This window comes from Streptomyces chengmaiensis, from assembly GCF_029846775.1.
Taxonomy (GTDB): Bacteria; Actinomycetota; Actinomycetes; order Streptomycetales; family Streptomycetaceae; genus Streptomyces; species Streptomyces chengmaiensis.
In genome coordinates this window covers 111,035-161,093 of sequence record NZ_JARWBG010000012.1, presented here as the reverse complement: position 1 = coordinate 161,093, position 50,059 = coordinate 111,035, and the positions used below count along the sequence as shown (strand labels likewise).

Below are 50,059 nucleotides of genomic sequence, written 5' to 3'. Positions count from 1 at the left end.
AGGAGCAGGTCGACCTGGCGAAGGACACCATCGCCTACTGCCGCATCGGTGAGCGCTCCGCGCTGACCTGGTTCGTGCTGCACGAGCTGCTCGGTGTGGAGAACGTCAAGAACTACGACGGCTCGTGGACCGAGTACGGCTCCCTCGTCGGCGTGCCGATCGAGCTCGGCGCGAACAAGTAATCCCGGACCCCGACCTCTAGGACAGGACAGAGAACATGTGTGGAGCGCAGGTCGGCGGCCCCGACGCCTCGACGATCAAGCCCGGTGAGACCACCATCCAGGGCCAGGTGACCCGCGACGGCGAGCCCGTCACCGGTTATGTCCGGCTGCTGGACTCGACCGGGGAGTTCACCGCGGAGGTGCCCACCTCTGCGACGGGTCAGTTCCGCTTCTACGCGGCCGAGGGCACCTGGACCGTGCGCGCACTGGTCCCGGGCGCCACGGCGGACCGCACGGTCGTGGCCCAGAAGGGCGGCCTGGCGGAAGTCGCCATCGCCGTCTGAGCGATCATCTGAGTGATCGCCCGAGTGATCATCTGAACGGCCGGCACAGCCGACCGGACAACCGCATACCGGCCGAAGGGCCGCACCCCCGGGGTTGGACGCCACTGGGAACGGGGTGCGGCCCTTCGGTCGTTCCGAAGCCCACCCGGTCGTAGCCTGGAGACATGTACGCGCGACGCCGTCACGCCTACTTCCTGCTGATGGGCGTGTGCCTCGTCCTCTTCGTGTCCTCCTGGGCCTTCGTACGGCTCTGGTCGGTGCCCGCGGCTGTCGCGATGTGCCTGGTCGCCATGGCCATCCCACCGCTCGCCGCCGTGGTCGCCAACCGGCGCGGCCCGGAGGACCGCTGGTGGGACGCGCCTTCCGGGGACCCGCAGTCCGACGAGTGGTGGGACGAGCTGGACGGCAAGAAGAAGCCGGGCGGCAAGAAGAAGCCGGGCGGCCGATAGGGCTTCACGGGCCGCGGCCGGCCGGCGCCGGTCAGTACACCAGCAGTGCCGGTCAGTACGCGAGCTGTGACGGTCAGTACACCAGCGCCTGGACGCCGTCCGCCGTCGCCTCGCTCACGAAGACCTGCGCCCCCGCGATCCGCACACCGTCGATCACGTCCTTCTCGGTGATCTCCCGGCGCGCCGCGCACTGGGTGCACAGGGTGACGCCCCCGCCCGCCAGGACCGACTCCATCAGCTCCGGCAGCGGGGCGGCGTGCGGCAGCTCGAACTCCGCCGCCCGCCCGGGCAGCGCGAACCACGCGGACTCCCCGGTGAGCCAGAGCGACACCTCCACCCCACTGGCGACGGCGACGGCCGCCACCGTGAAGGCCTGCGAGCACCGCTCCGGTGCGTCGGCCCCTGCGGTCACCTTGATCACGAGCTTCTTCGCCATACGCCGAACTGTAATCCGCGACGTTGCACACGGGTCCGTCCCCCGGTGGTCACCTGTCTGCTCAGGCGGCACGCAGCTGCGCCAGGCGTATGTCCTGGCGGGCGACACGCTGGCTCTGATCGTTCAGGAGAGGGCGGGCGGCGCGGCCGCGGTCCCTTCCACCAGACGGTCGTCGTGCGGAACCAGCTGCCCGGCCGAACCGTGCGGTTCCGGCTGCCGGTCCGGCCGGTCGTACCTCACACCGGGGTCCGGTCCGCCACCCATTAGGCTGGGGACCGGCCCTGTCATCGCCCACACCGCTCATCCGAGGAGCACCCCGTGCTTGAGGCATTCTTCGAAGCCCTGCTGGTCCTGGTCTGCGTCGGCGTTCTCGCCTTCACCGGGCTGGCCGTGAAGAAGCTGTACCAGGGTCAGCGCTGACGCGCGCGTTCACCGCCCGTACCTCAAGAGATCGCCAGAGCTGCTCATGATCGAGATCCCGTCCGACCTCAACCCGAACCTCGTCCCCCTCGCATTCCTCCTCGGGACCTGGGAAGGCGCGGGCGTATCGGACTTCCCCGGCGCCGAGAAGTGCAACTTCGGCCAGTCCGTGACCTTCAGCCACGACGGCCGGGACTTCATCGAGTACGTCTCGCGCACCTGGGTCCTGGACTCCGAAGGCAAGAAGGTCAGGCCGCTGGAGAGCGAGAGCGGCTACTGGCGTGTCGACGAGACGCGCAAGGTCGAGGTCGTCATGGTCCGCGACCAGGGCATCGTCGAGGTCTGGTACGGCGAGCTCGCCGACAAGAAGCCGCAGATCGACCTGGCGACGGACGCGGTCGCCCGCACGGCCGCCTCCGGCCCGTACAGCGGCGGCAAGCGGCTGTACGGCTATGTCAACGGCGATCTGATGTGGGTTGGCGAGAAGGCCACCCCCGAGGTGCCGCTGCGGCCGTATATGTCGGCGCAGCTGAAGAAGGTCGTCACGCCCGACGAGGTGGCCGCCATGGCGCGCAGCCTGCCCGAGCTGCCCGACGACGGAATCGCCTTCTTCAAGTAGGTCCCGGTCCCTAAGTAGGTCCCGGTCCCTAGACTGGTGGCGTGGTGAGCACCGACTGGAAGAGCGATCTTCGGCAGCGCGGCTATCGGCTGACGCCCCAGCGCCAGCTGGTGCTGGAAGCGGTGGATGTGCTGGAGCACGCCACGCCGGACGACATCCTCTCCGAGGTGCGCAAGACGGCCTCCGGCGTGAACATCTCCACCGTCTACCGGACGCTGGAGCTGCTGGAGGAGCTCGGCCTGGTCAGTCATGCGCATCTCGGGCACGGCGCTCCCACGTACCACCTGGCGGACCGCCACCACCATCTGCATCTGGTGTGCCGGGACTGCACCGAGGTGATCGAGGCGGATGTGGAGGTGGCCGAGGAGTTCACCGCCAAGCTCCGCGACAGCTTCGGCTTCGACACCGACCTCAAGCACTTCGCGATCTTCGGCCGGTGTGAGAACTGCACGGCGAAGGCTCTGCGGGAGGGCGCAGCAAAGGCGGCGAGGAGCCCCGCGAAGGGGTCGACCGCCGGGTCGTAGGCTGGGGGCCATGAAGAGCCCTCTGTTGACCCTGCCCGGCGCAGTCCCCGCCGAGGGGCCCGACGAAGGCGTCGCCGCGCACTACGGCGACCTCTTCCGCGAGCAGCGCACACTCGCCGACGGCGCCGGTCTCGTCGATCTCTCGCACCGCGGCGTCGTCACCGTCTCCGGCGAGGAACGGCTCAGCTGGCTGCATCTGCTGCTCACCCAGCACATGAGCGAGCTTCCGCCCGGCCGGGCTGCCGAGGCGCTGATACTGTCCGCGCACGGCCATATCGAGCATGCGCTGTATCTCGTCGACGACGGCGAGACGGTCTGGGCGCATGTCGAGCCGGGCACGCAGGAGGCGCTGATCGGCTACCTGGAGTCGATGAAGTTCTTCTACCGGGTCGAGGTCGCCGACCGGACCGACGACTTCGCGGTGGTCCATCTGCCGGCCGGGTCGATCGCCGAGGCGCCGGAGGGCGTCGTCGTCCGGGAGACCGCGCACGGCCGCGATCTGTTCCTGCCGCGGGCCGATCTGGAGGGCTACGCGGCCGGGCACGGGCCGCTCGCCGGGATCTGGGCGTACGAGGCGCTGCGCGTCGAGCAGCATCGGCCGCGCCTCGGCTTTGAGACCGACCACCGCACCATCCCGCACGAGCTGGGCTGGATCGGCACCGCCGTCCACCTCCAGAAGGGCTGCTACCGGGGACAGGAGACCGTCGCCCGCGTCCAGAACCTGGGGAAGCCGCCGCGCCGGCTGGTCTTCCTGCATCTCGACGGCAGCGAGGTGCAGCTGCCCGGACACGGCACGCCCGTACGGCTGGCGTCGGAGGGCGAGGACGGCCGCCAGCTCGGCTTCATCACCACCTCCGCGCGCCACCACGAGCTGGGGCCGATCGCGCTGGCGCTGGTCAAGCGGAACGTTCCGGTGGACGCGGAACTGGTTGCGGGGGAGACGGCTGCGGCGCAGGAGGCCGTGGTCCAGCCCTGAGGCGTCAGACCTCCACCAGGATCGTGAACGGCCCGTGGTTCGTCAGAGACACCCGCATGTCCGCGCCAAACCGCCCGGTCTCCACTCTCGCCCCCAGCGCGCGAAGCTGTGCCACCACCTCGTCGACCAGGGGCTCCGCGACCCCTCCGGGCGCGGCAGCGTTCCAGGTGGGGCGACGGCCCTTTCGGGCGTCCCCGTAGAGGGTGAACTGCGAAATCACCAGGAGGGGTGCATTCACGTCGGAGCAGGACTTCTCCCCTTGGAGAATCCGCACCGACCACAGCTTCCGGGCGAGCTGCGCCGCCTTCTCCTCGGTGTCCCCGTGGGTGACTCCCACCAGCACACACAGCCCTTCGCCGACGATCTCGCCGACGGTCTCTGTCCCGGACTCGCCCGCGACGACGACCTTCGCGCCGTCGACCCTCTGTACCACTGCACGCATGCGGATCAACCTATCCGGGGTTGAAGGGGCGCGGACCGCCTGCATCCGGCGCATTCGGAGTGGCACGATGCACCGAGTCGGTGCTTCCATGCGCCGGTCGAGGGGACGGACACACGCATATGAGCATTTCGGACGCCGGGCGTTCCGCCGCCGGGCCCGTACCACTTCCCGCAGCGGACCGCAGGCCGGACTTCGCCGCCGCTGAGCGTACGTCGGACTTCCCGTCCGGCCACGGCCTGAGAAAGCCGCCCCAGCAGCGGACGGCGGGCGAGCTCCCTGATCCCCCGCGGTACGAGCTGCCCGCCCTGCAACTGCACGAGCTGCGCACCCTAAGCCGGGACGCCCAGCGCGACGAGGCGGATCTCAGCTATCTGCGGAGGCTGCTCCAGGGGCGCATCGACATCCTGCGGGCCGAGCTGGCCCACCGCAGCGACCCGGAGGCGCCGGTGGTCGACCGGCTGTCGGAGATCCTGGCCGACGCCCCGTCCCGGCAGCGTACGTCCGCCCGCCATGTGACGCTGTCGACGCCGTACGGCGAGGAGTACCGGCGGCTGGCCGCCGAGATGCTGGACGAGGTGGAGCTGTCCGACCTTGACGCCCGCACGGACGAGGAACTGCACACGGCCATAGGGCGGCTGATCCGCCATGAACAGCAGGTCTCACGCCGTCGCCAGCTGCTCCAGCGGACCGCCGACGGGTGCAGCGCGGAGATCGCCCGCAGGTACCGTGAGGGAGAAGCACAAGTAGACGACCTGCTCGGCTGACGGCAGGGGCCCCACCGGGCCCGGGTCTGACAGGGCGGGTCCACCCCCCACTGGAAGGCCGACGATGTCCTCCTCCGCCACCTCCGCGATATCCCCCTCTTCTCCGGCGTCCCCGATATCCCCGGTGCTCGCCGAAGTCGTGCGCTCCGGATTCGTCGAGGGCCGTCATCGCGGGTCGCTGGTCGTACTGGCCGCCGACGGAGGTGTGGAGCTGACGCTCGGCGACCCGGAGGTCCCGGTCTTCCCCCGCTCCAGCAACAAGCCCATGCAGGCGGCCGCCGTGCTGCGCGCCGGGCTCGACCTCGCGGGGGAACGGCTGGCGCTGGCGGCCGCCAGCCACTCCGGCGAGGGTTTCCACCTCGACCTCGTACGCAAGATGCTCGCCGAACACGGGCTGACCCCCGCCGAGCTCCGGACCCCGGCCGATCTGCCGCTGGACACGGCGGAGGCGGAGAGCTATCTGGCGGCGGGCCAGGTGCGGGACAAGGTGGCGATGAACTGCTCCGGCAAGCACGCCGCGATGCTCGCCGCCTGCCGTCTCAACGGCTGGGACCTGGAGAGCTATCTCGACCCGGCGCACCCGCTGCAGCAACTGGTCCGCACGGCCGTCGAGGAGGCCGCGGGCGAGCCCGTGACCGCGGTCGGCACGGACGGCTGCGGTGCGCCCCTGATGGCGATCACCCTGACCGGCCTGGCCCGCGCCTACCGGGCCTTCGTGCTGGCGGAGCCCGGCACGGCCGAGCGCCGGGTGGCGGACGCGATGCGGGCCCACCCCGAGTATGTGGCCGGCACCCGGCGCCCCGACACCTGGCTGATGCGCGAGGTGCCCGGCGCGCTGTCGAAGATGGGCGCGGAGGCGGTGCAGGCGGTGGCGCTCCCCGACGGCCGGGCACTCGCCTTCAAGATCGACGACGGTGCGATCCGCGTGCTGGGCCCGGTGCTGGCCCGGGCCCTCGCGCGGATGGGGCTCGACGCGCCCGTGGTCGGCCGGATCGGGCGGATGCCGCTGCTCGGCGGCGGGGCAGAGGTCGGAGAAATCCGCGCGACTTTCTGAGGTCCGCCGCTCTAGCGTGAGCCGTATGACGCATGCGCACGCCGACACACGGACGCCGACCGGGACACGGACGCCGACCGGGACACGCACGCCGATCGACATACGCACGCTGACCGACTCCGAGTTCCCCGACTGGCTCCGGGTCCTGAACACCGGCTTTCTGCGCGCCCCGACGCCCACCGACCGGGATGTCGAGACCCGGCGCTCGGGCGTCGTCATCGACCGCACGCAGGGCGCCTTCGACGACGGCCGGTGCGTGGCGACGTTCCGCTCCTTCCCGCAGGAGATCACGGCGGTGGGCGGGGCGGCGGTGGCCGCCAGCGCGGTCACCAATGTGAGCGTCTCGCCCACGCATCGTCGCCGCGGGCTGCTCAGCCGGATGATGGCGAAGGACCTCGCGGCGGCGAAGGAGCGGGGCGATGTCGTCTCCACCCTGATCGCCGCCGAGTATCCGATCTACGGGCGGTTCGGCTTCGGGCCGGCCGTCTCGGTCGCCGAGTGGACGGTCGACGTGCCGCGCTCCGGACTCGATCCGCGCCGGCCCGGGCCTTCGGCCGAGGACGGCGGCCGGGTCGACCTCGCCACGGCCGACGAGGTGCGCAAGGAGGGGCCCGCGCTGCACGAGCGGCTGCGGGCGGAGCGGCATGGCGTGGTCAACCGGACCGAGCACGGCTGGAAGCTCGCCACCGGGGAGCTCACGGTGGACTACGACCCGTGGAAGGAGCCGTACTACGCGCTCTACCGCTCGGCGTCCGGGGATGTCGAGGGGCTCGTCGCCTACCGGGCCGACGACAAGTGGAGCGAGTCCGGACAGCCGCAGAACACGGCGACGGTGCAGGACCTGATCGCGGTGACCCCGGCGGCGGAGCGGGCACTGTGGCACTTCGTCTGCTCCGTGGACTGGGTGACGGCCGTGACCTCGGGCTTCCGGGCCCCGGACGATGTGCTGCCGCTGCTGCTCCCGGACAGGTGCGGCACGGCTGATGTTCGTCGCGGACTTCCTGTGGGTGCGCCTCCTCGATGTCGTACGGGCCCTTGAGGCGCGTACGTATCCCGTGCCGGGCTCCGTCGTGCTGGACGTACGGGACGAGGCCGGCCTGGCCGGGGGCCGCTTCCGGCTGGACGCGGGCCCGGAGGGCGCGAGCTGCGCACCGACCGATGCGTCGCCCGATCTGACCCTGGACGTCGGCACGCTGGGGTCGCTCTGGCTGGGCGACGAGTCGGCGGTGCGGCTGGCGGCGCTGGGCCATGTGACGGAGGAGACGGCCGGGGCGGCGGGGACGGCCGATGTGCTGTTCCGCACGGCCAGGCGGCCGTGGTGCCCGGACGTCTTCTGATCGCCGGAGGGACGCCCGCTGATCGCCGGTGAGGCGCCCGCGGTTCCTCCGCGGGTCAGCTCCCCGTCTGCAGGACCGGGGCGATCAGCAGGACCCCGCCGATGCCGGCGCAGGTGCCGTTCTCGGTCTTCAGCCCGATGCTCAGCAGCGTCACACCCAGCGCGGCGGTGAAGCCGTAACGCCACTGCACGAACTGCTCTATGGCGAGCGTGATGAGAGGCATGGACGGTCACTCCTTCGGGGGCTTCGCTGCCGGGCTTGCACCTCGTTGTGTCAACTCCCGTACAAATTAGTTCGGTTGACTTGATGGGTTGTTTCCCTTCGAGGGGCTGTCTGCAAACTTGTCTGGTTGTTGGGGTTGGTTGACGGTGTCGGGTTGCCGCCTCTTGTCGGCGGATGGGCAGTTGTAGGGTTGTAGGGTGACAACTCATGGGCCCGGTCCGAGCGATGCGACCTACCGCTACCGTTGGGTCGCAGACGAGCTGCGCAAGAAGATCAACAGCGGTGCCCACGGCCCGGGGGAGCGCCTGCCGACGCAGGGCGAACTGGCCTCGGAGTACGGGGTATCCCGGGCGACCGTCATCCAGGCACTCGATCTGCTGCGCGAACGGGGGCTGATCGTCACCCGTCAGGGAAGCGGCACCTTCGTCAAGAGGCGCCCGCCGGCCTTCGCCCGCCCTGCCGAAGGAGAGGACACGAGGGACGGCCACGGGGCTGACGGCGACGGGGCTGACGGCGACGGGGCTGACGGTGACGGGGCGGACGGCGACGAGCTTTGGGCCGTGGTCTCCGAACGGGTTCCGCCGGTGGTCCTCTCGCCCTATCTGGAGGAGGCGTTCGCCGCGCGGGACGTCACCCTCGACGTCTACTCGATGACCACCGAATCCCTCGCCACCCGCGTCACCGACCAGAAGGCGCGCATCGTCTCCGGCCGCAGCCGCCCCCCGCGCAGCATCCGGGCCCGGCTCATCCTGCCGGACGCCAGGTCACCCCATCTGTCGATACCCCGGCGCACCGACGGCACGGACGACCCACGGGTGCGCGAGCGGCTGCGAGGCATCCTCCAGGCACATGCCACCATGCTCAGGGAGGCTCTGTACGAGCTGCGGAACCGGGGCTTCGTGCCGAAGGTCTCCGTCGAGGTCCGGCAGGTGCAAACCGCCCCTCAGCTCAAGCTGTACATTCTGAACCGCCGACTGGCGCTGCAAGGCTTCTACATCCCGGAAGAGGGGACCGTCACCCTCCCGCCGGACAACGAAGAGGTCACCATCCTCGACGCATACGGCACCGGGGCCACCCTGTTCCCCTTCCGTGCCACAGCCGACCCCACCCAGGCCGGCATCGTGCACGACGCCCAGGAATTCTTCGACCAGACCTGGAAGAACAAGGCCAAGAAGGCGGACTTCTGACCGTGCTGCCCCTGCCCCCCGTCGCCTCCCTCGCCCCCGTCGACCTGCGGCGCGCCCTGTCCCGGGCCAAGTGCCTCATCCTCGACCTGGACGGGCCGGTCGCCTCCGTCTTCGCCGGAGCGCCCGCCGACCGCATCGCCGGGGAACTGCTTCGGATCGCCGACGGGCACGGCTGCCCGCTGGCCGAGCTGAGCGGATGTGCCGACCCCATCGCCGTACTGCTGCGTCACACGGAGGAGCTGAAGCGGGACGGGACCTCAGACGTCGGGCGCCGCCGGGGGCGCGCCGTCGCCGAGATGCACGACGCGCTCGACGCCTGGGAGCGCAAGGCCGCCGAAACCGCGACGCCGACGCCGGGCGCGGCGGACTTCATCCGCCTCTGGCACTCCGCGGGCCGCCATCTGTCCGTCGCCACCAACAACTGCGCGGACGCGGCCGTGCGCTGTCTTGAGCGGCAGGCTCTGCTCGACTGCCTCGACGGGCCCGTCGTCGGCAGACCGCGCGACGCCACGCTGATGAAGCCCGACCCGTATCCGCTGCGCCGGGCAATGATCCCCGGCATTCCGGCGGAGGACCATCTGATGGTCGGCGACACGGTCACCGACCTGCTGGCCGCGGGTGCGCTGTCCATGCCGTTCTGCGGCTACCACCGCTCGCAGGAGGGCCGGCGGCGGCTGCGTGCGGCCGGCGGCGGGCCGGTGGCGGCGTCGATGGGCGAATTCACCTCCGCCGCACGGGCACTGGGGCTGTGAGCGGGCAACTGCCCTCAGAGGAACATCAGCTGAACCGTGGTGACATGAGGGGCCGCAGCTCAGGAGAGTTCCGTGCCGCGCCCGCACCCCGGGACGCCTGGCCGGTCCGGCCTGCCGCCCGGCCCCGGCGAAACCGCCGGACGCCGGACGCCGGACGCCGGGCGCGGCCCGAACCGGGCGGGTCGGCCGGACTGCGTGCCCGCCCTCGCCCTCGGCCTCATCGTGGACGTCGGCCGATGACGGCCGGATGACGGCGGGACAACGGCGGGACGAGGTCCGGATGGCGGCGGGACGAGGTCCGGATGGCGGCGGGACGAGGTCCGGATGACGGCGGGCCAACGTCCGGCGTCGGGGCTCAGACAGTGAGCAGCACCTTGCCCCGCAGACTCCGCTCCTCGATCGCGCGATGGGCGTCACTCGCACGCTCCAGCGGGAACGTCCCGCCGACCACCGGGTGGAGACGGCCCTCGGCGGCGGCCGCGACAGCCCTGGCGAGCAGCCGCACATAGGCGTCGTCGGCCAGCTGCACTTCGGCGATGCCCGTCAGCTTGACGCCCCTGCTGTCCGCCTCCGCCGGGTCGATCTCGGCGAAGCCGCCGGTCGGCGCGCCGTGCGCGGAGAACCGCCCGCCGTCCGCGAGGAGTCCGAAGGCCGCCAGGCCCATCTCGCCTCCGACGCCGTCCAGTACGACGTCCGCGCCGCCCTCGCCGAGGGCGGCGCGTGCCGCCTCGGTCCAGTCCCCGGCCGTCGCGTCCACGGCGGCGTCCGCCCCCAGCTCCTTGACGAGGCCGGTCTTCTCCACACCCCGCGCCACTCCGACGACCTCGGCTCCCGCGGCCTTGGCGAGCTGGACCAGCAGCGTCCCCATGCCTCCGGACGCCCCGAGGATCAGCACCGTGTCCCCGGCGTCGAGTCCGGTCGCCTCCAGCAGCGCCTCCGCGGTGGCCCCGTCGTGCGCCAGGGCCGCGGCCTCCCGCAGCCCCAGCCCGTCGGGCACGGCGACCAGCCTCGACTCGGCGGCGACGGACTTCTCCGCGTATCCGCCCCGGACGCCCACGGAACCGACCACCCGCCGCCCGAGCCACGCTCCGTCGGCTCCGTCGCCGACGGCGACCACGGTCCCGGCGACGCCGCCGCCCGGCACATACGGCGTACGCACCCCGAACGGCTCCGCGAACGCGCCCGACCGGATCTGCGTCTCCAGGAAGAGGGTGTCGACCGCCGCCACCTCGACCACCACCTGCCCCACTCCGGCGGCCGGCTCCGCCACCTCGGCCACCTCCAGCACCTCGGGCCCCCCGAACCGCTTCGCCTGCACCGCACGCATATCGTCCGCACTCCTCTGCTCGCATCTGCTTCCGTGCGCAAGCCTCAGACATGAAGTGAGGTTGAGGTCAAGGGCGGTGAGAAGAGGTCAAGGACGGTGGAACGACACCTCCGGATAGCCGGCGGACGGGCCGCGGAGCAGCGGCTGGGGGATGCCCTTGAGATGGGCGTCGAAGAAGGCCGCCGTGTACGCACGGGTGATCTCCAGTGCGCGGGAGCCGGGCAGCGGCGGCTGCCCGCCGCCCGAACCCGGCTGAGGCAGCCCGAGTTGGTCCAGGAAGGCGGGCAGGTCCGAGAAGCTGTAGTGGGTCGATTCGGCGACCGTCAGCCAGCGCTTGCAGCCGTCCAGCCGCTCCCACGCCTCGTCCCAGCTGGTGTCCGTGCCGCCGGGGAGGTGGGTCTCGTCATGGGTGCCGAGCATCAGAAACGGCCTGCCGTCGAGCCCCTCGGCGGGTACGGCCGTGCTGCCGAAGGCGCCGTCCATGTTGACGCCCGCGCGCACCCGGCGGTCGCCCGCCATGGCCGCGGCCGCGCTTGCGCCGCCGATCGAGTGGCCGGCCATGCCGATCCGTCGGGGATCGATCAGCGCGGCGTGCCGCCAGGCCGGGCGGGGCCCGGTGAGTCGGTCGAGGACGAAGGACACGTCGTCGCCGCGGCCCTGGACGAGGGCGTCCCGGTCCTCACCGGTTCGCACCTTCTCGCAGGCCACGCAGGTCAGCATCCGGCCGCCGGGGAAGGCCGTGCCGACCGACTCGTACGCGTGGTCCACCGCGGCGACCACATATCCGCGGGAGGCCAGGTCTTCGGCAAGGCCGGTGAGCGTGGAACGCGGCGCCCCGAAGCCGGAGGAGAGCACTGCCAGCGGATACCGGCCCCGGGCGCTGTGCACGGGTCGGGCGGCGACTCGGCCGTGGACGGCGGTGGCGCCCAGGGTCTCCGGAGGGAAGGCGTCGGCCATGTCATAGGCCTCCAGCAGCAGCCGGGCCTCCTCCGTCGTCGTGTACCGGGCGGGACGTCCGGTGCCGTGCCGGGCGGGGTAGTACATCTCCACCATCAGTTCACGCGCCCCGGCCTCCGGCACCCATGGGTCCGGGCGGCTGGGGTCGACGAGATGGAGGGTGTCGCGGCCGACGGCGTACGGGCCGGCAGGGCGGGGCAGCCGGGTCCGTACGTCGGTGACGGAGGCCGCCAGTGTGGACGCGGTCGGCGAAGAGCCGGTCGGCGGGGAGCCCGTCGGCGGAGTCGGAGAAGCAGCCTGCGCCTCCAGCGGCAGCGCGGCGAACGCCAGCAGCGCGGTGCCCGCCAGGGTGAGGGAGCGTGAAAGTCTCGGCATGGCCCAGGACGCTAGGCGCGGCGGCGCGGTCGGCACATCAGTCTGCGGTCGCGATCCGAACCATGCACGGCCGCGTCTGTGACCTGGACTGATGTTCCGTCACCCGCGGTCGGCGCACGCGGGGCCGCCGGCCCGTACGACCCCGGTCGCATGGCATTCCTCCTGCGGACGCAGTTCGGCGCGCCGCGCGTTCAGCCATACGGCTCATGCGTCTGCCTGCTGTCTGTGCGCGCCGAGGAAGGCCTGCCGTCCCCGCACTGGCCGCTCGCTCGCGTCGGGTTCGCCGGACCGGAGGCGCGTCCACGGCCAGTCCCGCTCCCGCCAGGCAGCGCGGCGCGGAGTCAGCCGTGCGCGGACGCCGCGCGCTCCCGGCAGCTGCGGGCCACCATGTCCGCGAAGGTCCGTGCGAGCGGGGGCAGCGCGTCCCAGTGGCGTACGGCCCACCCGACCGGCAGCGGCGGCAGCGCGGGGACGGGGATGAGCCTCAGCGGCCCGTCGGCGTCGCCGGGCACCCGCCAGCCGGGCAGGGCCGGTACGACGGCATGGCCGAGGCCCAGCTCGGAGAGCAGCAGTGCGGTGTCCCAGTCGGCGACGCTGGTGTCCGAGCTGACCCGGATGCCCAGCTCGGCGAGGGCGGCGTCGAGCCGGGCCCCGGATGTGGAGTTCCGCGGCAGCCGTATCAGCCGGATGCCCGGGAGGTCGGACACCTCGACGCGGGCACGGCGTGCGAGCGGGTCGTCGGCGCGGACCGCCGCCACCCAGGGCAGCTCGACGACGGGCCGCTGCTCGATGCCGCGCACCGGGCCGCCGACCGTGATCCAGGCGAGGTCCAGCTCGCTGGCGGCGAGCGCGTCGAAGCAGCTGCTGCTGGAGTTCTCCGTACGGAACTCCAGGCTCACCTTCGGATAGGCCTGCCGGAACGCGACGATCGCCTCCGACATGAAGTGCCGCACCGTGGTCGCGCCCGTCGTCACACGCACCGATCCGCTCTCGCCGCGCGCCAGGTCGCCGAGGCGGCGCAGCGCGAAGTCCAGCCCGGCGATGCCGCCGGCGGCCGCGTCGCACAGCACCCGTCCCGCCGGGGTGGGCAGGACGCCCCGCGCATGGCGCTCCAGCAGGCTGACCCCGGTCTCCCGCTCCAGCCGCCGCACATGCTGGCTGACCGCCGACTGGGTGCAGTCCAGCTCCCGGGCGACGGCGCTGAGGCTGCCCGCCCGGCACACGGCGACGAAGACACGTAGATCGTCGAGAGTCACAACACCCAAGCTAATGCTTGGACTTGAGGAGTAGATCCGAGGATTGACTGGGGTCGCCCGCTTGGCGACGATCAGTGCAGGGCCGACCCAGGCGGCAACCCGGCCGACTGCCTCCGTCCCCGTCCGGACACCGGGCGAAGGCGGTCGGCGGGTGCCGACCACCGCATACCGAACGAACGTAGACCGAAGGAACGTGGACCGAAGGAACGTGGACCGAAGAACCGAAAGGATCGAAGAGATCGAAGAGATCGAAGGGACCGGGCGTATGAAGGAGCCCGCCTGAGCCTCAGGGGTGCATACGGGCCCCCTTGAGCACCTTGTCCACCTGGTTGCGCGGCCCGTAGACGGCCAGCCCCACCAGATCGAGCTGGTCCCCGCCCACGGCCCGTACCGCCGCGCGGTTGTCCCGGTCGTTGCCCGTGCGGAACAGATCCGAGGTGAACACGGCCGTCCGCAGCGAGCGCGACAGCGCTCGGTTGTGCGCCGCGGTCAGCGTCTCCTTCCCACCCTCGAAGACCAGCACGGGCTGGCGGAACATCGGCAGATACGCGGTGCCGTCCGCGTCCGCGTAGGGTTCGCCGATCACCTCGGGCTCCGCTGTGCCGACCCCGCTGACCAGGAACGCGGTCACATTCAGCCGCTGCCAGGGCTCGAGGTCCGCACGCAGCAGAACCGCGATCTTCGTGTCGAAGCGGACCGGCGGCATGTCGGCGGTGTCGGTGATGACAGTGATCTCGGTGATCTCGGTGATCTCGGTGATCTCGGCGGTGTGGTCGGTGTGGTCGGTGTCGGCGGTGTGATCATGGTGTTTCATGCCCTGAGACTGCCGGGAGGACCCCCGGGCGGTCTTGTACGTTCTTTGCATGGCGTCCCGGCAGGAGGTCTCCGCCTGGCGTCCGCAGGTCGCGGGCGTCGTGGAAGTGCTGCACGCCCGCTTCACCGAGCACGCGTACCCCATGCACGTCCACGACGCCTGGACGCTGCTGATCGTCGACGACGGCGCGGTCCGCTACGACCTCCACCGCCATCGGCACGGCACGCCGGACGACACCGTGTCCCTGCTCCCGCCGCACATCCCGCACAACGGCTCGCCTGCCACACCCCGCGGCTTCCGCAAGCGCGTCGTCTACCTCGACATGACACAGCTCGACGAGCGCTTCATCGGGCCCGCCGTGGACACTCCGGACCTCGTCGACCCGCTGCTGCGCCGTCGCGTCGGCCGGCTCCACACGGTTCTTGCGCACCGCGGCGACGAACTGGAGGCGGAGAGCCGGCTTGCCCTGATCAGCGAGCGGCTGCGGATGCATCTGCGTCCCGGTGCGGCTTCCGGCGGCGCGGCTTTCGGCGGCGGCGGCTTGGACGGCGGCGCGGCTTTCGGCGGCGGTGCGTCCCTCGGCTACGGGCCGCTCGGCCGCGGCGTCGCCGGCGACCTGCGCGACCTCCTCGACGCACGGCTCGTCGAGGGCCTCGGCCTGGCGGAGGCCGCCCGTCAGCTCCACGCCCATCCGACGCACCTCGTCCGTGCCTTCACCGCCGCCTTCGGCATCGCCCCGCACCAGTACGTCGTCTCCCGCCGTGTCGACCTGGCCCGCCGCCTCCTCCTCGACGGCCGCCCGCCCCACGAGGTCGCGCCCGCGGCGGGCTTCTACGACCAGTCCCACCTCACCCGCCACTTCAAGCGCATCCTCGGCACCACCCCCGGCCGCTACGCCGCGGCGCCTCCTCCGCGACGCCCCGGGAACTCGGCGATCCGGCTGAATCCGTCCCCGCCATGACCCCGTCCGATCGCGCGGCGGGTCAGGCCTTCGGCCGCGCGCATCACGCCCGCGTCGATGCCATGGGCCCCGGACGCGCAATGTCCGACCTCCGGTGCCCCGCCCGGGTCGGGCGGCCCTCCGACCGGTCCCCACCAGCTCAGCGCCCTCCCGCCGCACCGACAGGTACCCACAGAAAAGTGGGTGCCGCGGCGGCGGTCACGCCTCGGGTGCGGCGGGGGCTTCGATGAAGTCCGTCACGAGCTTGACGAAGAGGTCCTCCTGCTCGAAGAGCATGACGTGGCCCGCGTCGATCTCGGCGTAGCTGCTGCCCGGGATCGCGGTGTGGAGGGCGCGGCTGTGCTCGACGGGGACGGTGATGTCCTGGGTGGCGCCGATGACCAGGGTCGGCGCCTGGATGCGGGGCAGCAGCTCGCGGATGTCGACCGTGAGGTCGTAGGCGATATGGCGCAGCGTGCCCTCGGTGGGCGGCATGTTGGGCATCAGGGCCTCGAACTGGTCGCGTCCTATGGTGTTCAGGAAGCCGCGGCTGAACCCGGTCATCGCCAGGGCGCGGCCGAACGACGCGGGGGCGGCGTCGCCGAGTTCCTGCCAGAGGGTGAAGAGGCTGCGCAGGTACTCGTCGCCGTCGGTGTGGGCCCAGCCGGCCGCCAGGGCCAGCCGTCGCACCAGGTCGGGCCGGAGTGCGGCGACGGCGGCGGTGACGGTGGCTCCCATGGAGAAGCCGAGCAGGTCGACCGGTCCGTCGGCCGCTTCCTCGATGACCGCGATGACCTGGGCGGCGAGCCGCTCGACGGTCAGCGGGCCGCCGTCGTCGACGGTGGCGCCGGCGCCGGACAGGTCAGGTGCGATCACGGTGCGGTGTGCGGCGAACCGGGGCGCGATCTGCCCCCAGTTGAGGGCGGCGCCCGCCGAGCCGGTGCCGTGGACCAGGACGAGCGCGGGGCCCGAGCCGGTCTTCTCGTAGTGGACGTGCGCGCCGTCGACGGCGATGGTGGCCATGGAACGCTCCTTGTGTGGCTGCCGGGGCCCGTTGCTCCGGCCCGACTCACACTGCCGCCGCGGCGTGCGGTCCGGGAGAGACCTCCTCAGCCTGGGATCGGCGGTCCCTGGCTGAGCGGCGGAACACCTGTGCAGGATGATCGTCATGACGATCGACAGAGCCGGACTCGCCGACTTCCTGCGCCGCTCACGCAACCGGGTGCGCCCGCACGACGTGGGCCTTCCCGCCGGCCCGCGACGCCGGACCCCCGGTCTCCGCCGCGAGGAGGTCGCCCAGCTCGCCGGGATGTCGGCCGACTACTACATCCGCCTCGAGCAGAGCCGTGGCCCTCAGCCCTCCGCTGAGATGCTCGCCGCGCTGGCCCGCGCCCTGCGCCTGTCCGACGACGAACGCGACCACCTCCATCTCCTCGCGGGACGGCGACCGCCCGCCGCCCGCACAGCCGGCGACCATGTGAGCCCGGGGTTGCTCCACCTGCTGGACCAGCTTCCCGCCACGCCGGTGCAGATACTCAGCGACCTGGGTGATGTGCTGGCCCAGAACGCCATGGCCGAGGCACTGCTCGGCGGGGTGTGCACGGTGTCCGAGCACGGCCGCAACATCGTCTGGCGCTGGTTTGCCGACCCCGCCCAGCGCACCGCGTACCCGGTCGAGGAGCACGACTACTACAGCCGACTGCACGTCGCCGACCTGCGGGCGTCCTCAGCCCGGCGCGCCGGTGACCCCGCCGCGACGCGTCTGGTCGAGCGTCTGCGGCAGGCCAGTGAGGAGTTCCGGGCGCTGTGGGAGCTGCACGAGGTCGCCGTACGCCGGGCCGCGCGCATGCGCGTGCTGCACCCGCTGATCGGCCCGGTCGACCTGGACTGCCAGGTCCTGCTCGCCCCGGAAGGCGACCAGCGGGTGATCCTCTGCACCCCGCCCGTCGGCGGCGACACCGCCGAACGCCTCGCCCTGCTCAAGGTCGTTGGCACCGGGCAGTTCACCCGGACCCGCTGAGCGCACGGACACCGGGGAGGCAGCCGCCCGGTAGGATCATCTGCCCATGGGAGCGAGCGTGGGAAAGATGATCGCCGTCCCGCCCGGGCGGGTGACACTGTCCGACCGGCGGACGCAACGCAGTTGGCCGGTCGAGCTCGAACCCTGCGAACTCTCGGCGTTCCCGGTCACCCAGGCACTGTACGCAGAGGTCACCGGACGACGGCCGAGCGCCGCCCAGGGGGAGCAGCGGCCCGTCGAGAGCGTTTCCTGGTGGGACGCGGTCCGATTCTGCAACGCCCTGTCGGAGCGCGACGGGTTCGCACCCGCCTACCGCCTTCACGGCGACGGCGACGGCGAAGGCGTCGAGTGGGACGCGTCCGCCGACGGGTACCGGCTGCCGACCGAAGCGGAGTGGGAGCACGGCTGCCGTGCCGGGACAACGGGACCGCACTACGGGCCGCTCGACGAGATCGCCTGGTACCGCGGCAACTCGCACGGACGGATCCACGACGTGGGCGGCAAGCGGCCCAACCCGTGGGGTCTTCACGACATGCTCGGCAATGTCTGGGACTGGTGCTGGGACGTCTACGACGCCGAGGTCTACGGCGCCTACCGGGTGCTGCGCGGCGGCGGCTGGTTCGACGAGCACTGGAGCTGCCGGGCCTCCGCGCGACGCCGCAGCCACCCGGCCTTCCGGGTCGACGACGTGGGATTCCGCATCGCGCGTTCCCTCCCGGGCTGACCCGTGCCGTGCGCGCCCGTCCTGACGGGTCCGGGCAGGCCGGGCCCTGACCCGCGGCGCCCGTGGTTCACGCCCGGAGAGGCAGTTGTGGATCGGTTCCCCGTCGTCATCCCTGCCGGCAACTGCCCTGTCCCGGATAAGTGGTGGCCGGGCCGAGGCTCTGACCTGCGGCGACTACGGTCGAGTGGAACAGGTTGGTGATCGGGTGCTCCGCCCGACTCCTCACCGTCGCCGTCGGCTGGCAGGGTCCAAGGGGGGTGTCTTCGCCGTTGGCTATGGCGAGGCTACTGGTGAAGTGGACAAGGTGCGGGGCGGGAACCTCAGGGGCCGTGGGGGCTGCCTCGGCCGTATCGCTCGATGAGCGCGTTGCCGATCAAGGTGAGGTGGTCCCGCACACCAGGTGGGCCGGTCACTTCGAGCCATTCGACTAGTCCGGCGAGCTCGCCCGCGAGCGCGTACTCGTTGTAGCCGCGGATCACGACCTCGATGCGGCCGTCGATCGTGGAACCTCCCACCTCGAGCCGGTCCCCAAGCGTCATTCGGAGCTTGCCGATCCCTTCGGGAGTGCACACGGCCTGGACTTCGAGGGGTGTTCGCTTTCGGTCGACTTCGTCGGCGATCTCCCTCCAGCTCTCAGCGAGGTCGAACCCCTCGGGTCGGTGCACGGGATCGTCGATCGGCTCGACGGATGACACGCGGTCGATCCGGAACGTCCGTCGACCGGCGTCAGTGTGAGTGACGAGGTACCAGATCGGTCCTTTGGCGACAACGCCGAGCGGGTGGACGATCCGCTCGGTTACGGAGCCGTCGCCGTCGACGTAGCCAAGCCGAATCTGGACGCCACTGATCACCGCGTCTTGGATGTCGTCGAGGAACGGCGGGGTTGTGCGCTCGAACCGGCTCACACCCCATCGATGAGGATCCACCAGCATCGACGACGCTGCTGCCTGTGCCAGTACTCGGAAGGGCTCCGGCAAGGCTTGGACGAGCTTGCGCAGAGCGGCCTTCGCGGCCGGGTTCGCCGACGAGGCCGGGCCGGCCACCTGGAACAGCGCCCTGGCCTCCCCAGCAGTCAACCCGGTCAGGTCGGTGCGGGCGCCGCCCACGAGGCGCCAGCCACCTCCTCGGCCCTGCGCGGAGTACACGGGGACCCCTGCCATGGCCAGAGCGTCGAGGTCACGGCGGGCGGTGCTCTCGGAGACCTCCAGCTCTCGGGCGACCTCCGCTGCTGTCACCAGCTCTCGCTGTTGCAGGAGGAGGAGGATGGCCACCAGCCGGTCTGCTCGCATGCCAACGACACTTTCACATCAAACCGCTCAGGAGATGACCTGTTTCGGTGGTCATGATGGCGACGTGACTTCAACAACGAGCCTCACGACCGCGCCGGCCCAAGGTCGATCAGAGGTCCGCAGCGCCATCTTCGGGGCTCCACGGTCACCTTCCGTCGCCTGACAATCCGAACAGACAAAGAGGGCGTGCAAGTGTTCAACCCAAACGATTTTCCCAAGCCCACCCGAATTCCAGTCAACGGCGTGGAACTCGAAGTCTTCGAGGCCGGACAGCGAGGTGCGGAAAAGCCCATCGTTCTCTGTCACGGCTGGCCAGAGCACGCCTTTTCTTGGCGCTATCAGATGTCCGCCCTCGCCGCAGCCGGCTACCACGTCATCGTCCCAAACCAACGGGGCTACGGCAATTCATCCCGTCCCAGCGAAGTCACCGACTACGACATCGAACACCTGTCGGGCGATCTCATCGCACTTCTCGATCACTATGGGTACGAAGACGCCACCTTCGTAGGTCATGACTGGGGAGCATTTGTGGTGTGGGGACTGACTCTCCTGCATCCCAATAGGGTGAACAAAGTGGTCGCGCTCAGCTTGCCCTATCCCGAGCGCGGGGAACAACCGTGGTTGGAATTCATGGAGGCCACGCTTGGTGACGACTTCTACTTTGTCCACTTCAATCGACGGCCTGGCGTCGCGGACGCGGTGCTCGAAGAACACACGTTCCAGTTTCTTCGCAACATGTACCGGAAGAACGAGCCGGCGAGCGAGCCTCAGCCAGGAATGGCGATGATCAACCTCGCCAGAGCAGGAACACCGCTCGGTGAGCCTCTCATGAGCGACAGCGAACTGGCCGTCTTCGTCTCGTCCTTCGAATCAACAGGATTCACGGCGAGCATCAACTGGTACCGGAACCTTGACCGCAACTGGCGCCTTCTGGCAGACGTGGACCCGATCATCCGACAGCCCGCACTCATGATCTATGGCGACAGGGATCTGGTCGCACGGGGTGAGAACCTGGCGGAGTTCGTGCCCAACGTGGAGGTGGTCAGCCTTGACTGCGGACACTGGATCCAGCAAGAGAAGCCGGAAGAAACGAACCAAGTGATTTTGAAGTGGCTGGAACAGCAGGATGCCAGCTGACCGCGATATGACAGGCCGGCATCCGGGAAGTGGCCGTTCCGCTCGACACCGAAGGCATACGTGACCTCTGCGCAACCCGGACCGTCGGCGTCCGAGCACCCCGCCACGTGGAAGTTCGGCTACCCGATCTACCACGTCGAGACTCGGCTGCAATGGCGATCGTGGCTCGAGCACAACCACACGTCGACCCGCGGCGTGTGGCTGTGCTCGTGGCGTACCGGCACCGGCCGACCGCGATGCCCCTACCCCGAAGTAGTCGAAGAAGCGATCTGCTTCGGGTGGATCGATTCGACCGCCATCCCCCTCGACGACGACCGCGGCCTCCAGCTGATCACCCCCCGAAGAGCCAAGAGCCCTTGGTCCCGACTCAACCGCCGACGCGCCGCCGAAATGGAACGGCGCGGCCTCATGACGGACGCCGGGCGAGCTGCGATCGACGCGGCGAAGGCGAACGGATGGTGGACCATCTCCGACCAAGTCGAAGACCTCGAAGAACCCGCCGACCTCGCCACCTTGCTCGACCAACACCCTCAAGCACGGGCCAACTGGGACCGCTTTCCCGCGAGCGCCCGCAAGCGGATGCTGTGGTGGATCGTCAGCGCGGCGCGGCCGGCAACGCGGGCCAGCCGAATCGCGGCCGTCGTCGCCGAGGCGGCGAACGGGCGGCAAGCCCAGGGCTGACCTCGGACGCGAAGACTCCGAGTGCCACGACTGCCGCCACCTGAACCCTCAAGGCATTAGATAGGCCCAAGACAGCAGGCAGCCCCTGGAGTGATCTTCCAGGGGCTGTCTCACCGCGACCGCCCGCCCCCAGTGGTTCCGCCTGGAAGGGAAGGAACCGATGCGAGGGATGGGCAGCCGACTCTTGGGACCGCGCTATCGGCCGTCCGGCGGCGGGGCCTTGTGGCAGGCGCAGGCGCACCGGAGGGTGAAGAGCGGCCGCTCTCCCCGGTGGCGGGTGCCGCTGGCGTAGACGTCCTGCGGGTGGCACAAGGAGTGCTCGCCCATCTCGCACTCACTCGACCGCCCGGAGCGCTCTGCGTCTGCCCGTACCTGGGCGACGGTGCGTGCCGCGCTCACCGCCCGCCCTCCGTCCGCTTGCGCCATCCGGACTCCAGCAGATCAAGGGCGTCCGGCAGCACCGGAAGGTGCGGTGCGCACTCGGGGCAGGCGTAGACGTTGAAGCCGGGGCCGGAGCCTGCGTGTACCTCGGAGACGACCACCGGCTGCGACGTCAGCGTGTTGCACCGCACGCACATCCGCGCCGCCCGCCGCACCCTCACCGTCTCCCTGCCGACACCGCCCGCCGCGCACGACTGGCACACCGCGCGGTGCCGCACGCCGCCCGCCGTGTCGGTCGTGACGGTCGCCAGAGGTCCCGCCGTCGACCCGCACACCTCACACACCTCTGCCTCAGGAGACTCAGGCGAGTTGGTCATCGGGCACCCTCCGCGCCGACCACGTGCGCGTCAAGGTCGATGCCGAAATCCACCGCTAGGACCAGCGTCAGCCGCCGCCTCTGCTGTCGAGCCCGCTCCCGCCGCCGCTCATGCTCGATCAGATACGGACGCACCAGGGCCGCCGCGCCGCCGTCCAACGGCTCATCCAGTCCGTAGGGCGACCGCACCTCAGGAAGCCCCGCCGGACTGCCCCCACGCCGCTCAGCGGCCATCGGCACGGCCGGACCGTTCATCACGGGCTGATGCGCCCGGACGGCCCGGCGGGCACGATGCTGTCCCCCGTCACGGGGCCCAAAGGTCACTCTCGCCCACACGGCGAGCACACGGATAAGGTCGGTCATGTCGACGCTCCTCCAAAGCGTTGGCCACGCCCCGGGACCGTTCGCGCGGTCGCCGGGGTACTGCGTCTCTTCATCGAATCGCCCCCGTTGATCGGTGAGGGGGGCCAGACAGGGGGCCAGGGAGGGGCCAGACTGGGATTCGAGAGGGGGCCAGGGTGAGCTACGTACGACGGAAGCACTTCGGGGCATATCTCGCGCGGCTACGGCGCGAGGCGCGGAAGAGCCAGCGGCAACTTGCCGACCAGTTGTGTGCGCTGTCGGGGCTGTCCACGTTGACGCGGAATGAGGTGTCCCGATGGGAACGCGGCGAACGAGTGCCGGACGGCTGGTTACTGATGATCGCCCAGGCACTTGGGACACCGGCGGGCGACCTTGAGCGTGCAGCGTCATACGCGCGTGGAGAGCCGCTGCCCGTTGAGGCGCTCAGCCCTGCTGAGACGCTCGGCCAGTTGCTGCCGCCGGACGATCTGCTGTTGCCTCTGGAGTCTGGTGGCGGGCAACGCATTGCGATGGACAGTGTGACAAGTCTTGCGGGCAGGGTTCATGGGCTGAGGCTTGCCGACGATGTGCTGGCCGGAGGCGACCTGCTCGCCCCCGCTTTCCGCGAGCTGAGCTCTGCTGTGCGTCTCTATCGGGAGAGCAGCCACACGGAGGATGTTGGGCGGGGTCTCCTCATCCAGATTGGCGAGCTCGCCCAGATCTCTGGATGGATTGCCAGCGACGCCGGGCACCACGACCGAGCCGAGAAGGCGTACCGGCTGGGCATCTCCGCCGCGCGTGAAGCAGGGGACCGGGCCCTTGTCGGCCACCTTGCAGGCTCGCTTGCCTACCAGTGGAGCAACATCGGCAGGGAACAGGAAGGCGTCGACCTTGCGCGCGCAGCGCTGGACGAGGCAGGGCCGGACGCCCACCCGAAGGCGCGGGCACTGTTCTTCGACCGCATCGCCTGGACGCACACCCGAGCCAGGGAGTCCCAACCGGCGATGAGGGCACTCGGAGAGGCGCACGAGGCACTCTCAGTAGAGGCCAGCAGCGACGATGCTCCGCAGTGGTCCTACTGGGTCAGTGACGAGGAACTCAGCGTCATGGACGCGCGTGTCTACACGGAACTGCGGCGACCGCTTCGAGCCGTGCCGCTGCTGAGCAGCGCCCTGGCTGGCTACGACGCGACGCACGCGCGGGAAGTCGCCCTGTACCGCTCATGGCTTGTTGTGGCTCTGGCCGACGCGAACGAGCAGGAGCAGGCTGCCCAGGAGGCGCGTCGGGTGCTGGCTGTCGACGTGGCGAGCGAGCGAACCGCCGAGCGCTCACGCGTCATGCTGCGGCACCTGCAAACTCACGCGGACGCACCGGACGTATGCAGCTTGCTCGACGAGTATGGGACCTGGTGCAGCTCGAAGTGAATGTCGCTCTCTCCTACTGCTGGAACTCCATGACGTCGGCGACCACGCAGCTGACGTTGTCCGGGCCGCCGGAGCCGTTGGCGAGGGCGACGAGTTCGCGGACCGCCTGCTCGGGCTCGCTGATATGGGAGAGCACTCGGCGGATTTCTCCGGTCGACACGACGGTGGACAGACCGTCGGAGCAGAGCAGGTAGCGGTCTCCCCGCCGGGCGTCGTGAAGGCGCATGTCGGGGGTGGCATCGGCTCCTGGCCCCAGGGCTCGTATCAGCAGTGACCTCTGGGGGTGGGAGGCGGCTTCTTCCGGGCTGAGGCGTCCTTCGTCGACCATCGACTGGACCATGGTGTGGTCGTGCGTGATCTGGAACAGCTCTCCATCGCGTAGGAGGTAGACGCGGGAGTCACCGATGTGGACGAGGGCCAGCTGCGATCCAGTCCAGAGCATCGCGGTGAGCGTGGTCCCGGCCGCTTCGGAGGAAGGGCCGACTCCGGAGATGCCGTGCACGGCCTGCTTGGCCTGGTCGATCGCGTCTTCGAGGACGCTGAGGAGATTGCTTGCCGGGATGCTGTCGGTTTCGAGGCTCTTGAGCGCGTCGACAGCGGCGGCGCTTGCGGGGGCACCTCCGCTGCCGTAGCCGTCGGCGACGGCGAGCAGACGGGACCCTGCGTAGGCGGTGTCCTGGTTGCTCTCGCGGACAAGGCCGGTGTCGGAAAGAGCGGCGTAACGGATTCCCAGGGGCTCGGCGATCGGGGACATGGCAGGGTCCTTCCAGGAGAAGTGGTCGATGAGGAAGGTGGCCAGGTCCCGCCGTGCGGCGGTGTCGGCTTCGACTTGGGCCCAGAACGCGCGGATCTCTTCGGCTGCCGGACCTGCATCCAGCGTGCAGATGTGCTGGATGCGGGCGAGAGGCATCCCGAGCCGTCGGAGCCAGGCGACCAGCCGGGCCTGATCCAGTTGTTCCGGTGCGTAGAGGCGGTAGCCGGTCACCGGGTCGACGCGAGCGGGAGTCAGCAGACCGAGCTCGTCGTAAAGACGCAGCGCCTTTGGGGACAGTCGGGACGCCTTCGCGAACGTCCCGATGGTCAGCAACTCCATGCTCGTTCCTCCTCATGCCAGGCACGCCGCCTGGCCCCACTGATGCTGTGGGCTCCCCCAAGGTGAAGGTCAACCAAGTGCTCCGCTTAGCCCCGTCTGATGGTCTCCCGCTCGGTCGGAGGCTGCGTGGCCAGCCGAGGACGCTGGTCCATTGTTGGGCTCACGGGGCGGGTCCAAGAACGGGGCGGGTCCAAGAACGGGGCGGGTCCAAGAGGGGGCTTGACGCCCGCGTGATGCGGAGCATTGGTCTGGCGAATGTGCGGCTGCGTCGCAGGCATCGCACCACGATCGCGGAGGCCAGCCCGACGCGGCCGCCCTTTCGCGTGACGGGCGAGCCTCAACTCTTGACGGCCTCCGCGATCCGGGCGGCCTGGGCGGGCGTGAGGTGCGTGGTGTCGATGACCTCGGCTTCTCCGTGCAGCCACGTGCGGGCCGCCTTGGCGTAGGGCTCAAGGTATTGGAGCCGGAACGGGGAGGGGCCGAGAACGGTGTCCCCTTCGATGCGCCCACGGAGAGTGTCATGGTCGGGGTGGAGGACGAAGTGCCGTACCGGAGCCCCATGTTGGGCGAGGCCTGTGCTGATCTCCCGCCAGTGCTGCTCGACCAGGACGGTCATGGGCATCACCAGAGTGTCGCCGGTGTAGTCGAGTACGCGCCGGGCGGTCTCGACCACGAGCGGCCGCCACGGGGGCCAGTCCTGAAAGTTGCCTGTCCAGGGCAGCCCCGGCTTGATGTCCATGAGTGTCTCACCGGCCTTCTCGGCGTCGAACACCCGTGAATCCGGGATCAGCTGCTGCACGAGCGCACTGGTCGTCGTCTTGCCCGCGCGTGGGTGCCGTTGAGCCATACGATCACGGGAGCCCACGCCAGCGCTGTGCGGGCCGCGGGAACGGGCACAGCAGAAATCCGGTATGGCTTCGGCGCTTCTCGGGGTGGTGTCGACCACCAAGATCAGGTGACACCTATCTCGAACCTCCATGCCGCCCACCTGTGACTGAGCGCTGTAGTTGGCCCGTCTGGCCGGGTAGGTGCTCAGCCGGAGCTTGCAGTGCAGACCGGGACCGGTCCAGAAGCTAGCGGCCGACGGTGCTCCAATCGGCGGCGGCGGGCGGCACCGTACGGCCTGCGGCGTGTCCGCGGAGGCGCCGGGTCAGTTCCGGCAGGTCGTAGGCGGGGAAGCTCACCTGGAGGAGGCGCAGGCCGAAGTGCGATGGCTGGTCCTCCTGGAACATCGCCGCGTCCATCGGCTTGATCTTCACTTCCCAGGCGTCCGGGGCGGCCCAGTGAGTCATCCGCACGTAGAAGGCATCTCGCGGGCCGGCGTTCGCCACGGCCGAGAGGAAGGCCAGGCCGCCGTCGACCGGGAAGTCGATGAGCATCCAGCCGCGGCGGGACTCCACCCACTCCGCCATGTGCGGCAGCTTCTCCGGCCAGCCCGCGTTGCTCTCTGCCAGGTCCTGGCAGCAGGTGAACGTGTCGAGGCCGCACTCCCAGATCGCCTGGATCGTGGGTGCGAGCTGTTCGTCGATCTGGGCGTGGCGGCTACCCACCTGGACGAGAACGGTCGGATGCGTTCCTTCGTAAGACGTCATCGCAGGAGCATAGAAGCGGGGCACGACATCGAGGCAGGCGGAGCCCCCCAGGCCGCTTCGGCCGCTCCTCAGGCCAACTGGAGCGCACACCGGCCAACTAAAACGGGGCCACCAGCGACAACAAGCCCTGGAAGGTGACACCTATCGCTAGAAGTCACACGGCCGGGCGTCTGTTGCGTGAAACACTATTGCAAGCAGGTGCTTGCAATAGTTAGCAAGTGGCGGCACCATCGAGGCATGGCATCACTCAACGTCGGCAATCTCGGTGAGTATCTGCGGGAGCAGCGGCGCACTGCGCAGTTGTCGTTGCGGCAGCTCGCCGAGGCCGCCGGCGTGTCCAATCCGTATCTGAGTCAGATCGAGCGCGGGCTGCGCAAGCCGAGCGCGGAGGTGTTGCAGCAGGTCGCCAAGGCCCTGCGGATCTCCGCGGAGACGCTGTACGTGCGGGCCGGGATTCTCGACGAGCGGGAGCGCGAGGAGCTGGAGACGCGGGCCGTCATTCTGGCCGATCCCTCGATCAACGAGCGGCAGAAGCAGGTGCTGCTGCAGATCTACGACTCGTTCCGCAAGGAGAACGGCTTCGGCGCGGAGCAGGACGCAGCGCCGGACGTCGCCGCGGAGGCGGACGACCACGAGGTGCCCCCGAAGGCAGAAACGTAAACGCTGACTCCGTGATCCGGGAGGACCACAGACATGGCCATCACCGATGACCTGCGCAAGACCTTCACCGACCCCAAGCCCCTCTACTTCGCCGCCGGCACCGCGGATCTCGCCTACCAGCAGGCGCTGAAGCTGCCCGGGCTGGTCGAGCAGATCCGGACCGAGGCGCCGGCGCGTATCGAGGCGGTGCGCAAGACCGATCCCAAGGCCGTGCAGGAGAAGGTGACCGCGCAGGCCAAGGAGACCCAGGCGACCGTGCAGGCCAAGGTCGCCGAGGTGCTGGAGAACATGGACACCGACTTCCGGAAGTTCGGGGAGACCGCCCAGGACCTGGCGCTGCGCGGTGTCGGCTTCGCCGCCGAGTACGCCGTGAAGGCCCGCGACACGTACGAGAAGGTGGCCGAGCACGGCGAGCAGGCCGTCAGGACCTGGCGCGGCGGGGTCGCCGAGGAGATCACCGAGATCGCCGTCGCCGTCGAGCCGCGGGGGGACAAGCCGGCGGACGGGGCGGCGGACGCCGTCGGCGAGGCCGGCGAGGCCGGCGAGGAGAAGAAGGTCGCGCCCGCCCGCAAGGCCCCTGCCCGGAAGGCGGCCGCCAAGAAGACCGCGCCTCCGGCCAAGTAACGCCCGGAGCACACGCGCCCCGGTTGCGCACGGGAAGCGCCGGGCACCTTTGAGGTGCCCGGCGCGTTCTCCCGGTACGTTGGCGTACCTTGGCCGGGAGGCGCTACACAAAGAATCGAACGGCTCACAAGGCGGTGCTGTCCATGTTGCGTGCAGGATTCGAGTTCGGGCTCTGGTTCCTGGTCAATACGCTCTTCATCGTGACGTCGGTGACCGCACTGATCATGGCGGCGCTCGCCCGCGAGGACGCCTACCGCGCCGCCGGCAAGCAGACCAAGACGTTCTGGCTGGTCATTCTCGGCATCGCGGTAGCGGTGAACCTGTTCCTCGGCCTGCTCTTCCTGTCGATCGCCGGGCTGATCGCCAGCATCGTCTTCTTCGTGGACGTGCGTCCCGCCCTCCAGCAGGTCTCCGGCGGAGGCCGCGGCCGCCGCGGCTCCAGCAGCGACGGGCCGTACGGGCCCTACAACGGCGGCCGGTAGTCGGCGGCCGGCAGAAGGGATGCACGGCGGCCGCAAGCCGGCGGCGGCAGAACGGCGGGAGTAGTCGGCGGCCGGCAGCCCCCGGGCCCCGGGGCCTTACGCGGAGCCGGGCCGGCTCAGCAGCAGCACCGCCACATCGTCGGTCAGCTCCCCGCCGTTCAGCTCGCCCACCTGTGTGACCGCGGACTCCAGCAGCGCCTCGCCCCTGAGCCCCGCGACCAGCAGCCGGTTGACCATCGCGGCCATGCCGTCCTGGCCCAGCCGCGGTGTGCCCGGGCCCGCCGAGCGGCCCTCTATCAGCCCGTCCGTGTACATCATCAGGCTCCAGACGTCGCCCAGCTCCACCGCGCGGCGCGGCCAGCGGGCACGTGGCAGCAGGCCCAGCGCCGGCCCGCCGTCCTCGTACGGGAGCAGCCGGGCCCGCCGCCCCGGCCGGGCGATCAGCGGCGACGGGTGGCCCGCCAGGCACAGCCCGGCCTGCCGTCCGTCCGGCGCGATGTCGACGGTGCAGAGCGTCGCGAAGATCTCCTCGCTCTCCCGTTCGTGCTCCAGCACCTCCTGGAGCGTGGACAGCAGCTCGTCCCCGCACAGCCCCGCCAGCGTCAGCGCCCGCCAGGCGATCCGCAGCTCCACGCCCAGCGCCGCCTCGTCCGGGCCGTGCCCGCAGACGTCGCCGATCATGGCGTGCACCGTGCCGTCCGGGGTGCGGACGGTGTCGTAGAAGTCGCCGCCAAGGAGCGCCCGCGACCGGCCCGGCCGGTACCGGGACGCGAAGTGCAGCTCGGAGCCGTGGAGCAGGGGGGTGGGCAGCAGGCCGCGCTCCAGGCGGGCGTTCTCCTGCGCCCGCAGCCGTGACTCGGTCAGCTTCACCTGGGTCGCGTCGGCCCGTTTGCGCTCCACGGCGTACCGGATTGCGCGGCTCAGCAGCCGGCCGTCGAGCTCCTCGCGGAAGAGGTGGTCCTGGGCCCCGGCCCGCACCGCCCGGGCGGCCAGCTCGGCGTCGCCGGACGCGGCCAGCGCCAGCACCGCGTGCCGGGGCGCGAGCCGCAGGACGTGCCGGAGCGGAGCGAGGTCGTCCGGCTCCTCGCCGACGCGCCCCGAGGGCAGCGCGAGGTCGACCAGCACGCAGTGGATGTCGTCGGTGAGCAGCCGCTCCGCCTCGGTGAGGTTGCGGGCGGTGCGGATGCGGACCCGGGTGCCCGAGCCGGACTCGTCGAGCAGCTCGGGCACGGTGAAGGCGCCTGCCGGATCGTCCTCGATCACCAGCAGGGTGAGAGCGCCGCCGCTCACGGTGAGCTCCCCGGCTCCCCCGACGGGGCTGCCGTCGGCCGTACCCTCGCCGACCGTGCCGTCACGGACCGTGACGTCGTCGAGGGAGGGCGTGCCGGCGGCGCCGCCTGGGGCGGTTTCCGCGAGGGGGACCTTCCTCTGTCGCGGTACGGGTACGGGCATCGGCGTTGGAATCCTTCCCTCCCCCCGAGGGCGGTGGAGCGGCGAATCGCGCCCACCGGACGAGGACCATAGCGGTCCCGGAGCCTGCGGGGAATGGCCCTGCGCTATGCGCCGATGGCATATGCCCAGCATCGGGCAGTAGTTGCCGCCCCGGCGCCGGCCTCCGCCATGACGAACGTCACGCGGTGTCGGTGGCGCAGGTCACCTGTGTGGCTGACTGGGCCAGTTGAGTGCCTCACACCTCAACGGGTCATTTGTCGGGGCGTACGACTCCGAGGATCTTCATCGAGCCCGCGCCCGCGAGGGTGACATCGCGGCCCGGCCGCGGGGCGTGCACGATTGCGCCGTCGCCCACGTACATCCCCACATGGCTGGCGTCCGCGTGGTAGATGATCAAGTCGCCGGGGCGCATGTCCTCGATGGCGATCCGGGGCAGCAGCCGCCACTGCTCCTGCGAGGTGCGCGGGATGGTGCGCCCGGCCGCCGCCCACGCCTGGGACGTCAGTCCCGAGCAGTCGTAGGAGTCCGGCCCCTCGGCCCCCCACACGTACGGCTTGCCCATCTGCGCCGTGGCGAACTCCAGCGCCTTCTTGCCCCGGGGGCTCGCGCTGCGGTTGATCTCCTTCAGTGCGCCGGAGTCGAGCCACTTGGCCTGGGCCTCGTACTGTGCCCGGCGTTCGAGCTGGAGGAGCCGCTCCAGCTCCTCCTTCTCCAGCTCGTCCTCGAGCTTCTTCGCCGCCTCGATCTTGGCGTTGATGGCCTTCCTGGCCTTCTCCTGCTTGACGCGGTGGGCTTCGAGTTCCGTCCAGTGGTCACTGGCTGACTTGGCGTACGCGGTCAAGTCGTCCTGGATCCGGTTCAGTTCGGAGAGAAGGTCCCTGGTGGCCTTCTGGCTCTCCTGGAGTCTGCCGACCCCGTCCAGGAACAGCCGCGGATCGTCGCTGAGCGCCAACTGTGCCTCGGGGGGCAGCCCGCCGCCGCGGTACTGGGCGCGGGCCGCCGCGCCCGCGCGGTCCTTGAGCTCCTTGATCCGGGCCTCGCCCTTGACGATCTCGCGGGCCAGCCGGACGATCTCCGCCGACTGCTTCTCCGCCCGCTCCTCGGCGAGGTTGTACGCGTCGGTCGCGGAGGCGGCCTGGCGGTAGAGGGCGTCGATCTCCTGACGCACCTCTTCGAGCGTCTTCTTCCCCGGCTTCCCCGCGTCGGCGTCGGCGTCGGCGTCGGCGGTGGCGTCGTCGGCGGGGGGCGCGGGGGCCTGCGGGGCCGTGGCGGCGGGGGGCGGCTCCGGCGCCGCGAACGCCGTGCCCGGAGACGCCAGCACATTCAGCGCGGTCACCGTGGCCAGAGCGCACACCACATGGATCGCGGCGGCGGCGCAGCGGCGTCGGTTCACGGCTCCCCCTCCAGGACACCCTTATCTGATTTACCGTCAGTAACGTATCGGGCCCACGCGATAGTGCCATGGCGTGCCCGAAAGCGACAGACCCGGCGGCGGACGACTTCCCTCCGCCGGCTGCTCCCCCCATCGAGACGAGCGACGCCGCCCCCGCGTTCCCCGCCGCTCACAGCCGGGGCGCGAGCGCCTCCCAGGCCACCGTCACTTCCCCCTGCCGCCACCGCCGCCGGTCGTCGCACACCGGCCAGTCGGCCGCCAACCGCCGTACGGCGCTGATCCACCGCTGCCGCGCCCCCAGCGACGCATACGGGGCCGCCGCCGCCCACGCCCGGTCGAAGTCCCGCAGGAACGCATGGACCGGCTCCCCGGGGACATTGCGGTGGATCAGGGCCTTCGGCAGCCGCTCCGCGAGGTCCGAGGGGTGCTCCAGTGAGCCGAGCCGCGTGGCGAACGTCACGGTCCGGGGCCCCTCCGGCCCGAGCGCCACCCACACATGCCGCCGCCCGATCTCGTCGCAGGTGCCCTCCACGAGCAGTCCGCCGGGGGTCAGCCGCCCGCACAGCCGCGCCCACACCTCCGCGACGGCGTCCTCGTCGTACTGGCGCAGCACGTTCGCCGCGCGGATCAGGGCGACCGGGCCGTCGACCGGCACCTCGAAGCCCCCGTGCCGGAAGTCGAGGCCCTCGCGCTCGTACGGCCGTGCGGCGGTGACCCGCTCGGGGTCGATCTCGATGCCGACGACCCGGCAGCGGGGATCGGCGGTGCGCAGCCGCGTCAGCAGTTCGACGGCGGTCCAGGGGGCCGCCCCGTAGCCGAGGTCGACGGCCACGGGCGGGGCCTCGCCGCGGCGCAGCGCCGCGCCGTGCGCTGCGGCGATCCAGCGGTCCATGCGGCGGAGCCGGTTGGGGTTGGTCGTCCCGCGGGTCGCGGTGCCTACGGGGCGGCGCGTCATGGCATCGAGAGTACGGGCCCAAGCAGGCGCGCCGAGGACGGGACGCCCGTTCGGCAATCTTTTGGCAAAGTGGAGGCGAGGGGGAAATGGAAGAGGCGGCCGGAGCTGTTGTGCGGCTGTGCGGGGCAGCCAGTCGATGCCCCGTGCCCGGCCGCGCCCGGCGGCGTGCGCCACAAGCGAGGAGGACCGACGACGTGAGCCAGTACGTGTCCCGCCTCAGCGGCAGCCTCCCGGCCCCGCGCCTCCGCTTCGGCGTCGGTCACCGCCGGCCGCGCCGTGTGGCCATGCTCAGCGTCCACACCTCGCCCCTGCACCAGCCGGGCACGGGCGACGCGGGCGGCATGAACGTCTACATCGTCGAGCTCGCCAAACGGCTGGCCGCTGTCGGCGTCGAGGTCGAGATATTCACCCGCGCGACCGCCGGCGGGCGGCCGCCGGCCGTCGAACTCGCCCCGGGCGTGCTCGTACGCCATGTGGACGCGGGCCCGTACGAGGGGCTGGCCAAGGAGGAGCTGCCCGCCCAGCTGTGCGCCTTCACCCACGGCGTCATGCAGGCCTGGGCCGGCCACCGCCCCGGCTACTACGACCTGGTCCACTCGCACTACTGGCTCTCCGGCCATGTCGGCTGGCTGGCCGCCGAGCGCTGGGGCGTCCCGCTCGTGCACGCCATGCACACCATGGCCAAGGTCAAGAACGCGTCGCTGGCCGAGGGCGACACTCCCGAGCCGGCCGCCCGCGTGATCGGCGAGACGCAGATCGTGCGCGCGGCCGACCGGCTGATCGCGAACACCGCGGAGGAGGCCGACGAACTGGTGCGCCACTACGACGCCGATCCCGCCAAGGTCGCCGTCGTCCACCCCGGCGTGAACCTGGAACGCTTCTGTCCGGCCGACGGCCGCGCGGCCGCCCGTGCCCGCCTCGGCCTGCCGCAGGACGCCTTCATCCCGCTCTTCGCCGGCCGCATACAGCCGCTGAAGGCCCCGGACGTCCTGCTGCACGCGGCCGCGCTGCTCCTGGAACGCGACCCGTCGCTGCGCTCCCGTCTGCTCGTGCCGGTCGTCGGCGGGCCGAGCGGCAGCGGTCTCGCCAAGCCGGAGGGCCTGCAGAAGCTGGCCGCCCGGCTCGGCATCGCCGACCTCGTCCACTTCCAGCCGCCGGTGGGTCAGGACCGGCTGGCCGACTGGTTCCGGGCCGCGTCCGTCCTGGTGATGCCCTCCTACAGCGAGTCCTTCGGCCTGGTGGCGATCGAGGCGCAGGCCTGCGGGACCCCGGTGGTGGCGGCCGAGGTCGGCGGGCTGCCGGTGGCCGTCCGCGACGGGCTGACCGGCGTCCTCGTGCCCGGCCACGACCCGGCCGACTACGCGGACGCGCTGTCCGGCCTGCTGGCCGCCCCCGGACGCTCCGCCGCGATGGGCGAGGCGGCCGCCCGCCACGCCCGCTCCTTCGGCTGGGACACGGCCGCGTCGACGACGGCGGACGTCTACACGGCCGCCATGTACGACCACGCCCAGCGGCACGGCCAGCGCGGCGGGCACCACCATCACCGCCGCCACCGGCTCCGCCACGTCTGACCCCGCCGCGTCCGGCTCGACCGCGTCCGGCTCGACCGCGTCCGACCTAGCCACGTCCGTTCCGCCGCGTCCGACCTCGGCACGTCCGATCTAGCCAACGTTCGTTCCGCCGCGTCCGACCTCGGCACGTCCGATCCGCCACGTCCGACCTCGCCGCGTCCGGCTCCGCCGCATCTGACTCCGCCACGTCCGTTCCGCCACGTCTGATCCCGCTGGGCGGGCACTGCTGACGTACGCTCAGCCCATGGCTGAGGCACCAGACGCACGGAACCCGGACGCACGGAACAACGGCATCGCGCAGATCGTCGAGCGGACACTTGACGACGCCGACCTGGAATGGGAGCGTCCGGAACCAGGCTCGTACGTCGTCAAACTCCCCGGCACCCGCAAGCTGTCCACCACCTGCTCCCTCCTCATCGGCAACCACTCCCTCTCCGTCAACGCCTTTGTCATCCGCCATCCCGACGAGAACGACGCTGCGGTGCACCGCTGGCTGCTGGAGCGCAACCTCAAGCTGTACGGGCTGAGTTACGCGATCGACCGGCTCGGCGACATCTACCTCGTCGGCAGGCTGCCGCTGTCGGTGGTGTCCTCCGAGGAGCTGGACCGGCTGCTGGGCACGGTGCTCGAGGCGGCCGACGGATCGTTCAACACCCTGCTGGAGCTGGGCTTCGCCAGTGCGATCAAGCGGGAGTACGAGTGGCGGGTCTCGCGCGGGGAGTCCACGCGCAACCTTGAGGCGTTCACCCGTCTGACGCAGCCGTCGGGCAAGGACTCCTGACGCTCAGGCGCCGTCGGCCGCCCGCTCGACGGCGGGCGCGGTCGCCGACGGCGTCTGACCGCCGCCCTTGTCCCCGTTCCCGTCCCCGTCCCCCTGCGTGCCCCCGTCCTCGGCCAGAGCACGGCGCAGGAGCAGCGCGTATCCGGCCGCCGCAGCACAGCCGACCACGGCGCAGCCCAGCCACAGCACGCCCGGCCCGGGCCCGTCGACGATCCAGCCGGCCAGCACCGGGGCGACGGTGCCCGCCACCGCCCAGGACATGCCCATCACGCCCTGGTAGCGGCCGCGTGCGTGCTCCGGGGCGAGCCGGGCCGTCGCGGCGGCGTTGGTCGGCACATGCACCATCTCGCCGATGGTCCACACGACCACGGTCGCCCCGAACGCCAGGGGAGTCCCGGCGAGCGCGGTCGCGCCCGTCCCGGCGGCGAAGAGCAGGGAGGACACGGTCAGCAGCGCGGCCGGCGACCGCTTCCCGATGACCGTGGTGACCAGCAGCTGCAAAGCGACGATCACCACGCCGTTGACCGCGATGACCGCACCGTACGAGCCCGACAGATCCTGCGCCGCCATGGTCAGCGGCAGGCCCACCCAGGGGGCCATGAAGACCGTGCAGACCAGCAGATTGAGCAGGACCAGAGTGCGGAACGGCGCGTCCCGCAGCACGTCCAGGGCGGTGACCCGGTCCCTGTGCCCCTCCGCCGCCTCGTCGGTGTCGCCGTCTTTGCCGCCGGCGGCCGCGGGCCGGGTCTCTGGCAGCCGCAGAAAGACGATCAGCGCGCACAGCACGGTGGCCACCGCGTCGGCGACGAAGAGCGCCCGGTAGCCGAGGAACACCGCCGCGCCGCCGCCGAGCGCGGCGATGGCGAAGCCGAGGTTGAGCGCCCAGTAGTTCAGCGCGTACGCCCGCCGCTGATCGCTCTCCGGCACCAGGTCGGCGATCGCCGCGCTGATCGCGGGCCGCACCGCCTGCATCGCCACACCCATCAGCAGCACCACGGCGGCGATCCCCCACGCGCTGGTCACCACCACGAGCGCCGCGGCGCACGCCGCTGCCGCCAGATGCGCGACGATCATGGTGGGCCGCCGCCCCCACCGATCGCTGAGCATCCCGCCCAGCGGAGCTCCGGCGATGCCGCCCAGCCCGTGCAGCGCGACGACGATGCCCGCGTACCACCCCGAGTAGCCGAGCTCCTGGGTCAGGAAGAGCGACATGAACGTCAACACGAAGGCCCCGACCCTGTTGACCAGCGTCGAGGCCCACAGCCACCAGAAACCGCCGGGCAGCCCTGAGACGGTTCCGCGCAGGGCGCGGCTGAGCGAGGCAGAGGTCATGGGTCCCCCGTAAGTGGCTGGTCTGGCAGCCGGAAATTACATCCCAGGCCCTCGGACGGCCACCGAATTAGCCGGCCCCCGCCCCCGCTCGGGCGTCCATTAGTCTCGTACGCATGGCCGACGCACCGTACAAGCTGATCCTCCTCCGCCACGGCGAGAGCGAATGGAACGCCAAGAACCTGTTCACCGGCTGGGTGGACGTCAACCTCACCGAGAAGGGCGAGAAGGAGGCAGTCCGCGGCGGTGAGCTGCTCAAGGACGCCGGCCTGCTCCCCGACGTACTGCACACCTCCCTCCAGAAGCGCGCCATCCGCACCGCGCAGCTCGCCCTGGAGGCCGCCGACCGCCACTGGATCCCCGTCCACCGCACCTGGCGGCTGAACGAGCGCCACTACGGCGCGCTGCAGGGCAAGGACAAGGCGCAGACCCTGGCGGAGTTCGGCGAGGAGCAGTTCATGCTGTGGCGCCGCTCGTACGACACCCCGCCGCCGCCGCTCGCCGACGACAGCGAGTTCTCCCAGGCCCGCGACCCCCGCTACGCCACCATCCCGAACGAGCTGCGCCCCCGCACCGAGTGCCTCAAGGACGTCGTGGAGCGCATGCTGCCGTACTGGTACGACGGCATCGTGCCCGACCTCCTCACCGGCCGCACGGTCCTGATCGCCGCCCACGGCAACAGCCTGCGCGGCCTGGTCAAGCACCTGGACGGCGTCTCCGACGCCGACATCGCGGGTCTGAACATCCCCACGGGCATCCCGCTGGTCTACGACCTCGACGCCGACTTCAACCCGGTCACCCCCGGCGGCGCCTACCTCGACCCCGAGGCGGCGGCCGCAGCCATCGAGGCCGTCAAGAACCAGGGCAAGAAGAAGTAACACGCACTGATCAAGCCCCCTGCCTGCGGGTCCGCCGCGGGCAGGGGGCTTTGTTGTGCTCTGGGGCCGTCGCTGGGCCGTCAGGTGCGCCGAAGTCGATGGCGGACGCGGATGTCCAAGACGATCAACAGGGCCACGGGGATGACGATCTCCCAGGGGGCGTTGGCCCAGAAGGCGAGCGCTGCGCCCGCTGAGCTCGTGATCGCGGTCGGCAGATCGCGGGGGGCCAGCTCGATGCAGAGGACGCGCCGTGGCACCATGGAATTCTCCATGCGGGTCATGAGGTCTCCAGTGACATGGGTGATGAATGTGCCGATGGAGTCGAGAAGCCGCCCCTGACCGGGCGGCTTTTCCCTTTCGGCGACTTGACCTTATAGCCACTTCGGCCGACCCTACAAACCCGCAGCTAAAGACGTTAGTCGCCAGTGGTGCGCTACTTTCAGCATCCGGCGAACGGCGTCTCCTTCCGTGGGGCTTGATTCCGCGCCATGAGCGTCCGCTGCTGGCGGTATCGTGGGGCAGTGCCTGCCGTGACCTGCGGATCGGCGTTGGTTTCAGATGTGTTTGAGAACTCACTCTGGTGTTTCACGTGAAACTTTAAACGGGGAATCTAGTCCTGAAGTTTCACGTGAAAATTTAAGTCGAAACGACTTTGGGTTTCGCGTGAAGCGGATCAGAATTTTCATCTGGCGGAGAAAGTTGCAGCGATGGCCTTGCGGGTCCGCTGTTGGCTGGACGGCATCAGGTGCGCGTACACGCGCAGCGTCAGGCCGGGGTCCGAGTGTCCGAGGTACTCGGCCAACGCCTTGACGTTCTCCCCGGCATCCAAGAGCACCGAGGCGTAGAAGTGGCGCAGCGCGTGCATGCCGTTCTCGCGAGACGCGGCGTAGGACTGGCCGCGCGCGGGGACCGGGATCACCCCGGCCGCGGCGAGGGCGGGTTTCCAGGCGTCGTCGTTGAAGGACGTCCGCCAGACGATGCCGCCCATCGGGGCGGTGAAGATCAGCTTCTTGGTCACGGCCGGACCGTCCGCCGTCTTCCAGGGCAGCGTGATCTCAACCGGCGGGAAGCGCCTCATGTGCACCCGCAGCGCGTCGGCGACCGGGCCGGGCAGCGGGACGTCCCGGAGCTTGCCGCCCTTGGGCGGGGCGAACACGGGCCTGCTCCGGCTGAGCTTGAGCTGCTGCACCACGTGCAAGGTGTCGGCGTCGAAGTCGAGCGCATCCTCGGCGACGCCGAGGATCTCGCCCTGACGGAGGCCGCAGCCGCCGCCCAGATCGACCATGGTTTGGTACCGCTCCGGCAGCGCGGCCCGCACGGCGAAGACTCGTTCCGGCATCCAGGGGACGATGAGCTTGGTGTCCACGGTCGGCGGCCGGACGGAGCGGGCGGCGCAGGGGTTCCGAGGAAGGTGGCCGTCGTCCACGGCCGCGCTGAGGGCGGCGCGCACATTGGAGTAGATCGTGCGCGCGTACGAGCCGTAGACGCCGTTCTCCTTGAGCTTCTGCACCCAGTCGCGGATGTGCGCGGGCTGGAACGATCCGAGCGGACGAGACCCCAGGTAGGGGAAGGCATGGAGCCGGAGCTGTGATTCCATCGACGCCTGAGTGTTCGGGTCGGGCGCATGCGTCACCCACTTCTCCGCGTACTGCTGGAAGGTGATCCGGGCGGCGCGAGGGTCGATGTACTGGCCCCGCGCCATGTCCGCCTCGATGTGGGAAAGCCACTGATCAGCGAGGCGTTTCTGTCGGTCGGGGAAGCTCTTGGACTTCTCCGTGCCGTCCGGACCGACGTACCGGGCGCGGTAGCGCATGCCCGTGCCGTAGCGGTCGGTCTTGATCTTGCGAGGCTTTCCGTTCGGGGCCGTCTCCGTCCGGTACCACCGATCTTGGATGTGTCCCGCCATCAGGCCGCCGCCCCATCCACCAGGGAGCTCACCCAGGCGCGCACGTCTTCGGGGTCGTAGCGAAGATGTCGGCCGACCCGGAAGCCGCGGGGGCCGATGCGCTTGCGCCGCCACTGGTAGACCGTCTCCACACTGGGCAGCTCGAACAGCTCCACCAGGTCGTCGGGCGTCAGGTAGCGGTCGGGGAGAGTACGCGCCACGGTCACCACCCCCCGTCGTCCAGAGAGGCGAGAGCCTCGCGAGCTGTCTCGCGGTTGAGCTGAAGTTCCCGTGCGATGGATGCAGCGAGGGCGGATTCGCCGGGGGTGTGGCCGTGTCCGGCGTACCGCCAGTCGGCGAGGACGAGAACCGTGTCCGGCTCGATGTCGTCGAGGCCGAGCGCTTCGCGTTCTTGCGCGGCGCGGAAGTCGGCCCGGACCTGGCGCAGCGTGGTCAGGGTCGTTGAGTACCGGCGTGACTTGGACGAGAAGTGGCCGCGGAAGCCGAGCATGTGCGCCCAGGCCCAGAGCCGCCGCTCGGGATACAGCGGATCGAGTGCCTTGCAGGCTTCGATCAGGCGACGGGCATGGTCGGGGACGCCGTTACGGTCGAGGTCGGCCAGCTCGACGATCCGCCGGTCCAGGGTGCCCGTACTCTCTGCTGCCTTGGTCGCGTACTTCGCAACGTAGGCGGCAACCGCCTGCTCCGTGATCTCCGAGCCGCCGCCAAAGGCCCGTATGGGACGGATGTCGAGCTGACGACCCCAGCGGAGAACTCGACGGGGCTCGTCGTCCACGGCGGGCACGGCGACCGAGCTGTACGGGTGGTGGGCGGCGGCGCGGATGGAGTCGGCCAGGAGCCCCGTGGTCGCCCAGGACGGCGGGGGGCTGTCGGGACCGTCCGGGCCGTCCAGCCGGACGACGGCGTGGAAGTGGATCGCCCCGCGCTTCTGGAACTCCGCGACCTTGCCGTACGACAGCCGCAGGCGGTCGGCGAGTTCCCGCTGTGTCAGTCCTGCGCGGGCGGCGATCTCACGGCGCAGCCGGTTGGCAAAGCGCCGCCAGAGATCCCCGGCGTGGTTGTTGAACAGCACAGTGCCCACGTAGTCGTACGTGCTCGGGTCGAGCGCCGCGCCGAGGGCCGGATCGTCGGCGGCGTGGTGGGCACCGCAGCGGCAGCACCCGGAGTCGGGCCGGTTGTGGACCGGGCCGAACGACGGAGCGGTGAATGTCGCGAACACCCGGGGGTGCTCCCGCACGGTGGTCGGGATGTCATGGCGGTCGTCCCCGGCCAGCCCTGCGCGTATGAGGTGGTAGGTGTCGCCCGCGTACGTCCAGGCGCAGGAGGGGCAGCGCGAGGCGCGGCGGTTGCCGCAGGCGATGCGGAGCCGCCCGCCAGGCTCGGAGGCCGTCGAGTAGCGGTGCAGCGTCTCGCCGGTCGTCTTGTCCTTGGCCAGCGTCCAGCCGGTCAGGTGGATTGGGTCGGCGCATCCTCCGGTGCGGCGGATCTGGTCCTGCCAGCGGTCGAAGCCGGGAGACCCGGCCACCCTCAGCGTGTCGGCGAGAGTGGTCGGGTCCAGGGCCGCCAGGGTGGCGGTCACTCGTCGTCCTCCTTCGCGGTGTGGGAGTCGATCCATTCCTCCGCGCAGACTTTGTGGACGGGTTTGCCCCTGTCAGAGCGGAGGGGGGTGGGCTTGGTGCAGATCACGCAGGGCTGGTCGCCGGTGTGGTCGAAGTGCTCGGGTGATCGCCAGTCGAGGAGAGCCACGACGGTCACCTCCCTGCCTGTGCGAGTACCGGGCAGGTGGTGATGCCGGTGCCTCGGCAAGCCGGGCAGCGCACGGCAATGGTGCGGAGGTGGTCACGCCGGTCACGGCCGCCGATGGTGATGGCGACGGCGGAGAAGCCGTCGCAGGCGGGGCAGCGGCGCGCGGGCGGGGTGTGCTCGGGCATGATGGTGGTTCCTTCCGGTTGTTGGATCGGGTAGGGGCTTGGGCCGTCCGGGCGGCGGAGACTTGGCGGTTTCAGGGCCGCCCGGAGGGCCGGTCAGCGACGGCGGGGGCCGTTGACGGTGGAGCGCACGGCGTCGGCGCAGACCGCCACGGACACGGCGGTGATGGCGACTGCGAGCAGGAGCGAGACCAGGACCGCGCCGACGACGAGCACGACCGCGGCAGCGCCGCCGACCACGATTAGGAGGCCGGTCGGAGTGAGCCGGAGGGTCGGGCCCGACGCCGGAGCGGGCGGGGCGGCGGCCGGTGTGTGTTGCTGGCAGGCGCACGGCGCGGGCAGCGGGCTGGAGTGCTGTTCGACGGCGGTCGGCTCGACGATGCGCGGCACGATGCCGGTCGGCAGCGGGTTGGCGGGGATCTTCGGGCGCAGCATCAGGGTTCTCCCTTCAGCGATCGGTGATGGCGTCGTCGATGAACGGGGCGAACAGGCTGTCCGCGAGGAGGTAGCCGCCCAGGAGGAGCAGGGCGACTAGCCACCACGGCGGGCGGTAGTGCTTGACGGCGAGTGCGCCGACGGCGGCGAGGGCGAGCCAGAGCGGGACATTCATGGCGTTGTCTCCTCAGCGGACCTTGCAGCGGTGTGTGCGGGCGGCGAGCTGGGCGGCGGACTGGCTGGAGTAGTCGGCGGACCAGCCGCAGCGGTCGTTGGTGCACACCGCGGCGTGCTTGGTGTGGCCGTGGCGGTTGCGGTGCGTTCCGAGCTGCACCGGTCCGATCCGCATGACGGAGTGGAAGAAGTCGCGAGCGGGCATGGTCGGATCTCCTTGTCTGATCAGGCGAGTTGCGCGGCGATCGCGTCGGCCATCGGCGCGGGCACGCCGAGGCGGGCGCGCAGGGTGTCGGTGTCGATCGGGCTGCCCGTACGGGCCTGGTGCTCGGCCGCGACCTTGCGCGCGTGGGTCACGAGCGCGGCCGGGACGGTCGGAGCCTCGGGCAGTGCGGGCGACGCATCAGGTGCGGTCATGGCGTCTGGCTCAGCCGGTGCGGGTGCCGGCGGAACCGGCCCCCGGTCGACGGCGGCCGGGGCATGCGCGAGCAGCGTGCCGCCGAGGAAGGCGAGCGCGGGCCATCCGGCGACGAGGAACCGCAGCCAGGCGGGAGGCTGGTCGAGGTCGAGGAACCCGGCGGTCGCAACGTTCGCCCCGAGCGAGGCGGCGAGCGCGACCAGGAACCACGACCAGGCGAGTGCCGGAGCCTGCCCGCTGCGCAGCCGCCGCCAGGAGACGACCAGCAGCAGATCGACGCTGACCGGGTAGGCCCACGCCTTCCAGCCGTCTTGTCCGGCTGCTTCGGCGAGGTCGTGCAGGTGGGCGAAGGACAGCGCTCCGGCGATCACGGCTTGGACCAGTACGGCGTCCGGTCGGACCGAGCGGTTCACGATCGCTTCACCTCCTTCAGGATTGGGTGCACCGGCCGGGCAGGACGCCAGGTCACGGCCCGGCCAGTGGCACACATCGGGGTGGTCAGGCGGTACCGGTGCCGAAGCAGGTCAGGCACAGGGCCGTCTGCTGATCACCGGTCTCGCGGGGCTTGCGGGACTTGCCGACGCGCACGGTCTCGGCGATCTCGCCTGTGCCGTTGCAGTCGCCGCACTTGGGAGTGCGCTTACGTGCGGTGGTCTTCCGCGTGGTCACGGCGGTCACCGCGCCTGTGTGGTGTCGGACTGGGCAGCGGCGTAGGTCTCCAGGGCGGCGAGGTAGTCAGCCGTCGCGGCAGCCAGCGCCTTGGCAAAGGCCAGGTGGTCGGCGATGGGCACGCAGTCGAAGGCCGACACGCTCAGCGAGCAGCCGTTGCCGTCCAGGGCGAGGATCGGGGCGCGCTTGGTTCCGTAGTCGTGCAGGTGAACCCTTGTGTCGGCGTCGCCGTAGAAGGACATGATGGCGGACATCGCAGGCGTCTCCTTTCTGGAATCGGGCATGGCTCGGGTAGGGACCTGGCGCGAAGCGGTCGCGCCGACCAGCAGTGCGGAGGGACTCAGGCTGTTGCAGACTCGACAGCCACAGCGTCCGGCGCGTGGAGCGGCTTTGGCGGGACGGCGGGTGTGAGCACGGGGCGGAACGGGGCCAGTTCGGGCACGTCCGGGGTGAGATGGGCGTGCCGGTTGCAGACGTTGACGGCCTGCCGGAGCGTCGTGAACGGGGTCCGGGTGCGGGCCCAGCCGATCGAGTCGGCGACCACGGCGACGCCGGGCATCTCCCGAGGGATCTGAATCGCGGCGAGGACGGCGTCCGGGGCGATATCGCCGAAGGCCATATTGGCGCTCGTCTCGTCGTTGACGCGGTGCGCGGTCCGGCCGGTGAGCTGGGCGCGCAGCATCGTGATGCCCTTGCCGAGCTCGGAGCCGAAGCGCTGCCCGCACACCTCTACGTAGATCCCGGCGGCGCGGCCGAGCTGCGCGAGGCGGACCAGGGCCGTGATGATCCGGTCCCGGCGTTTCTCCTCTTCCTTCGTGGTGAACAGGGCGAGTTCAGCGACTTCATCGATCAGCAGCACGATCGGCACGGGCCGCAGATGCTCGGGAAGGTCGAAGATGTCGGCGGCGATATCGGCGTCCGGGATGTCCACGCTGATCTGCTGCTCACGCCGGATCAGCCGGTAGATGCCAGCCATGCGTTCGGCCAGGGCATCCAGGAGTTCGGCGGCGCTGTCAGGGTCCTCAGCCAGCGCGCTGAACCGGCGAGCCAGCGGCCCCAGCTCCATGCCCTGCTTGCAGTCGATCCCCGCCAGGGCGACCGGCTGCCGGGCCAGCTCCGCGACCAGCCGACGCTGATAGACCGACTTGCCCGACTGGGTGGCCCCGATGTTCAAGGCGTGCGGCACAGTCCGGTAGTCGCGGTAGAGGACCGCGCCGTCATCGCGCAGCGCAACCGCCACCCGCAGCGGCCCCGCCTCGGTCTTGGCGGGCATCTGCACCCGCTTGAGCACGTCGTAGCCCGTCATACGCAGCTCCACCACGCCAGACTTGACCTCACGGGCCGTGACCGCGTACATCCCGAACGAGTGACGGAGCCGATCACACGAGGCAGCGAAGTCGAAGGCATCCTGACCGGGCCGCAACTTCACTCGCAACACCAGGCCCGTGCGCGTCGGCCGTATCCGCAGGACGCGCGGGGCGCGGGACTCCGGGGCCGGACGCCCCGCCATCCGAGCCAGCGTGAGCCGGAACCGGGACGGCGGGACGGTCAGCCCACAGGCGTCCATCACGGACGCGTAGCGCACCGACACCCGCAGGACAGCGAGCGCGACCCCGAAGGCCAGCCAGTACCAGGCCGGACGTCGCCACCGCAGGATGAGCGCGGCAGCGACGACCAGCAGCGCGACGACGAGGACGGTCGTCATGTCAGGCAGCCTTCGGCTTCGCAGGCGCGGCGGCGAGCGAGGTCACGGCGGCGGCGCGGAAGCTGATCCCGTGCCGCTTCTGGCCGTTGAACTCGTTCTCCCAGGGCCGGGCAACCAGACCGGTCAGGGCAACCGGGGTGCCCATCGTCAGCTCACCGGACACGTCCGGCTCGGCCACGGTCACACTGATCACCTCAGCGTTCCCGTTCATCACAAACAGGACGTCCACGGTCACGAGCGGAGCACCGCTTTCGGCGTCCGTGGCGATGACGCCGTTCCTCTTGTCGCGCATCTTCGCCTGCGCGGGCTGGGCGACCATCACGGTCGCGGCACTGGTGTCGACAGGGATCTGACGCATCCTCTGATCTCCTGAATCTATGGGGAGTTGAACGCACTCTGCGTTCGTCAGTGAGACCAGGAGACCGCCAGATGTGGTGGACGCATCACGGTCCGTATGGACCTTTAGGGACGTCTGAGCTATCGTCAGAACGTCCCAGCGTCCCCCAGGGAAGGGAACGTCATGGCGAACGACCGTCTGCGCGCCGCGATTTCCGCGAAGGGCGAGAGCATCCAGTCCGTAGCGCAGCACGTAGGGGTGGACCCCAAGAGCGTAGAGCGCTGGATCTCTCGGGACCGCACTCCGCATCGTGGGCATCGCTGGAAGGCTGCAAGCTTCCTCGGGGTCGATGAGGTCTACCTCTGGCCCGCCGTCGAGAAGCAGGCCGAGGCCGCCAGCTCCTCAGAGCTCATCACGTACTACCCGCACCGGGGCGCGGTCCCGGCGTCACTCTGGTCATCGCTGATCGACAAGGCGTCGAGCCAGGTCGAGATCCTCGTGTACGCGGGCCTGTTCCTCTTCGACGGACACCCGGACCTCCCCGACCAGCTCACGCAAAAGGCCAAGGACGGGGCGCAGGTCCGCATCCTGCTCGGCGACCCGGACTCCGAGATGGTGCGCCAGCGCGGCGAGGAGGAAGGCATCGGCGGCGACCTTGCCGCACGGGCCAGGATCACCCGCCGCTACCTCGAACCGGCCATGGGGAACCCAGGCGTAGAGGTCCGGCTCCACGACACGATCCTCTACAACTCGATCTACCGATTCGACGAAGACGTACTGGTCAACCCGCACGTACTCGGAGCACCGGCCGGACAGAATCCGGTCCTGCACTTCCGCTACCTCCCCGGCGCCCGCACCTTCCGGCACTACATGCGGAGCTTTGACTACGCCTGGGAGCGCGGCACGCCCGCGTAACCCGAACGCCAGACCGGCGTGCGAGCCTTGAGGCATGGCCCGCATCGACTACTTCAACGACCCCAACGCCCCGAAGGCGAACAGCATCGTCCCTTCCGTGACTGCGGTCGCGCTCAATGAGGCCGGGGAAGTCCTGCTCATCCACAAGACCGACAACGACCTGTGGGCACTGCCCGGCGGCGGCGTGGACGTCGGCGAGTCGGCCCCGGCCGCTGCGGTGCGCGAAACGAAGGAAGAAACCGGGTTTGACGTCGAGGTGACCGGACTGGTCGGCCTCTACACCAACCCAGCGCACGTCATGGCGTACGACGACGGTGAGGTCCGCCAACAGTTCTCGATCTGCTTCCGGGCGCGGATCACCGGGGGAACGCTGCGCACCAGCAGCGAGAGCAAGGAAGTCGCCTTTGTGCACCCGAGCAGGCTGCACGAGCTGAACATCCACCCGTCCATGCAGATGCGGATTGACCACGGCCTGTCAGGCGAGACGGAACCCTACGTCGGCTGACCGCCCAGGCGGGCATACGTCCGCTCGACGGCGGCGGCGAGGTACGGCCGTGCCTTGCTGATCGCGGTATGAACGTCGCTCCCTTCCGGGTAGCGATCCAAGATCTCGTCAATGCGCCGATCAAACGCGAAGCGCTGCCCGGCGGGCCCGGTCGTCATATCGGCACAGATCAGCGCGTCCAGCACGGGGGAGTCCTCCCGCTCGAACTCCGCCAGCTCCTTCGTGAGCCCGCGCTGCTCCGCCTCGTACACCGCGCCAGAGTGATGCGCCACCAGCCGTACGAGCCGGTCAGGAGCTCCGAGCGCTGCCAAGTGCCGCGCACCGTCGAGCGGGTGAAACCCGGTTGCGCGGAGCTCTGGGGCATAGCCGATGTCATGCAGCCAGGCAGAGGACACGAGCAGATCCCGTTCACCCTCGGGGAGAGCCTGCGCAATCTCGCGAGCGCGAGCGGCGACGGCTTGCGTGTGCAGCCAGCGATTCCCGAGGGACGGCAACAACGACTCGGCGAGCTCCGCCGCTCCATGGGGTGTGTCCAGCGCAGGGGGCATGAACGGCACCGTAACCCAGTGGACCAGCCCGCTGACAGCCCGGCACGAGCCCATCCACACACGCAGTGCGGACCAACTTTCTCTACCTCATCAAGGCGGCTCGCTCCGCTCGCCGCGCGCGGCCCCGGCTCCAGCGCCGGGCCCCGACGCTCCTGTCTCCGCCCCGCTCCGGGCCCCGGCTCCGCCGGCCGCGCGGCTGGAGCGAGCACACCTGATGCCGTGCGTGGTAGCCCGCTGTGGCTGGGGTGGTCGGCTCCACTGCTTTAGGCAGCCACCATGGGGCGAGCCTCGAAGATCATGGCCCCAACGTCGTGCTTTACGGGCAGGTCCACAGACTGCCCGACTCGCCGGAAGCTTACGGGGCCATGATCTCTCGCCCCATGGCAGCTCCCGCCCAAAGCCGCTCTGCCGACCTCTTCGATGGTCTGCGACTACCGTCTCTCAGGGCTTCGGGAAGCAGACCGGGCAGCCTACTAGGCGATGTGGTTTACATTGCCTCTGTTCCGTTACCGCTGCTTTCCTTAGGCCGGATTTAGGCTTTCCTGTAGGCTTGGGCTTTGGTTTCGAATTCCCTGAACTCGACTCCATCTCCATCGTCGCCTTTCGCTAGGGCTTTCGGCTGAGAATCCAAGCTATGAGCGCCCAAGCCACTTGAATGAATGCACATGTGCATACAATTCCCAGGGCTGCCCAGCGCAAGGGTGCCTCCCCGTCGGAGTTCGGTGGAGCGACTGTCAGTCCAACACCCACGGCCAGCACGGCAATTCCAGTGTGGTAGGCAATCTCGGCTCTACTCTCCCACTTGCGCCAAGACTTGAAGTCTTGCTCCTGCATGCTCCTCAAGTGATCCTCTTCCCACCCCTCCCACGGCTGTGGGCGCCAATCTGTGAGCGTCTGGTAGGAGTAGACATATGCGCGCGCCCAAAACCCGCACTGGACACAAGCCACTAGGCTAATTGCGGCCAAGCTCAACAAGAGAATCGACCAGCCGGGCCAACGAATGGAATCAGGAGCCTGGGCAATCACGCCAATGAGCGCAATTGAGAAACCAGCCAGGAGCGCGGCAGCGCCGCCGGTCATCGATTCACGGGCCGCAGTGATGCCAAGAGGAGCCGGTTGCTCCCAATAGCGTCGCTGTGGTGACGGCTGGTTCATTACTGTCTCCCACGCCAACTAGCGGAGATGTACCCCTCTTTCCATGGTGATCCCGAACTGGAAGCTCAGCAATTGGAGGACATCGGTCTGCCGTCAGTTTGGAGGCAGGCAGGTAGCGCCGTACAGCAGCTCAGTACCGCAACCGCAGCACCTGTCCCCGTCCGGTAGCGGTCCCCTAGGACCGTGCAGCGAACGGTATGACCGTCGCTGACCGGTCCGGCTAGAGCTACGGATCAGAAGGTCGCGGATCGCGGGCGGCCTCACGGCTGGGCCGTCTCTGGGCCGTCCGAAGCCGCTCGACACCGGCAGACAACGACCAACGACGACCAGTCAGGCGATCGTGACCAGGCCCCGGAGCTGCAAAAACGCAGGTCGCCAAGATCCCTCGTAAGACCCAGGGCAAGAAGAAGTAACGCCGAACGATCAAGCCCCCTACCTGCGGGTCCCCCGCGGGCAGGGGGCTTTGTCGCACCTCGGCCCTTGCGGGTCGCACCTCGGCCCTTGCGGGTCGGGCCTCGGCCCTTGCGGGTCGGGCCTCGGGCCTTGTGGGTCGGGCCTCGGGCCTCTGCCGGGCCCCGCAAGGGCAGGCCGCCCTCTGTGCGGGGCGGCGACGCCTGCGACATGCGAGGGACGCGGACGGTTCCTACGGTGGAAGGGCAAGCGCCGACACGGAAAGGCCCGCCGTGCTCAGCCGGCCGCAGGTGTCGGCCCCGCAAGCACCGGAAGGAAGTCCGGAGATGGCCACCACGTCAGACACGCCTGTTCTCGACACTCTCGCCGCGATGACAGTCGACTCGCTCGAGCGCTGTGGTCTGGACGAGGGGACGCTCATTCTCACCCGCATCGCCGCACTCGCGGCCATGGATGCCCCGGCGATCTCCTACCTCGCCCATGTCGACCCCGCTCTCAAGGCCAACCTGACGGCCGAGCAGCTGCAGGACGTCCTCGTCGCCATCGCCCCCGTGGTGGGCACGGCACGCGTCATGTCCGCCGCCGGGCACATCACCAAGGCGCTGGGGTTCGCGGTCGCGGTGGCGGAGACCGAGGCCGAAGCGATGGCGGAGGCCGGAGCCCAGAGCCGGAGCAAGGCCTGAAACGGACCCGCCCCCGGCACGCGCCGAGTCCATGGGCGTCGAGCCGTTCGAACGGCGGAAGTCGTCATAACCCAGCGGCGGAAGCCGTCATAACGCAGCAAGGCCCCGTCCGTCATCGGACGGGGCCCGGCTGCGTCAAACGGCTGGGGCGGCGGGCGACGCCGCTGTGGCGGCGCTCCCTAACCGCAGCCGCCGCCGCACTGGCACGGGCCGCCCGACTGGCAGCCGCAGCCGCAGCCCGAGCCGCAGCCGCAGGCGCCGAGGACGGGCAGGAACGCCGCGTCACGGGGGGTGTCGGGGGTGTCGTGCCGGGGGTCGGAGATGGGGGACTCGGCCATGGGTGCCTCCTCGTCGGCGTACCGGACGTGCCGCCTCTGCCCCATTCCATGCCCACTCCGGCGGGCGCATCAACAGCGCACCGCCGCATCCGGGGCTTGCGGAGCTACGGGCCCTCGACCGCCGGTGCAGGTCGAGGGCTACGCGCCCTCGACCTGCACCGGCGGCTGGATCTCGTCCGCGTGCTCGCCTGTGACCAGGTAGACGACGCGCTTGGCGACGGCCACCGCGTGGTCCGCGAAGCGCTCGTAGTAGCGGCCGAGCAGCGTCACATCCACGGCCGTCTCGATGCCGTGCTTCCAGCGGTCGTCCATCAGGTGCTGGAACAGCGTGCGGTGCAGCAGGTCCATCTCGTCGTCGTCCTGCTCGAGCTGCATCGCGAGATCGACGTCCTTGGTGATGATGACCTCTGCCGACTTCGCCATCAGGCGCTGCGCCAGCTGCCCCATCTGCAGCAGCGTGGCGTGCAGGTCGTTCGGGACGACCTTCTCCGGGAAGCGCAGCCGGGCCAGCTTGGCCACATGCTGGGCCAGGTCGCCCGAGCGCTCCAGGTCCGCGCTCATCCGCAGCGACGTCACCACGATCCGCAGATCCGTGGCAACCGGCTGCTGCCGCGCCAGCAGGGCTATGGCCCGGGCCTCCAGGTCGTGCTGGAGGTCGTCGACCTTCTGGTCCCCGGCGATCACGCTCTCGGCGAGCTTGAGGTCGGCGTCGAGCATGGCCGTCGTGGCGCGCCCGATCGCCGATCCGACCAGCCGGGCCATCTCGACCAGGCCCTCGCCGATCGAGTCCAGTTCCTCGTGGTACGCGTCGCGCATGGTGTCCTCTCTGCGGATACGGCCTGCCTCGGTACGGCCTGCGGCCCTCTTGTACGACCCCTCGATACGACCGGAACGACCGAAACGACAGGGGTCGGGCGGGGGTCGGGCGAAGGTCGGAAGGGGGTCGCCCCCCTCCACGATTCCACGTTCTGTCCGGAACGCGTCCTGCTTCGGCACCCCAAGTGAACCAGCTCCGTCCCCTCGGTGAACTCTGAGCGACGAGTGTTCGAGCCGCCGCTCGTTTGGCTGGGAGCATGTCCGGAGCCCCGCATAACCTGGATGCATGGACGTGAACGCGGCGGTCGCCGCAGCGGCAGCGATCGCCGGGCTGTGCACCGGTGTCATCGCCATGCTGGCGTTCCGCTGGAGCGAGCGCGACCAGGCGCGGCCCACCCGCTCCTCCCAGCGCGCCGACCTGCATGCGGCGCTGCCGCCCGGCGTCGACACGGTGCTGTCCGTCCTCCGCTCCTCCGCGGTCGTCCTCGACGAGAGCGACTCCGTCGTCAAGGCGAGCTCCGCGGCGTACGCCCTCGGGTTGGTCCGCGGCGGGAAGCTCGCCGTGGAGCCGATGCT

Annotated in this window: 61 protein-coding genes and 3 pseudogenes (1 of these 64 only partly in view); 27 read left to right on the top strand and 37 right to left on the bottom strand. The window is 70.3% G+C overall.

Going from position 1 to position 50,059, the window contains the following annotated elements; all coding sequences use genetic code 11:
* From QCN29_RS13465 to QCN29_RS13455, 3 genes are all read left to right on the top strand, one after another.
* Window positions 1-182, top strand: a 182-nt coding sequence (locus QCN29_RS13465) for a sulfurtransferase (RefSeq protein WP_279928106.1), incomplete at its 5' end; no start/stop codon positions are given.
* 35 nt (window positions 183-217) lie between these two features.
* Entirely contained in the window at window positions 218-505 is a 288-nt protein-coding gene (locus QCN29_RS13460; protein ID WP_240139685.1) for a DUF1416 domain-containing protein, read from the top strand.
* Between the two features lie 164 nt (window positions 506-669).
* Window positions 670-954, top strand: coding sequence for a DUF3099 domain-containing protein (locus tag QCN29_RS13455; RefSeq protein ID WP_240139684.1), 285 nt, complete (start codon window positions 670-672; stop codon window positions 952-954).
* Between the two features lie 73 nt (window positions 955-1,027).
* Here QCN29_RS13455 and QCN29_RS13450 read toward each other — a convergent pair whose 3' ends face one another.
* Window positions 1,028-1,390, bottom strand: coding sequence for a DsrE family protein (locus tag QCN29_RS13450; RefSeq protein WP_279928105.1), 363 nt, complete (start codon window positions 1,388-1,390; stop codon window positions 1,028-1,030).
* Between the two features lie 466 nt (window positions 1,391-1,856).
* Between QCN29_RS13450 and QCN29_RS13445 the strand changes: the two genes are divergently transcribed.
* From QCN29_RS13445 to ygfZ, 3 genes are read left to right on the top strand one after another with little or no spacing between them, the layout of a single operon-like run.
* The gene (locus QCN29_RS13445) at window positions 1,857-2,429 is read left to right on the top strand and encodes an FABP family protein (RefSeq protein ID WP_240139682.1); all 573 of its coding nucleotides are present in this window, start codon (window positions 1,857-1,859) and stop codon (window positions 2,427-2,429) included.
* A 41-nt stretch (window positions 2,430-2,470) separates the two neighbouring features.
* A complete protein-coding gene (locus QCN29_RS13440; protein ID WP_279928103.1) occupies window positions 2,471-2,953 on the top strand; it encodes a Fur family transcriptional regulator in 483 nt (160 codons plus the stop codon).
* 10 nt (window positions 2,954-2,963) lie between these two features.
* Complete coding sequence (ygfZ, locus tag QCN29_RS13435; RefSeq protein WP_279928102.1) at window positions 2,964-3,929, top strand: CAF17-like 4Fe-4S cluster assembly/insertion protein YgfZ; 966 nt, start codon at window positions 2,964-2,966, stop codon at window positions 3,927-3,929.
* A gap of 4 nt (window positions 3,930-3,933) precedes the next feature.
* On the opposite strand, the gene dtd is transcribed toward ygfZ, so the two are convergent.
* Complete coding sequence (dtd, locus tag QCN29_RS13430) at window positions 3,934-4,371, bottom strand: D-aminoacyl-tRNA deacylase (protein ID WP_279928101.1); 438 nt, start codon at window positions 4,369-4,371, stop codon at window positions 3,934-3,936.
* Between the two features lie 119 nt (window positions 4,372-4,490).
* Here dtd and QCN29_RS13425 point away from each other — a divergent pair, with 119 nt between their 5' ends.
* The 3 genes and pseudogenes from QCN29_RS13425 (at window position 4,491) to QCN29_RS13415 (ending at window position 7,526) form a co-directional block, all read left to right on the top strand.
* Window positions 4,491-5,135, top strand: coding sequence for an RsiG family protein (locus QCN29_RS13425; protein WP_279928100.1), 645 nt, complete (start codon window positions 4,491-4,493; stop codon window positions 5,133-5,135).
* A gap of 64 nt (window positions 5,136-5,199) precedes the next feature.
* Window positions 5,200-6,189, top strand: coding sequence for an asparaginase (locus QCN29_RS13420; protein ID WP_279928099.1), 990 nt, complete (start codon window positions 5,200-5,202; stop codon window positions 6,187-6,189).
* 25 nt (window positions 6,190-6,214) lie between these two features.
* Window positions 6,215-7,526, top strand: a pseudogene (locus QCN29_RS13415) (GNAT family N-acetyltransferase).
* Between the two features lie 55 nt (window positions 7,527-7,581).
* On the opposite strand, the gene QCN29_RS13410 reads toward QCN29_RS13415, so the two are convergent.
* Window positions 7,582-7,749 (bottom strand): hypothetical protein, encoded by a 168-nt coding sequence (locus QCN29_RS13410; protein WP_279928097.1) that lies wholly within the window; start codon window positions 7,747-7,749, stop codon window positions 7,582-7,584.
* A 196-nt stretch (window positions 7,750-7,945) separates the two neighbouring features.
* Here QCN29_RS13410 and QCN29_RS13405 point away from each other — a divergent pair, with 196 nt between their 5' ends.
* Window positions 7,946-8,935, top strand: coding sequence for a GntR family transcriptional regulator (locus QCN29_RS13405; RefSeq protein ID WP_279928096.1), 990 nt, complete (start codon window positions 7,946-7,948; stop codon window positions 8,933-8,935).
* 2 nt (window positions 8,936-8,937) lie between these two features.
* Window positions 8,938-9,687, top strand: coding sequence for an HAD family hydrolase (locus tag QCN29_RS13400; protein WP_279928095.1), 750 nt, complete (start codon window positions 8,938-8,940; stop codon window positions 9,685-9,687).
* A 355-nt stretch (window positions 9,688-10,042) separates the two neighbouring features.
* On the opposite strand, the gene QCN29_RS13395 is transcribed toward QCN29_RS13400, so the two are convergent.
* The 4 genes from QCN29_RS13395 to QCN29_RS13380 all read right to left on the bottom strand — a co-directional run bounded on the left by QCN29_RS13395 (window position 10,043) and on the right by QCN29_RS13380 (window position 14,308).
* The gene (locus QCN29_RS13395) at window positions 10,043-11,014 is read right to left on the bottom strand and encodes a zinc-binding dehydrogenase (protein ID WP_279928093.1); all 972 of its coding nucleotides are present in this window, start codon (window positions 11,012-11,014) and stop codon (window positions 10,043-10,045) included.
* 87 nt (window positions 11,015-11,101) lie between these two features.
* Entirely contained in the window at window positions 11,102-12,346 is a 1,245-nt protein-coding gene (locus QCN29_RS13390; protein WP_279928092.1) for an alpha/beta hydrolase family protein, read from the bottom strand.
* Window positions 12,347-12,687: 341 nt separating this feature from the next.
* Window positions 12,688-13,602, bottom strand: coding sequence for a LysR family transcriptional regulator (locus QCN29_RS13385; protein ID WP_279928090.1), 915 nt, complete (start codon window positions 13,600-13,602; stop codon window positions 12,688-12,690).
* A gap of 286 nt (window positions 13,603-13,888) precedes the next feature.
* Window positions 13,889-14,308 carry a DUF2000 domain-containing protein gene (locus tag QCN29_RS13380; RefSeq protein ID WP_279928113.1) on the bottom strand — a complete coding sequence of 140 codons (420 nt, stop codon included), beginning with the start codon at window positions 14,306-14,308 and terminating at the stop codon, window positions 13,889-13,891.
* A 157-nt stretch (window positions 14,309-14,465) separates the two neighbouring features.
* Here QCN29_RS13380 and QCN29_RS13375 point away from each other — a divergent pair, with 157 nt between their 5' ends.
* Window positions 14,466-15,377 carry a helix-turn-helix transcriptional regulator gene (locus tag QCN29_RS13375; protein ID WP_279928089.1) on the top strand — a complete coding sequence of 304 codons (912 nt, stop codon included), beginning with the start codon at window positions 14,466-14,468 and terminating at the stop codon, window positions 15,375-15,377.
* Here the strand turns inward: QCN29_RS13375 and QCN29_RS13370 are convergent.
* Together QCN29_RS13370 and QCN29_RS13365 are read right to left on the bottom strand one after the other, a co-directional pair.
* Window positions 15,329-15,451: pseudogene (locus tag QCN29_RS13370) on the bottom strand (imine reductase family protein); the annotation flags it as partial. The gene QCN29_RS13375 and the pseudogene QCN29_RS13370 overlap by 49 nt on opposite strands.
* 124 nt (window positions 15,452-15,575) lie before the next feature.
* The gene (locus QCN29_RS13365; protein WP_279928088.1) at window positions 15,576-16,379 is read right to left on the bottom strand and encodes an alpha/beta fold hydrolase; all 804 of its coding nucleotides are present in this window, start codon (window positions 16,377-16,379) and stop codon (window positions 15,576-15,578) included.
* Window positions 16,380-16,515: 136 nt separating this feature from the next.
* Here QCN29_RS13365 and QCN29_RS13360 point away from each other — a divergent pair, with 136 nt between their 5' ends.
* Entirely contained in the window at window positions 16,516-17,376 is an 861-nt protein-coding gene (locus QCN29_RS13360; RefSeq protein ID WP_279928087.1) for a helix-turn-helix transcriptional regulator, read from the top strand.
* 46 nt (window positions 17,377-17,422) lie between these two features.
* A complete protein-coding gene (locus QCN29_RS13355) occupies window positions 17,423-18,100 on the top strand; it encodes a formylglycine-generating enzyme family protein (RefSeq protein WP_279928086.1) in 678 nt (225 codons plus the stop codon).
* A gap of 320 nt (window positions 18,101-18,420) precedes the next feature.
* On the opposite strand, the gene QCN29_RS13350 is transcribed toward QCN29_RS13355, so the two are convergent.
* Window positions 18,421-19,389: a helix-turn-helix transcriptional regulator gene (locus tag QCN29_RS13350; protein WP_279928085.1), complete on the bottom strand. Its 969-nt coding sequence runs from the start codon at window positions 19,387-19,389 to the stop codon at window positions 18,421-18,423.
* A 192-nt stretch (window positions 19,390-19,581) separates the two neighbouring features.
* Between QCN29_RS13350 and QCN29_RS13345 the strand changes: the two genes are divergently transcribed.
* On the top strand, window positions 19,582-20,526 hold the full coding sequence (locus QCN29_RS13345; RefSeq protein ID WP_279928112.1) for an alpha/beta fold hydrolase: 945 nt from the start codon (window positions 19,582-19,584) through the stop codon (window positions 20,524-20,526).
* A gap of 60 nt (window positions 20,527-20,586) precedes the next feature.
* Window positions 20,587-21,207 carry a YdeI/OmpD-associated family protein gene (locus QCN29_RS13340; protein ID WP_279928084.1) on the top strand — a complete coding sequence of 207 codons (621 nt, stop codon included), beginning with the start codon at window positions 20,587-20,589 and terminating at the stop codon, window positions 21,205-21,207.
* 195 nt (window positions 21,208-21,402) lie between these two features.
* Here QCN29_RS13340 and QCN29_RS13335 read toward each other — a convergent pair whose 3' ends face one another.
* From QCN29_RS13335 to QCN29_RS13325, 3 genes are read right to left on the bottom strand one after another with little or no spacing between them, the layout of a single operon-like run.
* Window positions 21,403-21,606 (bottom strand): hypothetical protein, encoded by a 204-nt coding sequence (locus QCN29_RS13335; protein ID WP_279928083.1) that lies wholly within the window; start codon window positions 21,604-21,606, stop codon window positions 21,403-21,405.
* Window positions 21,603-21,965, bottom strand: a complete 363-nt coding sequence (locus QCN29_RS13330; protein ID WP_279928081.1) for a hypothetical protein — start codon at window positions 21,963-21,965, stop codon at window positions 21,603-21,605. The genes QCN29_RS13335 and QCN29_RS13330 overlap by 4 nt, the downstream gene beginning before the upstream one ends.
* Window positions 21,962-22,327, bottom strand: a complete 366-nt coding sequence (locus QCN29_RS13325) for a hypothetical protein (RefSeq protein WP_279928080.1) — start codon at window positions 22,325-22,327, stop codon at window positions 21,962-21,964. The genes QCN29_RS13330 and QCN29_RS13325 overlap by 4 nt, the downstream gene beginning before the upstream one ends.
* 155 nt (window positions 22,328-22,482) lie before the next feature.
* On the opposite strand from QCN29_RS13325, the gene QCN29_RS13320 reads away from it, so the two are divergent.
* The gene (locus QCN29_RS13320; RefSeq protein ID WP_279928079.1) at window positions 22,483-23,730 is read left to right on the top strand and encodes a helix-turn-helix domain-containing protein; all 1,248 of its coding nucleotides are present in this window, start codon (window positions 22,483-22,485) and stop codon (window positions 23,728-23,730) included.
* Window positions 23,731-23,743: 13 nt separating this feature from the next.
* Here the strand turns inward: QCN29_RS13320 and QCN29_RS13315 are convergent, their stop codons facing one another.
* The 3 genes and pseudogenes from QCN29_RS13315 to QCN29_RS13305 all read right to left on the bottom strand — a co-directional run bounded on the left by QCN29_RS13315 (window position 23,744) and on the right by QCN29_RS13305 (window position 26,415).
* Window positions 23,744-24,823, bottom strand: coding sequence for a MerR family transcriptional regulator (locus QCN29_RS13315; RefSeq protein ID WP_279928078.1), 1,080 nt, complete (start codon window positions 24,821-24,823; stop codon window positions 23,744-23,746).
* 337 nt (window positions 24,824-25,160) lie between these two features.
* Window positions 25,161-25,678 (bottom strand): annotated as a pseudogene (locus QCN29_RS13310) (ATP-binding protein).
* 218 nt (window positions 25,679-25,896) lie between these two features.
* Window positions 25,897-26,415: a hypothetical protein gene (locus QCN29_RS13305; RefSeq protein ID WP_279928077.1), complete on the bottom strand. Its 519-nt coding sequence runs from the start codon at window positions 26,413-26,415 to the stop codon at window positions 25,897-25,899.
* A gap of 237 nt (window positions 26,416-26,652) precedes the next feature.
* Here QCN29_RS13305 and QCN29_RS13300 point away from each other — a divergent pair, with 237 nt between their 5' ends.
* From QCN29_RS13300 to QCN29_RS13290, 3 genes are all read left to right on the top strand, one after another.
* Window positions 26,653-27,075 carry a helix-turn-helix domain-containing protein gene (locus QCN29_RS13300; RefSeq protein ID WP_240139660.1) on the top strand — a complete coding sequence of 141 codons (423 nt, stop codon included), beginning with the start codon at window positions 26,653-26,655 and terminating at the stop codon, window positions 27,073-27,075.
* A gap of 33 nt (window positions 27,076-27,108) precedes the next feature.
* On the top strand, window positions 27,109-27,699 hold the full coding sequence (locus QCN29_RS13295) for a hypothetical protein (protein ID WP_279928075.1): 591 nt from the start codon (window positions 27,109-27,111) through the stop codon (window positions 27,697-27,699).
* A gap of 143 nt (window positions 27,700-27,842) precedes the next feature.
* The gene (locus QCN29_RS13290; RefSeq protein ID WP_240139658.1) at window positions 27,843-28,181 is read left to right on the top strand and encodes a DUF2516 family protein; all 339 of its coding nucleotides are present in this window, start codon (window positions 27,843-27,845) and stop codon (window positions 28,179-28,181) included.
* Window positions 28,182-28,277: 96 nt separating this feature from the next.
* Here QCN29_RS13290 and QCN29_RS13285 read toward each other — a convergent pair whose 3' ends face one another.
* From QCN29_RS13285 to QCN29_RS13275, 3 genes are all read right to left on the bottom strand, one after another.
* Window positions 28,278-29,633: a PP2C family protein-serine/threonine phosphatase gene (locus QCN29_RS13285; RefSeq protein ID WP_279928073.1), complete on the bottom strand. Its 1,356-nt coding sequence runs from the start codon at window positions 29,631-29,633 to the stop codon at window positions 28,278-28,280.
* Between the two features lie 250 nt (window positions 29,634-29,883).
* The gene (locus QCN29_RS13280) at window positions 29,884-31,026 is read right to left on the bottom strand and encodes a C40 family peptidase (protein WP_279928072.1); all 1,143 of its coding nucleotides are present in this window, start codon (window positions 31,024-31,026) and stop codon (window positions 29,884-29,886) included.
* A gap of 169 nt (window positions 31,027-31,195) precedes the next feature.
* Entirely contained in the window at window positions 31,196-31,981 is a 786-nt protein-coding gene (locus QCN29_RS13275; protein WP_279928071.1) for a class I SAM-dependent methyltransferase, read from the bottom strand.
* 194 nt (window positions 31,982-32,175) lie between these two features.
* On the opposite strand from QCN29_RS13275, the gene mshA reads away from it, so the two are divergent.
* On the top strand, window positions 32,176-33,552 hold the full coding sequence (gene mshA / locus QCN29_RS13270; protein ID WP_279928070.1) for a D-inositol-3-phosphate glycosyltransferase: 1,377 nt from the start codon (window positions 32,176-32,178) through the stop codon (window positions 33,550-33,552).
* Between the two features lie 244 nt (window positions 33,553-33,796).
* Entirely contained in the window at window positions 33,797-34,333 is a 537-nt protein-coding gene (locus QCN29_RS13265) for a type III secretion system chaperone family protein (protein ID WP_279928069.1), read from the top strand.
* A 3-nt stretch (window positions 34,334-34,336) separates the two neighbouring features.
* Here the strand turns inward: QCN29_RS13265 and QCN29_RS13260 are convergent, their stop codons facing one another.
* Window positions 34,337-35,665, bottom strand: coding sequence for an MDR family MFS transporter (locus QCN29_RS13260; protein ID WP_279928068.1), 1,329 nt, complete (start codon window positions 35,663-35,665; stop codon window positions 34,337-34,339).
* Between the two features lie 113 nt (window positions 35,666-35,778).
* On the opposite strand from QCN29_RS13260, the gene QCN29_RS13255 reads away from it, so the two are divergent.
* Window positions 35,779-36,540, top strand: coding sequence for a phosphoglyceromutase (locus tag QCN29_RS13255; RefSeq protein ID WP_279928067.1), 762 nt, complete (start codon window positions 35,779-35,781; stop codon window positions 36,538-36,540).
* 80 nt (window positions 36,541-36,620) lie between these two features.
* Here the strand turns inward: QCN29_RS13255 and QCN29_RS13250 are convergent, their stop codons facing one another.
* From QCN29_RS13250 to QCN29_RS13185, 14 genes are all read right to left on the bottom strand, one after another.
* Complete coding sequence (locus QCN29_RS13250) at window positions 36,621-36,821, bottom strand: hypothetical protein (RefSeq protein WP_279928065.1); 201 nt, start codon at window positions 36,819-36,821, stop codon at window positions 36,621-36,623.
* A gap of 401 nt (window positions 36,822-37,222) precedes the next feature.
* Complete coding sequence (locus QCN29_RS13245) at window positions 37,223-38,446, bottom strand: tyrosine-type recombinase/integrase (protein ID WP_279928064.1); 1,224 nt, start codon at window positions 38,444-38,446, stop codon at window positions 37,223-37,225.
* The gene (locus QCN29_RS13240) at window positions 38,446-38,655 is read right to left on the bottom strand and encodes a helix-turn-helix transcriptional regulator (RefSeq protein WP_279928063.1); all 210 of its coding nucleotides are present in this window, start codon (window positions 38,653-38,655) and stop codon (window positions 38,446-38,448) included. Before QCN29_RS13240 ends, QCN29_RS13245 begins: the two co-directional genes overlap by 1 nt.
* Window positions 38,649-40,025 carry a replication initiator protein RepSA gene (gene repSA / locus QCN29_RS13235; RefSeq protein WP_279928062.1) on the bottom strand — a complete coding sequence of 459 codons (1,377 nt, stop codon included), beginning with the start codon at window positions 40,023-40,025 and terminating at the stop codon, window positions 38,649-38,651. The genes QCN29_RS13240 and repSA overlap by 7 nt, the downstream gene beginning before the upstream one ends.
* The gene (locus tag QCN29_RS13230) at window positions 40,022-40,192 is read right to left on the bottom strand and encodes a hypothetical protein (protein ID WP_279928060.1); all 171 of its coding nucleotides are present in this window, start codon (window positions 40,190-40,192) and stop codon (window positions 40,022-40,024) included. Before QCN29_RS13230 ends, repSA begins: the two co-directional genes overlap by 4 nt.
* A gap of 5 nt (window positions 40,193-40,197) precedes the next feature.
* On the bottom strand, window positions 40,198-40,377 hold the full coding sequence (locus QCN29_RS13225; RefSeq protein ID WP_279928059.1) for a hypothetical protein: 180 nt from the start codon (window positions 40,375-40,377) through the stop codon (window positions 40,198-40,200).
* A 93-nt stretch (window positions 40,378-40,470) separates the two neighbouring features.
* Window positions 40,471-40,809, bottom strand: a complete 339-nt coding sequence (locus tag QCN29_RS13220) for a SpdD-like protein (protein WP_279928058.1) — start codon at window positions 40,807-40,809, stop codon at window positions 40,471-40,473.
* Window positions 40,810-40,822: 13 nt separating this feature from the next.
* Complete coding sequence (locus QCN29_RS13215; protein WP_279928056.1) at window positions 40,823-40,984, bottom strand: hypothetical protein; 162 nt, start codon at window positions 40,982-40,984, stop codon at window positions 40,823-40,825.
* Between the two features lie 12 nt (window positions 40,985-40,996).
* The gene (locus tag QCN29_RS13210) at window positions 40,997-41,188 is read right to left on the bottom strand and encodes a mobile element transfer protein (RefSeq protein WP_279928055.1); all 192 of its coding nucleotides are present in this window, start codon (window positions 41,186-41,188) and stop codon (window positions 40,997-40,999) included.
* Between the two features lie 20 nt (window positions 41,189-41,208).
* Window positions 41,209-41,814: a DUF2637 domain-containing protein gene (locus QCN29_RS13205; protein WP_279928054.1), complete on the bottom strand. Its 606-nt coding sequence runs from the start codon at window positions 41,812-41,814 to the stop codon at window positions 41,209-41,211.
* Between the two features lie 85 nt (window positions 41,815-41,899).
* A complete protein-coding gene (locus tag QCN29_RS13200; RefSeq protein ID WP_279928053.1) occupies window positions 41,900-42,070 on the bottom strand; it encodes a hypothetical protein in 171 nt (56 codons plus the stop codon).
* Window positions 42,071-42,075: 5 nt separating this feature from the next.
* Window positions 42,076-42,324 carry a hypothetical protein gene (locus tag QCN29_RS13195; RefSeq protein WP_279928052.1) on the bottom strand — a complete coding sequence of 83 codons (249 nt, stop codon included), beginning with the start codon at window positions 42,322-42,324 and terminating at the stop codon, window positions 42,076-42,078.
* A gap of 86 nt (window positions 42,325-42,410) precedes the next feature.
* Window positions 42,411-43,775, bottom strand: a complete 1,365-nt coding sequence (locus tag QCN29_RS13190; protein WP_279928051.1) for an FtsK/SpoIIIE domain-containing protein — start codon at window positions 43,773-43,775, stop codon at window positions 42,411-42,413.
* 1 nt (window position 43,776) lies between these two features.
* Window positions 43,777-44,133, bottom strand: coding sequence for an SCO3933 family regulatory protein (locus QCN29_RS13185; protein ID WP_279928050.1), 357 nt, complete (start codon window positions 44,131-44,133; stop codon window positions 43,777-43,779).
* Between the two features lie 162 nt (window positions 44,134-44,295).
* Here QCN29_RS13185 and QCN29_RS13180 point away from each other — a divergent pair, with 162 nt between their 5' ends.
* Both QCN29_RS13180 and QCN29_RS13175 read left to right on the top strand, forming a co-directional pair.
* Window positions 44,296-45,027: an XRE family transcriptional regulator gene (locus QCN29_RS13180; RefSeq protein WP_279928048.1), complete on the top strand. Its 732-nt coding sequence runs from the start codon at window positions 44,296-44,298 to the stop codon at window positions 45,025-45,027.
* Between the two features lie 34 nt (window positions 45,028-45,061).
* Entirely contained in the window at window positions 45,062-45,532 is a 471-nt protein-coding gene (locus tag QCN29_RS13175; protein ID WP_279928047.1) for an NUDIX hydrolase, read from the top strand.
* Here QCN29_RS13175 and QCN29_RS13170 read toward each other — a convergent pair.
* The gene (locus QCN29_RS13170) at window positions 45,520-46,080 is read right to left on the bottom strand and encodes an HD domain-containing protein (RefSeq protein ID WP_279928046.1); all 561 of its coding nucleotides are present in this window, start codon (window positions 46,078-46,080) and stop codon (window positions 45,520-45,522) included. The two genes, QCN29_RS13175 and QCN29_RS13170, sit on opposite strands and share 13 nt — an antisense overlap.
* A 1,892-nt stretch (window positions 46,081-47,972) precedes the next feature.
* On the opposite strand from QCN29_RS13170, the gene QCN29_RS13165 reads away from it, so the two are divergent.
* Window positions 47,973-48,329: a carboxymuconolactone decarboxylase family protein gene (locus QCN29_RS13165; protein WP_279928045.1), complete on the top strand. Its 357-nt coding sequence runs from the start codon at window positions 47,973-47,975 to the stop codon at window positions 48,327-48,329.
* Window positions 48,330-48,508: 179 nt separating this feature from the next.
* Here QCN29_RS13165 and QCN29_RS13160 read toward each other — a convergent pair whose 3' ends face one another.
* Window positions 48,509-48,667: a hypothetical protein gene (locus QCN29_RS13160; protein ID WP_279928044.1), complete on the bottom strand. Its 159-nt coding sequence runs from the start codon at window positions 48,665-48,667 to the stop codon at window positions 48,509-48,511.
* Window positions 48,668-48,805: 138 nt separating this feature from the next.
* Complete coding sequence (gene phoU, locus QCN29_RS13155; protein ID WP_240138258.1) at window positions 48,806-49,483, bottom strand: phosphate signaling complex protein PhoU; 678 nt, start codon at window positions 49,481-49,483, stop codon at window positions 48,806-48,808.
* Between the two features lie 286 nt (window positions 49,484-49,769).
* Here phoU and QCN29_RS13150 point away from each other — a divergent pair, with 286 nt between their 5' ends.
* On the top strand, window positions 49,770-50,059 hold the 5' portion of the coding sequence (locus tag QCN29_RS13150) for a sensor histidine kinase (protein WP_279928043.1). 1,027 nt of this gene lie beyond the right edge of the window; the window shows 290 of its 1,317 coding nt (coding positions 1-290); its start codon is at window positions 49,770-49,772; its stop codon lies beyond the right edge, outside the window.

Excerpts from the sequence above, each read along its gene's own strand:
- QCN29_RS13165 (WP_279928045.1), top strand. The coding sequence starts at position 47,973 with ATGGCCACCACGTCAGACACGCCTGTTCTCGACACTCTCGCCGCGATG.
- QCN29_RS13325 (WP_279928080.1), bottom strand. The coding sequence starts at position 22,327 with ATGACCGACCTTATCCGTGTGCTCGCCGTGTGGGCGAGAGTGACCTTT.
- QCN29_RS13330 (WP_279928081.1), bottom strand. The coding sequence starts at position 21,965 with ATGACCAACTCGCCTGAGTCTCCTGAGGCAGAGGTGTGTGAGGTGTGC.
- dtd (WP_279928101.1), bottom strand. The coding sequence starts at position 4,371 with ATGCGTGCAGTGGTACAGAGGGTCGACGGCGCGAAGGTCGTCGTCGCG.
- QCN29_RS13215 (WP_279928056.1), bottom strand. The coding sequence starts at position 40,984 with ATGAATGTCCCGCTCTGGCTCGCCCTCGCCGCCGTCGGCGCACTCGCC.
- phoU (WP_240138258.1), bottom strand. The coding sequence starts at position 49,483 with ATGCGCGACGCGTACCACGAGGAACTGGACTCGATCGGCGAGGGCCTG.
- QCN29_RS13220 (WP_279928058.1), bottom strand. The coding sequence starts at position 40,809 with ATGCTGCGCCCGAAGATCCCCGCCAACCCGCTGCCGACCGGCATCGTG.
- QCN29_RS13445 (WP_240139682.1), top strand. The coding sequence starts at position 1,857 with ATGATCGAGATCCCGTCCGACCTCAACCCGAACCTCGTCCCCCTCGCA.
- QCN29_RS13425 (WP_279928100.1), top strand. The coding sequence starts at position 4,491 with ATGAGCATTTCGGACGCCGGGCGTTCCGCCGCCGGGCCCGTACCACTT.
- QCN29_RS13210 (WP_279928055.1), bottom strand. The coding sequence starts at position 41,188 with ATGCCCGCTCGCGACTTCTTCCACTCCGTCATGCGGATCGGACCGGTG.
- QCN29_RS13365 (WP_279928088.1), bottom strand. The coding sequence starts at position 16,379 with ATGGCCACCATCGCCGTCGACGGCGCGCACGTCCACTACGAGAAGACC.
- QCN29_RS13380 (WP_279928113.1), bottom strand. The coding sequence starts at position 14,308 with ATGCCGCCGGTCCGCTTCGACACGAAGATCGCGGTTCTGCTGCGTGCG.
- QCN29_RS13255 (WP_279928067.1), top strand. The coding sequence starts at position 35,779 with ATGGCCGACGCACCGTACAAGCTGATCCTCCTCCGCCACGGCGAGAGC.
- QCN29_RS13390 (WP_279928092.1), bottom strand. The coding sequence starts at position 12,346 with ATGCCGAGACTTTCACGCTCCCTCACCCTGGCGGGCACCGCGCTGCTG.
- QCN29_RS13160 (WP_279928044.1), bottom strand. The coding sequence starts at position 48,667 with ATGGCCGAGTCCCCCATCTCCGACCCCCGGCACGACACCCCCGACACC.
- QCN29_RS13355 (WP_279928086.1), top strand. The coding sequence starts at position 17,423 with ATGGGAGCGAGCGTGGGAAAGATGATCGCCGTCCCGCCCGGGCGGGTG.
- QCN29_RS13260 (WP_279928068.1), bottom strand. The coding sequence starts at position 35,665 with ATGACCTCTGCCTCGCTCAGCCGCGCCCTGCGCGGAACCGTCTCAGGG.
- QCN29_RS13275 (WP_279928071.1), bottom strand. The coding sequence starts at position 31,981 with ATGACGCGCCGCCCCGTAGGCACCGCGACCCGCGGGACGACCAACCCC.
- QCN29_RS13170 (WP_279928046.1), bottom strand. The coding sequence starts at position 46,080 with ATGCCCCCTGCGCTGGACACACCCCATGGAGCGGCGGAGCTCGCCGAG.
- QCN29_RS13450 (WP_279928105.1), bottom strand. The coding sequence starts at position 1,390 with ATGGCGAAGAAGCTCGTGATCAAGGTGACCGCAGGGGCCGACGCACCG.
- QCN29_RS13305 (WP_279928077.1), bottom strand. The coding sequence starts at position 26,415 with ATGACGTCTTACGAAGGAACGCATCCGACCGTTCTCGTCCAGGTGGGT.
- QCN29_RS13315 (WP_279928078.1), bottom strand. The coding sequence starts at position 24,823 with ATGGAGTTGCTGACCATCGGGACGTTCGCGAAGGCGTCCCGACTGTCC.
- QCN29_RS13245 (WP_279928064.1), bottom strand. The coding sequence starts at position 38,446 with ATGGCGGGACACATCCAAGATCGGTGGTACCGGACGGAGACGGCCCCG.
- QCN29_RS13175 (WP_279928047.1), top strand. The coding sequence starts at position 45,062 with ATGGCCCGCATCGACTACTTCAACGACCCCAACGCCCCGAAGGCGAAC.
- QCN29_RS13410 (WP_279928097.1), bottom strand. The coding sequence starts at position 7,749 with ATGCCTCTCATCACGCTCGCCATAGAGCAGTTCGTGCAGTGGCGTTAC.
- QCN29_RS13395 (WP_279928093.1), bottom strand. The coding sequence starts at position 11,014 with ATGCGTGCGGTGCAGGCGAAGCGGTTCGGGGGGCCCGAGGTGCTGGAG.
- QCN29_RS13195 (WP_279928052.1), bottom strand. The coding sequence starts at position 42,324 with ATGTCCGCCATCATGTCCTTCTACGGCGACGCCGACACAAGGGTTCAC.
- QCN29_RS13295 (WP_279928075.1), top strand. The coding sequence starts at position 27,109 with ATGGCCATCACCGATGACCTGCGCAAGACCTTCACCGACCCCAAGCCC.
- QCN29_RS13350 (WP_279928085.1), bottom strand. The coding sequence starts at position 19,389 with ATGCGAGCAGACCGGCTGGTGGCCATCCTCCTCCTCCTGCAACAGCGA.
- QCN29_RS13360 (WP_279928087.1), top strand. The coding sequence starts at position 16,516 with ATGATCGTCATGACGATCGACAGAGCCGGACTCGCCGACTTCCTGCGC.
- QCN29_RS13290 (WP_240139658.1), top strand. The coding sequence starts at position 27,843 with ATGTTGCGTGCAGGATTCGAGTTCGGGCTCTGGTTCCTGGTCAATACG.
- QCN29_RS13185 (WP_279928050.1), bottom strand. The coding sequence starts at position 44,133 with ATGCGTCAGATCCCTGTCGACACCAGTGCCGCGACCGTGATGGTCGCC.
- QCN29_RS13455 (WP_240139684.1), top strand. The coding sequence starts at position 670 with ATGTACGCGCGACGCCGTCACGCCTACTTCCTGCTGATGGGCGTGTGC.
- QCN29_RS13250 (WP_279928065.1), bottom strand. The coding sequence starts at position 36,821 with ATGACCCGCATGGAGAATTCCATGGTGCCACGGCGCGTCCTCTGCATC.
- QCN29_RS13225 (WP_279928059.1), bottom strand. The coding sequence starts at position 40,377 with ATGCCCGAGCACACCCCGCCCGCGCGCCGCTGCCCCGCCTGCGACGGC.
- QCN29_RS13285 (WP_279928073.1), bottom strand. The coding sequence starts at position 29,633 with ATGCCCGTACCCGTACCGCGACAGAGGAAGGTCCCCCTCGCGGAAACC.
- QCN29_RS13375 (WP_279928089.1), top strand. The coding sequence starts at position 14,466 with ATGGCGTCCCGGCAGGAGGTCTCCGCCTGGCGTCCGCAGGTCGCGGGC.
- QCN29_RS13190 (WP_279928051.1), bottom strand. The coding sequence starts at position 43,775 with ATGACGACCGTCCTCGTCGTCGCGCTGCTGGTCGTCGCTGCCGCGCTC.
- QCN29_RS13460 (WP_240139685.1), top strand. The coding sequence starts at position 218 with ATGTGTGGAGCGCAGGTCGGCGGCCCCGACGCCTCGACGATCAAGCCC.
- QCN29_RS13180 (WP_279928048.1), top strand. The coding sequence starts at position 44,296 with ATGGCGAACGACCGTCTGCGCGCCGCGATTTCCGCGAAGGGCGAGAGC.
- QCN29_RS13420 (WP_279928099.1), top strand. The coding sequence starts at position 5,200 with ATGTCCTCCTCCGCCACCTCCGCGATATCCCCCTCTTCTCCGGCGTCC.
- ygfZ (WP_279928102.1), top strand. The coding sequence starts at position 2,964 with ATGAAGAGCCCTCTGTTGACCCTGCCCGGCGCAGTCCCCGCCGAGGGG.
- QCN29_RS13265 (WP_279928069.1), top strand. The coding sequence starts at position 33,797 with ATGGCTGAGGCACCAGACGCACGGAACCCGGACGCACGGAACAACGGC.
- QCN29_RS13300 (WP_240139660.1), top strand. The coding sequence starts at position 26,653 with ATGGCATCACTCAACGTCGGCAATCTCGGTGAGTATCTGCGGGAGCAG.